The sequence below is a fragment of the Pseudomonas sp. NPDC089743 genome (assembly GCF_044748785.1).
Lineage (GTDB): Bacteria > Pseudomonadota > Gammaproteobacteria > Pseudomonadales > Pseudomonadaceae > Aquipseudomonas > Aquipseudomonas putida_X.
In genome coordinates, this window is sequence record NZ_JBIVGS010000013.1 from 1 (window position 1) to 56,741 (window position 56,741).

The 56,741-nt window shown below is 63.6% G+C and carries 48 protein-coding genes and 1 pseudogene (1 of these 49 running past the window's edge); 25 read left to right on the forward strand and 24 right to left on the reverse strand.

Translation table 11 applies throughout. The features are described 5' to 3' along the window. A pseudogene (locus ACIPZC_RS19775) lies at positions 1-182 on the reverse strand (outer membrane assembly protein); the annotation flags it as partial. A 212-nt stretch (positions 183-394) separates the two neighbouring features. Here ACIPZC_RS19775 and ACIPZC_RS19780 point away from each other — a divergent pair. Together ACIPZC_RS19780 and ACIPZC_RS19785 are read left to right on the forward strand one after the other, a co-directional pair. After that, entirely contained in the window at positions 395-1,087 is a 693-nt protein-coding gene (locus tag ACIPZC_RS19780; protein WP_400628968.1) for a response regulator, read from the forward strand. Then, positions 1,084-2,343, forward strand: coding sequence for an ATP-binding protein (locus ACIPZC_RS19785; RefSeq protein WP_400628970.1), 1,260 nt, complete (start codon positions 1,084-1,086; stop codon positions 2,341-2,343). Before ACIPZC_RS19780 ends, ACIPZC_RS19785 begins: the two co-directional genes overlap by 4 nt. 34 nt (positions 2,344-2,377) lie before the next feature. Here the strand turns inward: ACIPZC_RS19785 and ACIPZC_RS19790 are convergent, their stop codons facing one another. Both ACIPZC_RS19790 and ACIPZC_RS19795 read right to left on the reverse strand, forming a co-directional pair. Continuing rightward, on the reverse strand, positions 2,378-3,079 hold the full coding sequence (locus ACIPZC_RS19790; protein ID WP_267816284.1) for a DUF3053 domain-containing protein: 702 nt from the start codon (positions 3,077-3,079) through the stop codon (positions 2,378-2,380). A 126-nt stretch (positions 3,080-3,205) separates the two neighbouring features. Next, positions 3,206-4,159, reverse strand: coding sequence for a LysR family transcriptional regulator (locus tag ACIPZC_RS19795; RefSeq protein WP_400628972.1), 954 nt, complete (start codon positions 4,157-4,159; stop codon positions 3,206-3,208). Between the two features lie 147 nt (positions 4,160-4,306). Between ACIPZC_RS19795 and ACIPZC_RS19800 the strand changes: the two genes are divergently transcribed. The 6 genes from ACIPZC_RS19800 to ACIPZC_RS19825 all read left to right on the forward strand — a co-directional run bounded on the left by ACIPZC_RS19800 (position 4,307) and on the right by ACIPZC_RS19825 (position 9,665). Continuing rightward, positions 4,307-5,134 carry an amidohydrolase family protein gene (locus tag ACIPZC_RS19800; protein ID WP_400628974.1) on the forward strand — a complete coding sequence of 276 codons (828 nt, stop codon included), beginning with the start codon at positions 4,307-4,309 and terminating at the stop codon, positions 5,132-5,134. A gap of 42 nt (positions 5,135-5,176) precedes the next feature. Then, on the forward strand, positions 5,177-6,526 hold the full coding sequence (locus tag ACIPZC_RS19805; RefSeq protein ID WP_400628976.1) for an MFS transporter: 1,350 nt from the start codon (positions 5,177-5,179) through the stop codon (positions 6,524-6,526). After that, positions 6,523-7,263: an SDR family NAD(P)-dependent oxidoreductase gene (locus tag ACIPZC_RS19810; RefSeq protein ID WP_400628978.1), complete on the forward strand. Its 741-nt coding sequence runs from the start codon at positions 6,523-6,525 to the stop codon at positions 7,261-7,263. Before ACIPZC_RS19805 ends, ACIPZC_RS19810 begins: the two co-directional genes overlap by 4 nt. Continuing rightward, positions 7,260-8,060 (forward strand): sugar phosphate isomerase/epimerase family protein, encoded by an 801-nt coding sequence (locus tag ACIPZC_RS19815; RefSeq protein ID WP_400628980.1) that lies wholly within the window; start codon positions 7,260-7,262, stop codon positions 8,058-8,060. Before ACIPZC_RS19810 ends, ACIPZC_RS19815 begins: the two co-directional genes overlap by 4 nt. Positions 8,061-8,393: 333 nt before the next feature. Beyond that, entirely contained in the window at positions 8,394-8,714 is a 321-nt protein-coding gene (locus ACIPZC_RS19820; protein ID WP_012314688.1) for a hypothetical protein, read from the forward strand. 135 nt (positions 8,715-8,849) lie between these two features. Then, a complete protein-coding gene (locus ACIPZC_RS19825) occupies positions 8,850-9,665 on the forward strand; it encodes a substrate-binding periplasmic protein (protein WP_400628983.1) in 816 nt (271 codons plus the stop codon). A gap of 48 nt (positions 9,666-9,713) precedes the next feature. Here ACIPZC_RS19825 and ACIPZC_RS19830 read toward each other — a convergent pair whose 3' ends face one another. Genes ACIPZC_RS19830 through ACIPZC_RS19845 form a run of 4 tightly spaced genes read right to left on the reverse strand, consistent with a single transcriptional unit; the run spans position 9,714 to position 14,810 of the window. After that, a complete protein-coding gene (locus tag ACIPZC_RS19830) occupies positions 9,714-10,727 on the reverse strand; it encodes an XdhC family protein (protein WP_400628985.1) in 1,014 nt (337 codons plus the stop codon). Between the two features lie 13 nt (positions 10,728-10,740). Next, positions 10,741-12,087 (reverse strand): cytochrome c, encoded by a 1,347-nt coding sequence (locus ACIPZC_RS19835; protein WP_241803588.1) that lies wholly within the window; start codon positions 12,085-12,087, stop codon positions 10,741-10,743. Between the two features lie 18 nt (positions 12,088-12,105). Further along, positions 12,106-14,355: a molybdopterin cofactor-binding domain-containing protein gene (locus tag ACIPZC_RS19840; RefSeq protein WP_400628987.1), complete on the reverse strand. Its 2,250-nt coding sequence runs from the start codon at positions 14,353-14,355 to the stop codon at positions 12,106-12,108. Next, positions 14,355-14,810, reverse strand: a complete 456-nt coding sequence (locus ACIPZC_RS19845; RefSeq protein WP_046786065.1) for a (2Fe-2S)-binding protein — start codon at positions 14,808-14,810, stop codon at positions 14,355-14,357. Before ACIPZC_RS19845 ends, ACIPZC_RS19840 begins: the two co-directional genes overlap by 1 nt. 259 nt (positions 14,811-15,069) lie before the next feature. Here ACIPZC_RS19845 and ACIPZC_RS19850 point away from each other — a divergent pair, with 259 nt between their 5' ends. Beyond that, complete coding sequence (locus tag ACIPZC_RS19850) at positions 15,070-17,256, forward strand: OsmC domain/YcaO domain-containing protein (protein ID WP_400628990.1); 2,187 nt, start codon at positions 15,070-15,072, stop codon at positions 17,254-17,256. Between the two features lie 39 nt (positions 17,257-17,295). Here the strand turns inward: ACIPZC_RS19850 and ACIPZC_RS19855 are convergent, their stop codons facing one another. Continuing rightward, positions 17,296-17,595, reverse strand: coding sequence for a hypothetical protein (locus tag ACIPZC_RS19855; protein ID WP_400628992.1), 300 nt, complete (start codon positions 17,593-17,595; stop codon positions 17,296-17,298). Between the two features lie 176 nt (positions 17,596-17,771). Between ACIPZC_RS19855 and ACIPZC_RS19860 the strand changes: the two genes are divergently transcribed. The 4 genes from ACIPZC_RS19860 to ACIPZC_RS19875 all read left to right on the forward strand — a co-directional run bounded on the left by ACIPZC_RS19860 (position 17,772) and on the right by ACIPZC_RS19875 (position 20,823). Then, the gene (locus tag ACIPZC_RS19860; RefSeq protein ID WP_174141128.1) at positions 17,772-18,200 is read left to right on the forward strand and encodes a DUF2231 domain-containing protein; all 429 of its coding nucleotides are present in this window, start codon (positions 17,772-17,774) and stop codon (positions 18,198-18,200) included. Beyond that, complete coding sequence (locus ACIPZC_RS19865; protein WP_400628994.1) at positions 18,197-19,489, forward strand: PQQ-dependent sugar dehydrogenase; 1,293 nt, start codon at positions 18,197-18,199, stop codon at positions 19,487-19,489. The genes ACIPZC_RS19860 and ACIPZC_RS19865 overlap by 4 nt, the downstream gene beginning before the upstream one ends. A gap of 75 nt (positions 19,490-19,564) precedes the next feature. Beyond that, positions 19,565-20,143, forward strand: a complete 579-nt coding sequence (locus ACIPZC_RS19870) for a hypothetical protein (RefSeq protein ID WP_400628996.1) — start codon at positions 19,565-19,567, stop codon at positions 20,141-20,143. A gap of 161 nt (positions 20,144-20,304) precedes the next feature. After that, entirely contained in the window at positions 20,305-20,823 is a 519-nt protein-coding gene (locus ACIPZC_RS19875; RefSeq protein ID WP_400628998.1) for a DMT family transporter, read from the forward strand. Here ACIPZC_RS19875 and ACIPZC_RS19880 read toward each other — a convergent pair whose 3' ends face one another. Continuing rightward, positions 20,824-21,732, reverse strand: coding sequence for a LysR family transcriptional regulator (locus tag ACIPZC_RS19880; protein ID WP_400629000.1), 909 nt, complete (start codon positions 21,730-21,732; stop codon positions 20,824-20,826). Positions 21,733-21,899: 167 nt separating this feature from the next. Between ACIPZC_RS19880 and ACIPZC_RS19885 the strand changes: the two genes are divergently transcribed. Further along, positions 21,900-23,114, forward strand: coding sequence for a YeeE/YedE family protein (locus ACIPZC_RS19885; RefSeq protein WP_400629002.1), 1,215 nt, complete (start codon positions 21,900-21,902; stop codon positions 23,112-23,114). A 169-nt stretch (positions 23,115-23,283) separates the two neighbouring features. Here the strand turns inward: ACIPZC_RS19885 and ACIPZC_RS19890 are convergent, their stop codons facing one another. Further along, a complete protein-coding gene (locus ACIPZC_RS19890) occupies positions 23,284-23,613 on the reverse strand; it encodes a hypothetical protein (RefSeq protein WP_267816244.1) in 330 nt (109 codons plus the stop codon). A 75-nt stretch (positions 23,614-23,688) separates the two neighbouring features. Further along, a complete protein-coding gene (locus ACIPZC_RS19895; protein ID WP_400629004.1) occupies positions 23,689-24,339 on the reverse strand; it encodes a DUF998 domain-containing protein in 651 nt (216 codons plus the stop codon). Between the two features lie 222 nt (positions 24,340-24,561). On the opposite strand from ACIPZC_RS19895, the gene ACIPZC_RS19900 reads away from it, so the two are divergent. Continuing rightward, positions 24,562-25,311, forward strand: coding sequence for a FadR/GntR family transcriptional regulator (locus tag ACIPZC_RS19900; protein ID WP_241803577.1), 750 nt, complete (start codon positions 24,562-24,564; stop codon positions 25,309-25,311). Positions 25,312-25,536: 225 nt separating this feature from the next. Here the strand turns inward: ACIPZC_RS19900 and ACIPZC_RS19905 are convergent, their stop codons facing one another. The 11 genes from ACIPZC_RS19905 to ACIPZC_RS19955 all read right to left on the reverse strand — a co-directional run bounded on the left by ACIPZC_RS19905 (position 25,537) and on the right by ACIPZC_RS19955 (position 38,333). Then, positions 25,537-27,117 carry an aldehyde dehydrogenase (NADP(+)) gene (locus tag ACIPZC_RS19905; protein WP_400629006.1) on the reverse strand — a complete coding sequence of 527 codons (1,581 nt, stop codon included), beginning with the start codon at positions 27,115-27,117 and terminating at the stop codon, positions 25,537-25,539. Between the two features lie 174 nt (positions 27,118-27,291). Beyond that, positions 27,292-28,845 (reverse strand): galactarate dehydratase, encoded by a 1,554-nt coding sequence (gene garD / locus ACIPZC_RS19910; protein ID WP_267816236.1) that lies wholly within the window; start codon positions 28,843-28,845, stop codon positions 27,292-27,294. Positions 28,846-28,922: 77 nt separating this feature from the next. Further along, the gene (locus ACIPZC_RS19915; RefSeq protein ID WP_241803574.1) at positions 28,923-30,284 is read right to left on the reverse strand and encodes an MFS transporter; all 1,362 of its coding nucleotides are present in this window, start codon (positions 30,282-30,284) and stop codon (positions 28,923-28,925) included. Between the two features lie 103 nt (positions 30,285-30,387). Further along, on the reverse strand, positions 30,388-31,299 hold the full coding sequence (gene kdgD / locus ACIPZC_RS19920; protein WP_400629009.1) for a 5-dehydro-4-deoxyglucarate dehydratase: 912 nt from the start codon (positions 31,297-31,299) through the stop codon (positions 30,388-30,390). A gap of 393 nt (positions 31,300-31,692) precedes the next feature. Continuing rightward, positions 31,693-32,502 carry a gamma-glutamyl-gamma-aminobutyrate hydrolase family protein gene (locus ACIPZC_RS19925; protein ID WP_241803572.1) on the reverse strand — a complete coding sequence of 270 codons (810 nt, stop codon included), beginning with the start codon at positions 32,500-32,502 and terminating at the stop codon, positions 31,693-31,695. Between the two features lie 414 nt (positions 32,503-32,916). Then, on the reverse strand, positions 32,917-33,699 hold the full coding sequence (locus ACIPZC_RS19930) for an amino acid ABC transporter ATP-binding protein (RefSeq protein WP_277818029.1): 783 nt from the start codon (positions 33,697-33,699) through the stop codon (positions 32,917-32,919). A gap of 22 nt (positions 33,700-33,721) precedes the next feature. Further along, positions 33,722-34,966, reverse strand: a complete 1,245-nt coding sequence (locus tag ACIPZC_RS19935) for an FAD-dependent oxidoreductase (RefSeq protein ID WP_400629011.1) — start codon at positions 34,964-34,966, stop codon at positions 33,722-33,724. Positions 34,967-34,981: 15 nt separating this feature from the next. Then, positions 34,982-35,692, reverse strand: a complete 711-nt coding sequence (locus ACIPZC_RS19940) for an ABC transporter permease (protein ID WP_400629013.1) — start codon at positions 35,690-35,692, stop codon at positions 34,982-34,984. Further along, positions 35,689-36,408, reverse strand: a complete 720-nt coding sequence (locus ACIPZC_RS19945) for an ABC transporter permease (RefSeq protein WP_267816226.1) — start codon at positions 36,406-36,408, stop codon at positions 35,689-35,691. The genes ACIPZC_RS19940 and ACIPZC_RS19945 overlap by 4 nt, the downstream gene beginning before the upstream one ends. 287 nt (positions 36,409-36,695) lie before the next feature. After that, entirely contained in the window at positions 36,696-37,448 is a 753-nt protein-coding gene (locus ACIPZC_RS19950; protein ID WP_267816224.1) for a transporter substrate-binding domain-containing protein, read from the reverse strand. A gap of 21 nt (positions 37,449-37,469) precedes the next feature. Then, complete coding sequence (locus tag ACIPZC_RS19955; RefSeq protein WP_241803567.1) at positions 37,470-38,333, reverse strand: MurR/RpiR family transcriptional regulator; 864 nt, start codon at positions 38,331-38,333, stop codon at positions 37,470-37,472. A gap of 142 nt (positions 38,334-38,475) precedes the next feature. Here ACIPZC_RS19955 and ACIPZC_RS19960 point away from each other — a divergent pair, with 142 nt between their 5' ends. The 9 genes from ACIPZC_RS19960 (at position 38,476) to ACIPZC_RS20000 (ending at position 54,638) form a co-directional block, all read left to right on the forward strand. After that, a complete protein-coding gene (locus ACIPZC_RS19960; protein ID WP_400629016.1) occupies positions 38,476-39,501 on the forward strand; it encodes an Ldh family oxidoreductase in 1,026 nt (341 codons plus the stop codon). A gap of 130 nt (positions 39,502-39,631) precedes the next feature. Next, on the forward strand, positions 39,632-40,828 hold the full coding sequence (locus tag ACIPZC_RS19965; protein WP_400629018.1) for an aromatic amino acid transaminase: 1,197 nt from the start codon (positions 39,632-39,634) through the stop codon (positions 40,826-40,828). Positions 40,829-41,080: 252 nt separating this feature from the next. After that, complete coding sequence (locus ACIPZC_RS19970) at positions 41,081-42,358, forward strand: serine/threonine transporter (protein WP_400629019.1); 1,278 nt, start codon at positions 41,081-41,083, stop codon at positions 42,356-42,358. A gap of 168 nt (positions 42,359-42,526) precedes the next feature. After that, complete coding sequence (gene tpx / locus ACIPZC_RS19975; RefSeq protein WP_267816216.1) at positions 42,527-43,027, forward strand: thiol peroxidase; 501 nt, start codon at positions 42,527-42,529, stop codon at positions 43,025-43,027. Between the two features lie 309 nt (positions 43,028-43,336). Next, positions 43,337-44,629, forward strand: coding sequence for an MdtA/MuxA family multidrug efflux RND transporter periplasmic adaptor subunit (locus ACIPZC_RS19980; protein ID WP_400629022.1), 1,293 nt, complete (start codon positions 43,337-43,339; stop codon positions 44,627-44,629). Beyond that, entirely contained in the window at positions 44,626-47,724 is a 3,099-nt protein-coding gene (locus ACIPZC_RS19985; protein WP_400629024.1) for an MdtB/MuxB family multidrug efflux RND transporter permease subunit, read from the forward strand. The genes ACIPZC_RS19980 and ACIPZC_RS19985 overlap by 4 nt, the downstream gene beginning before the upstream one ends. After that, positions 47,721-50,828 carry an efflux RND transporter permease subunit gene (locus tag ACIPZC_RS19990; protein ID WP_400629026.1) on the forward strand — a complete coding sequence of 1,036 codons (3,108 nt, stop codon included), beginning with the start codon at positions 47,721-47,723 and terminating at the stop codon, positions 50,826-50,828. The genes ACIPZC_RS19985 and ACIPZC_RS19990 overlap by 4 nt, the downstream gene beginning before the upstream one ends. Continuing rightward, positions 50,825-52,312 carry an efflux transporter outer membrane subunit gene (locus ACIPZC_RS19995; protein ID WP_400629028.1) on the forward strand — a complete coding sequence of 496 codons (1,488 nt, stop codon included), beginning with the start codon at positions 50,825-50,827 and terminating at the stop codon, positions 52,310-52,312. The genes ACIPZC_RS19990 and ACIPZC_RS19995 overlap by 4 nt, the downstream gene beginning before the upstream one ends. A gap of 238 nt (positions 52,313-52,550) precedes the next feature. Further along, positions 52,551-54,638 carry a putative bifunctional diguanylate cyclase/phosphodiesterase gene (locus tag ACIPZC_RS20000; RefSeq protein WP_400629029.1) on the forward strand — a complete coding sequence of 696 codons (2,088 nt, stop codon included), beginning with the start codon at positions 52,551-52,553 and terminating at the stop codon, positions 54,636-54,638. Here the strand turns inward: ACIPZC_RS20000 and ACIPZC_RS20005 are convergent. Beyond that, a complete protein-coding gene (locus ACIPZC_RS20005) occupies positions 54,635-54,895 on the reverse strand; it encodes a DUF1652 domain-containing protein (protein WP_241803557.1) in 261 nt (86 codons plus the stop codon). The genes ACIPZC_RS20000 and ACIPZC_RS20005 overlap by 4 nt on opposite strands. A 290-nt stretch (positions 54,896-55,185) precedes the next feature. On the opposite strand from ACIPZC_RS20005, the gene ACIPZC_RS20010 reads away from it, so the two are divergent. Next, positions 55,186-56,415 carry a pyridoxal phosphate-dependent aminotransferase gene (locus ACIPZC_RS20010; RefSeq protein WP_400629031.1) on the forward strand — a complete coding sequence of 410 codons (1,230 nt, stop codon included), beginning with the start codon at positions 55,186-55,188 and terminating at the stop codon, positions 56,413-56,415. Here the strand turns inward: ACIPZC_RS20010 and ACIPZC_RS20015 are convergent. Further along, positions 56,341-56,741 carry the 3' portion of a DUF1345 domain-containing protein gene (locus ACIPZC_RS20015; protein ID WP_349975618.1) on the reverse strand. Its footprint extends 247 nt past the window's final position, so only the last 401 of its 648 coding nucleotides appear in the window; its start codon lies off the right edge, out of view; its stop codon occupies positions 56,341-56,343. The two genes, ACIPZC_RS20010 and ACIPZC_RS20015, sit on opposite strands and share 75 nt — an antisense overlap.

The window sequence follows — 56,741 nt, forward strand, 5'->3', positions numbered from 1 at the left end:
GACTCCACCAGGCGCCGGTCATCGGCCTGATCGCCCACGTTCAGGGGCAAGGCACCGAAAACGCTGCCGGCGGATACCCGCTGCAGGCCGTTGACCCTGATGTCGGCGATCCTGAACGGCGCCGCCTGGGCCATGCAGGCTTGTAGCAGCAGGATGGGGAGCAACAGACGCGGGTAGTTCATCGGGGGTTCCAGGCGGGCGTGAGGGAGGCTGAGCAGGCTCGGCGAAGGCGCGCGGCGGCTGCCAGGCAAGCGGGCGATGAGGATAAGGGCGGGCTGTGTTTGGCGCGGTTAACCCAAGGTAAAGATGTGTAAAGTTCGCCGTGCTTGCGGTGACAGCCTGGCGCGGCAGGGCGATCATGCGCGCTTTGCAGCCCTGCCTACGCGTACCCCCCATGATTCCTGTGCTTTTGGTCGATGACGACCGTGAACTCACCGAAATGCTTGCCCTTTACCTGGCCCGCGAAGGCTTTGAGGCAACCGCCGTGGCAAATGGCGAAGAGGGCGAGGCCCAAGCGTTGAGCGGGGCTTTTCGCATAGTGGTGCTGGATGTGATGCTGCCGGGCATCTCAGGGATCGAAGTATTGCGGCGTATTCGGGCTCGCAGCCAGGTCCCGGTGCTGTTGCTCACCGCCCGTGGTGACAACATCGACCGCATTGCCGGCTTGGAGCTGGGCGCCGATGACTATGTGCCCAAGCCCAGCTCGCCGGGCGAACTGGTGGCGCGCCTGCGTGCGATCCTGCGCCGGGTGCAACCGCACGCGTGGGCTGAAAGCCAGGCTGGCGAAGTCCTCGGCACAGGGGCGCTGACTTTATGGCCAGGGCGCCGCAAGGCCCAGTGGGCGGCGGCACCTCTGGACCTGACCGGGACTGAATTCAGCCTGCTCGAAGCGTTGGCTCGGCAGGCGGGCCGACTGGTGAGCAAGCAAGAGCTGTCGCTCAACGCCCTGGGCCGGCCGCTGACCCGTTACGATCGCCGCATCGATGTGCACATCAGCAGCATCCGACAGAAACTCGGGCCACGCGCCGACGGCAGCAGCTGGATTCAGAGCGTACGGGGCATGGGCTACATGCTGATCATCGAATGATGCGCCGGCGCCTGTTCTGGAAGCTGTTCCTGGCCTTCTGGTTGGCCAGCTGCCTGACGTTCCTGGTGGGCGCGGGGGCCTTCATGCTCGACGACCTGCGTGGCGACACCCCGGCGCTGCGTTCGCTGCTGGTTACCGAGCTGAACATGTTGCACAGATACGGAGAGCAGGCTGGCCGCCAGCTGTTGCGGGTTTCGCCCCAGCCTGAAGGTGTTCAGGTGGGGCTGTATGACGGCACCGGCCACTTGCTGGCAGGCAGGCCTGTACCCGAGGCCCGCTTCGAGCGGGCGCTGCTCGACCAGGGCGGTCGGGCGTTGGTCTTGCGTGCATCGGTGGCGACCCGCCTGGACGAACTACCACGCCCGCGCAGCATGGGCCCGCTGCTCACCGGGACCTTGATGAGCGCACTGTTCGCCTTGCTCTGCAGCCTTTACCTGACCAAGCCTTTGGCGTGGCTGCGCGAGGCCATGGAGCAGGTCGCCCAGGGCCGGTTCGAGGTGCGCGTCAAGCCGCGCCTGGGCAAGCGCCGCGACGAGATCGTCGACCTTGCCGAAGGCTGCGACCGCATGGCCAGCCAGCTCAAGGCGCTGGTCGAGGCTCAGCAGCAACTGCTGCATGATATTTCTCATGAACTGCGCTCGCCACTGACCCGCATGCACGCGGCCATCGGCTTGGTACGCCAGCAGCCGGAGCGTGCTGAGATGCTGGAACGCATCGAGCGCGAATCCCGGCGCATGGATGACCTGATCGAGCAACTGCTGACCCTGGCACGTGTCCAGTCACAGCCGGGCGATGGCAATAGCCAAGCGTTGGATGTGGTCGAGTTGCTGGCGCAGATCGTCGAGGATGCCCGTTTCGAGGCCAGCATGAAGCAGTGCCAGGTGTCGCTGAGCGCGGATGCAGCATGGTTGACCTGCGGGCATGAGGAACTGCTGTATCGCGCCTTCGAGAACGTGGTGCGCAATGCCGTACGCTACACAGCGCCTGGGACTGAAGTGCGGGTGCTGGCGCTGCTGGCCGACGGCGGCGAACAGCTGGAAGTGGCCATCATCGACCAGGGCCCGGGCGTGGCCCCGGCGCGCCTGCAGAGCATCTTCGAGCCGTTCGACCGGGGTATGGACAGCGGCAGCGATGGCTTCGGCCTGGGTTTGGCGATCGCCCGTCGGGCAATCGCCCTGCATCAGGGCTCGATCAGCGCCCAAGCGGGCGAGGGAGGGGGGTTGCGGGTGAATATCCAGCTGCCGAAGCGGGTGTGAGCGAACCCCCACCCGCCGCCTGATTCGCAGCCGACTAGCGCCCGAGCATGACCGTCTGCAGCCTTGCCTGCGCCTGCTGCACGGTCTTGGCCTGGTTGTTCAGGTCCGCCAGCAAGGCATTCAACTCAGCCTGAACGGTTGGGTCGGACACCTTCACGATGGCCCCGTTGATTTCTATCTTTTCCTTGTGCGCATCCACGTAGTCGGCCACCTTCAGGCTGCTGTCCAGGGTGCCGTTGATTTGCGGCAGCACGTCCAGGAAGGTGTCGGCCGGGACGCTGACGGTGCGCTCATAGGCCTTGTCGTACACCACCTTGAGGTCTTCCGGCTGCTTGAGCTGGGCATGGGCGGTGTCCGCCTTGGCCTTTTGCTCTTGCAGCTGGTTGCCCATGTCGTTCAGGCCGGTCTGCACGGCCTTGATGTCGTCACGGCGGGCAGTGACATCATTGAGCGAGCGAACCGCGCCTTTTTGCAGCAGGTTGCCCAAAGGCTGTACTGCGGCATCCATCGCGCCGTTGAACTGGGTGATGACGGCGTAGTGATCGCTGTAGGGGCCAAATGCCTTGGACTCGTCTGCGCTCAGCTTGGGCACATGCACGCCTGGCTTGTCGACGATACGGGTCTGCAGGAATTCGCTGAAGGCGGCACGTTGCTTGGGTTCGCTGTCGCCACAGGCGGCCAGTACCAGGGGCAGGGCGAGGGCGAGCAGCCAGCGGGGCTTGAATGGGACGTTCATGTCGGTGAATCTCCTGAGTGCATGGGTAGGCCTGCGCACCGGCAAGCGCTGCGCGGCGGTGCAAGGGTAGCGTTTCTCAGCCTGCGGATCCAATCCGGCATTCACAGCATCTCCAGGGCCACCGCATTACCTGTCGGGCAACTCGAACCCAGGGATCTGCCGCCCCAGCTTGCGTGCCTGGCCATGCAGCACGCGCATCAGGTGCAGGGCCGCCTGTGACGGTGGTTCAAAACGCGAATGGACGAAGCTGATATCGAAGTGAATCTCGTCGGCCAAGGGCACCACGGCCAAGCCGCTGTCCTGTGCCACGAACTCATCGATCACGCTGATACCCATGCCTTGCTTGACCAGCGCCACGGCCTCGTTGGCATTGGTGAACGACAACAGCGAGTCCAGGTGCAGGCCACGGCGGGCTATTTCCTCGGCCAGCAACTTGCCGAACGGCATGTCCGGGCGGAACAGCAGCAGCGCATGGCCTTCCAGCTGCTGCAAGCTCAGGCTTGGCTGCTGTGCCAGGGGGTGATCGACGGGCATTACAGCGACCATGCGCCCACGCATGAATGCCTGTGAATGCAGGTGGTCGTGCACCACCGGCAGGGCGGCGATAGAGAGGTCGACCTTCTTCGACAGGATCTGGTTGGGCATCTCGCCCATCAGCGAGGTCTGCCATTCGATCTGCAGTGCAGGCGCCTCACGCTTGAGCTGGGCCAGGGCGGTGGGGATTACCACCGTCGACAACGAGGCGCTGCAGGAGATCCGCAGCTTGCGATGGGCGCCGGTGGCCAGCGCCAGCGCGCATTCATTGACTTGCAGTGCTGCCTGATACACCCGCTCGACCTCACGGAACAGGATCTGCGCCTCGGCGGTGGGCACCAGGCGGTTGTTGATGCGCTCGAACAGGCGGTAGGCCAGGCGCCCTTCGATGTAGCCGATGAGCTTGCTCACCGCCGGCTGCGAGACATACAGCATCTTCGCGGCAGCGCTGATCGAGCCGGTCAGCATGACCGCCCGAAACACCTCCATGTGCCGCAGTTTGAATACCAGTGCACTGGCGTCGCTGCCTTCTTTGCCGGGGAGCATGAGTATTACCTTAGGTTATGGTCTTCGCCATCTGTGTATGAGCGCCTCGGCGACGCCCGCAGTATCGTGGGCCCAGGCAAATCGCCCGTGGTGGCGAACAATAACAAGATCTGCAGGCAAGCGCAGTGGCGCTTGAAGGAGCCGCCTTTGAACATCTTTGATGAACCGAAGATCGATTGCCATAACCATTTGTTTGACCCTGCACGCTTCGCCTATCACCCCGATGCGCCGTACGCACCGTCCGGCCAGGAGATCGCGCCGCTGGAGCAGTTCAACCAGGTGATGGAGGCCTATGGCGTGCGCCATGCCTTGCTGGTAGGGCCCAACAGTGGCTACCACACTGACAACCGCTGCCTGTTGCATGCCTTGGCGAGCGCTCAGGGCCGCTTCAAGGGCATAGCGGTGGTCGAGCGCCACATCAGCCTCGAGCAACTGGCCGCACTGCGTGAGCAGGGCGTGGTCGGTGTGGCGTTCAACCCGGCAATGTATGGCGTGCAGAGCCTGAACGACGCCGGACCGTTGTTCGGCAAGCTTGCCGAACTTGGCCTGTTCGCCCAGATCCAGGTGTGCGACGACCAGCTCGTCGAACTGCTCGGCCTGATCCAGGCCAGCGCGGTGCGGGTATTGATCGACCATTGCGGGCGCCCGGATGCGGCCGGCGGTACCCGACAGGCCGGCTTTCAGGCATTGCTCCGGCTGGCTCGACAGGGCCGGGCCTGCGTGAAGCTTTCGGGCATGCAGAAATTCGCCAGCGCTGCTGCCCTGCATGAGCAAAGCAGCGTGTACGTACACGAGTTGATCAACGCCTTTGGCCCGCATGCCTGTGTGTGGGGTTCGGACTGGCCGTTCATCCGCCAGCACAGCCGGGTGGATTACGGCCCCTTGCTGAAGTTGGCCGAGCGCTTGATGCCAGACCCCCACCTGCGGCGCACCATCATGTGGGAGACCCCAAGGCGCCTGTTCGGGTTTGCCTGACGCCTGCACCTTTGCCATTCCAAGAACAAGAGAGCAATTGCCATGAATGCTGACCAGCCTATCGGTGCCAAGGTGTTCGACACCCCCGCGCGCCAGCAGCAACGTACCCGAACCCGCTTCATGATCCTGGCGCTGATCTCTGGCGGCACCATGATCAACTACCTGGACCGCAGCGTGATGGGCATCGCCGCGCCGAGCATCAGTGCCGATCTGGGCCTTAACGCGGCGATGATGGGGGTGATCTTCTCAGCGTTCTCCTGGACCTACGCGGCGGCGCAGATCCCTGGAGGCATACTGATCGACCGGCTGGGCACCAAGCTCACCTACTGGCTGGCACTGACGCTGTGGTCGCTGTTCACCGGCCTGCAGGGCCTGGCCCAGGGGTTTTTGTCCTTGCTGGGCATGCGCTTTCTGGTCGGTGTGACAGAAGCACCGTGCTTCCCTACCAACAGCCGCGTGGTGGCGACCTGGTTCCCGCAAAGCGAGCGGGCCAGGGCGACCGGTATCTATACCTTTGCCGAGTACACCGGCCTTGCGTTCCTGACACCCTTGCTGTTTTGGGTGTTGCACGCCTACGGCTGGCGCTTTCTGCTGATGGCGGTCGGGTTACTGGGCGTGCTCTACGGGTTGGTCTGGTGGCGTAAATACCACGAGCCGCACCAGTCCACCACGGCCAACCAGGCCGAGCTCGATCATATCGCTGCCGGCGGTGGGGTGGTCGATGGTGGCCAGAAAGCCACTGTCTTTGCGTGGTCGCAGATCCCGGCGCTGCTCAAGCACCGTAACATGCTCGGTATCTGCCTGGGGCAGTTCGCCTGCAACTCGACCAACGTGTTCTTCCTGACCTGGTTCCCGACCTATCTGGTCACTGAACGGCACATGCCTTGGCTTAAAGTCGGTTGGGTAGCGGTGCTGCCGTTCATCGCCGCTTCGCTGGGCACCCTGGTCGGCGGCTGGCTCTCCGATGCCTTGCTGCGCCGGGGCTACTCGCTGAATGTGGCACGCAAGCTGCCGGTCATCGCCGGGCTGCTGACCGCCTCGGTGATTGTCCTGGCCAACTATGTCGAGTCGGACGTACTGGTCATCGCCATCCTGTGTATCGCCTATTTCGCCCAGGGCATGTCCGCCCTGGCCTGGATGATCGTTTCCGACATCGCGCCCAAGGGCTTGCTGGGCCTCAGTGGTGGGCTGTTCAACCTGTTCGCCAACGCCGCCGGCATCGTTACCCCGCTGACCATCGGCCTGATCGTGACGGCCACCGGGTCCTTCGTCTGGGCCTTGGTCTTCGTCTCCTCGATCACCGCCCTTGGCGCGCTGTGTTACCTGTTCATCGTGCGTGACCTGCGTCGCCTGCCGGATATTCCCTGTGTTGAAAAAGGAGCTGAACAATGAGCCAACCCCTGCAAGGGCAAACTGCGATCGTGACCGGTGGCATGCGTGGCATCGGCCTGGCCATCGCCCAACGGCTGCACTGCGCCGGTGCCCAGGTGGTGATCTGGGACCTCGAAGTGGATGGCTGGGACAGTGTCGGCAACGGTTTCGAGCCAGTGCTGCGCCAGGCCGTGGATGTCGCCTCACTGGCCACGGTCGAGGCGGCATTCGCTGAGGTGCTGGCGCGCGTGGGGCCGGTCGAAATCCTGATCAACAACGCTGGCATCAACGGGCCGGTGGTACCGTCCTGGGAGTACCCGCCGCAGGCCTGGGACAAGGTCATCGCCATCGACCTGAACGGCGTCTTCTACTGCTGCCGAACGGCCATCCCGCATATGCGCGAGCGCGGTTATGGGCGAATCGTCAACGTGGCATCGATGGCGGGCAAGGATGGCGTGCAGTACATCAGCGGCTACTCGGCTGCCAAGGCCGGGGTCATCGCCTTCACCAAGGCCGCAGCCAAGGAACTGGCGCAGGAGGGTGTGTCGCTCAACTGCATCGCCCCGGCGATGGTCGAAACGCCGCTGATGGCTGAGATGACGCAGGAGCATATCGCGGCGAGCAAGGCCAAGATACCGATGGGGCGTTTTCTCAAGGCTGAGGAAATTGCCAACATGGTGGCCTGGATCGCCGGGCCGGAATGCAGCTTCACCACAGGCTTCGTGTTCGACCTCAGTGGTGGGAGGGCGACCTATTGAGGCCCCTTGCGGTTGCCCACCTCACCGCGCTGGACCTTGCGCCGCAGGCGTTGGTGCGTGAGGCCGGCAGCGCCGGTTTCAACGCCGTGGGCTTGCGGCTGCACCCGGTGATGCCGGGGGCGCAGGCTTACCCGCTGGCGGTGGGCGGGCAGGCGTTGCGAGAGGTGAAGGCCGTGATGGCAGGTGAGGGTGTAAGCGTTGCCGACATCGAGTTCGTCTCGCTGACGCCGCAACTGCAGGTTGGCGATTGTTCAGCCTTGCTGGCCGCAGGTGCTGAACTGGGCGCCACCAGCCTTACGGTATCCGGGGATGACGAAGACCGTGTGCGGCTTGCGCACAACTTCGCGGCGCTGTGTGAAATGGCCAAGGCGTATGGCTTGCGTGTGGATCTGGAGTTCATGCGCTGGAGGCCGGTGGCGACCCTGCAGCAGGCGTTGGCTGTGTTGCACATGGCTGGGCAGGACAACAGCGCGGTACTGGTGGATGCGCTGCATCTGTTCCGTTCGGGCGGGGAGGTAGCGGCACTTGCCGACGTCGACCCGCGCTACCTGCGGGCGGTGCAATTGTGCGATGCGCCGCTCACGGCGCCGGCTGAGGCACTGATTATCCAGGAGGCGCGTGAAGGGCGGTTGTTGCCGGGGCAGGGGCAGTTGCCACTGGCAGCACTGTTGGGCGCGTTGCCGGTGGAGGTACACGTGAGCGTGGAAACGCCTTCGATGATGCTTGGCGGTGAAAACCGCTTGCAGCAGGTGCTTGCAGCGACGCACGGTTGGTTGAGCAGTGCTGGCCTGCAGTGAGGCCTGTTGAAGGCTTGCATTCGGTTCTTCACCGATTGCAGGGGAGGCCGGTGGTGGGTAGCTAGCGCTGCGGGTGCAAGCCATGGGCTGTTGCCACCCACCCGGTGGCCCGGACCTCGCCGAAGGTATGTCGGGCAGGGGTTGGAAAGGGGCCGGCAGTCGCCCCCGACGGCGACAACCAACCGGACGGCGCACACCGCTAGGGCGATGGCCCTCACCTATGGTATACAACCCTTAACACCACACCACCATCACCTGGCGCCTGGAAGCGTTCTGGGTTGGTCGGTGACTTTCCTGCAACTGCTCCTTTTATAGAGAAACGGAGATTCGAAGATGACCGCCACCGACCGTCTGAGCCTGCTTCAGTATGAGCACCTGGGCCTGGACGATGTAGCCGCCGCTGAATTCAAGGTCGCTCTGGGTGAACTGCGCAAGTTGGCACTGGGTGACCGCTACGAACACCACGCCGCGCTCCATCTGGGCGATATCGCCGAAGCCGAAAACCGTCAGCAACTGGACCAGACGAAAAACTGGGGCATAGGCTTCCTGCAGGGGCTGACCTGCGCGCAGACGCTCACCGAAGAGCAAGTCAGGGCACTGCGCGGCGTGTTCCAGGCGGCGGCCAAGCGGTCTTTGGCGCGCATGCCCGGATAAATTTCTGGCAGCCAGCTGATTCTCGTCCAGAATCTTTAGAGCATGCGGGCAGCAGTACAGCAGACGTGCGCAGGATGTGGCAGCCTTTCGCGACCACGGCTGGCCGCCTAAGGCCCCATGCACCGAGGGTTGTAGATGGTCGAGCGGTGGTCCGGTCGGTCTTTGCTGCTTTGGCTTTTCTTTTTTCTGCTGCCTCAGGCCTGGGCAGCGGAGGATGCGTGTCGGCAACTGACCGCCACCGGCAATCCGGAATACCCCCCTTACCTGTGGCGCGACCCGACCAACCCCCAACGACTGATCGGGGCCAACGCCGACCTGCTTGATCACCTGGGCCAGGCGCTCGGGCTGGAAATGCAGGTGGTCTACGGTGGGCCCTGGTCGCGGGCCCAGGAAGAGGTGCGCAAAGGCCGTATCGATTTGATGGCCGGTTACTTCCTGACCCAGGCGCGTCAGCAGGAGGTAGACTTCATCAGCCCGCCATTCCTGCATACCCCAAGCGTTGTCTGGGTGCGCCAGGACGCGGCCTTCGCTTACCGTGGCTGGCCAGACTTGAAGGGGCGCAAGGGCGGCACCCTGGTCAGCAACAGTCATGGCCAGGCGTTCGATGACTATGCCAGGGCCAACCTCACCCTCGAAGCGGTTCCCAGCGCCAGGCAGGCGTTCGAGAAGCTGCTGCACAAGCGTAACGACTACCTGATCTATGAGCAGTACCCCGGTATGGCGATGGCGCGGACGCTGGGTATGGAGGCGCAGTTGAAGGTGCTCGACCCGCCGGTTTCCAGTGAGGGTTTGTACCTGGCGCTGTCCCAGGCCTCGCCGTGCAACCAGCCCAGGCTGCGTGAGCGCCTGGCGCAGAAAATGAAGGAAATTGTCGCTGGCCCGCTGCCTGGGCAGCTACTGGCGAAGAACCTCGAGCGTTGGAAACAGCAGCAAGCGGGCGGGCCGCACTGAGGCGGCGTGGGCGCGGCGGCAGTGTTCAGTGATGGGCGCACGTTGATGTCATGCACTGGCTTCCCGAGCCCGCTTGGCCGTGGTCACATTGGCCGCGCTGGGCAAGGCCACGCCGTTCTTGATGGCCAGCACCTCGGCCATGACGCTGACCGCGATCTCCGCAGGGGTCTTGCTACCGATGTAGATGCCGATTGGGCCATGCAGGCGTTTGAGTGAGGCCTGGGTCTGGCCGAAATGCTCGACCAGGCGTTCGCGGCGCAGCTGGCTGTTACGCCGCGAGCCGATCACACCGATGTAGAAGGCTGGGCTGTGCAAGGCTTCGAGCAGGGCCAGGTCGTCCAGCTTGGGGTCATGGCTAAGGCCAATGATGCAACTGCGCAGGTCCGGGGCAAAGGCCCTGACCATGTCGTCCGGCATGCCGACCAGCTTCTCCACGCCCGCGACATTCCAGCCATCCATGTATTCATGGCGAGGGTCACAGACGGCCACCTTGAAGCCATTGAACAGCGCCATGGTCGCCAGGTATTCGGCCAGTGCCCCGGCACCGATCAGCAGCATGCGGTAGCCAGGCCCCAGGGTATTGACCATTCGCTGGCCATCGAAGCTGAACTGCTCTGGCGCATGCGTGGCGGTCAGGCTTGTGTCACTGGTGCCAAGGTCGAGCTCGCGACGGACCAGGTTGCCAGCGTCCAGCTGCGACAGAAGCTGCTCAAGGCTGGGCAATGAAGGGTTGAATTCGAGTATCAGCTCCAGGGTCCCGCCGCAGGGCAGGCCAAAGCGATGGGCCTCGTCGGCACTGACGCCGTAACGCACCACGCGCGGCAGCCCTTCCGGCATGCCCTCGCCGTTGTAGGCGGTGGTGTAGCGGTGCACCAGGTCATCCTCGATGCAGCCACCGGAGACGCTGCCAATGACCCTGCCATCGCCACGCAGGGCCATCATCGAACCCACCGGCCTGGGCGATGAGCCCCAGGTACGGGCGACAGTTGCCAGCAGCACCCGTTCGCCTGCCTTGAGCCAGTCACAGGTGGTGCGCAGGACCAGCAGGTCGATGCTTTCCATTGACGGGTATTCCTCAGCGCATGTGCAAGATGATCGGGCTGCTGCTCGCCGGGTCGGTATCCCCGCGCAGCTTGCTGACGGCCTGCGCGTCGACCGCACCGCCGTGGTTGCCCCAGGTACCGCGGACGAAGCTCAGTACATCGGCGATCTCCTGGTCCGACAATTGCTCGCGGAACGCCGGCATGCGGTAGGCATCCGGCAGCCCTGCGGCGACGATGCGTTGCGAGCCATTGAGGGTGATGTTGATCGCCGACGCATCTTCCTTCGCCAGCGACGAGGTGGCCCCCGCCAGCGGCGGCATCCATTCTGCCTGGCCCTTGCCGTCCAAGCCGTGGCAGGTGGCGCAGCGGGTCACGTAGGTGTGGGCGCCCGGGCTGTTCAGGCGTTCGCCGGCAGACACCGCCTGGTATTGCCACGGCGCGCCGTCACGTTGTGGGTCGCCCGGCAACGATTTGAGGTAGCGGGCGATCGCTGCCAGGTCGTCATCGCTCATGAACTGGGTGGAATTGTTGAACGCCTCGGTCATCGAGCCATAGACCACCGCATGCTGATTGCGCCCGTGTTTGAGGAACTGCACGATCTGCGCCTCGCTCCAGCGGCCCAGGCCAGTGTTGTGGTCGTTACGCAGGCTGGGTGCGTACCAGCCATCGAGCAGCGCACCGGCCAGGAACGGCTTGCCCTCTTCATCCAGGGCTTTTTCGTTGAAGGCCAGGCCCCGCGGGGTATGGCAACTGCCACAGTGGCCGGGCCCCTGAACGATGTAGGCACCTCGGTTCCACACCGCGTCCTGCGTCGGTTTGACCGCGTAAGGTTGGTCTGCTGCGAACAGGCCGTTCCACAGCGCGATCGGCCAGCGCATGTTCAACGGCCACGGGATATCGCTGGGGATGTTCGCCTGCTGTGCAGGCTGCACACCTTTCATGAAGAAGGCATACAGGGCCCGCACATCATCATCACTGAGCTTGGCATACGAAGGGTAGGGCATGGCCGGGTACAGCCGCCGGCCCCCCGGTGCGACGCCGTGACGCACGGCGCGGTCGAAGTCGGCAAGGCTGTAATTGCCGATGCCCGTCGCGGGGTCGGGCGTCACGTTGGTGGCGTGTATCGCCCCCAGTGGTGTGGCCATTTCCAGCCCACCGGCAAACGGCTTGCCGTCGGGCAGGCTGTGGCAGGCGACGCAGTCGCTGAGCCTGGCCACGTACTCACCACGGCTGACCAGCGCCGGGTCGAAGCTGGCATTCTGTTCGGTGACGAAGGGCGAAGCGGGCTCACGGGTGACATACCAGGCCAGCAGGCCGGCGGCGACCAGGCACGGCAGCGCCAGCCAGCCTGCGGTTCTTGCGAATCGACTGTGGGTCATGGGGCGTTCCTTGTCCGGTCAGCTGAAGGTATGGCGGCTCATGGGCAGGCTGCGGATGCGCTGCCCGGTGAGCTGCGCCACCGCATTGGCCACTGCTGGCGCCACCGCAGGCAACGGCGGCTCGCCAATGCCCCCCATCTTCGCGCCGCTTTCGACAATGCGCACATGCACCCGGGCCATGCGCGAGGCAGGCAGGATCGGATACAGGTCGTAGTTGCGCGCACGCGGCTTGCCATCGATGAACACCGCTTCCTCGACCAGCGTCTGCGACAGGCCGAGTGCCACGGCGCCGTTGACCTGGGCTTCGATGATCGCCGGGTTGACGATGCTGCCAGGGTCGATCGCCTGCCAGATATCGTGGACCTTGACCTGGCCATCTTCGATCGACACTTCAGCGATCACGGCAGCTTCCGAGCCGAACGGCGAGGCCATGGCCACACCTCGTGCCCGCTTGCTGCCGTCTTCAGCGGTGAACGGCCCGCGCTTCCAGCCACCGGACAATTCACCCACCGCGTGCAGCAGGTTGGTCAGGCGAGGGTTGTCGCGCAGCAGGTGCAGGCGCAACTCGAAGGGGTCCTTGCCGCCCTTGTCGGCCAGTTCGTCCAGGAAGGACTCATAGAAGAAGTCGTTCAGCGAGTTGCCCACCGAGCGCCAGTAACCCAGCATGGCCGGGCCCTTGACGTAGATCTGTGCGATACGCTTGTTGGCGATGGCGTAGGATTTGCCCGACAGCCCTTCGAGCGCCGTTGGGTCGATCTTCTCGCCTTGCTTGCCTGCCAGGGCCTCGGTCGGGCCCTCTGTGGCACTCACCGCTTCGATGGCCACTGGCAGGCCATCGGCATCCAGCCCTGCGCGGAACTTGACCACCGCCACCGGTCGCAGCACATCGCGCAGGAATTCTTCTTCGCGGCTCCAGATCAGCTTGACCGGGCGGCCGACGGCCTTGGCCAGCAAGATGGCCTGCGGGTACGGGTTGGCCGAGTCATACAGGAAGTGGCGACCGAAGAACCCACCCAGAAGCGGGGAGTGCAAGGTGATCTTTGCAGGGTCCAGGCCGGTGCGTTTGGCGATGTCGTCACGGAACATGTCCGGCGCCTGGTTGGGCAGCCAGACCTCCAGCGAACCGTCGGGGTTGTAGCGCGCCAGTGCGGACGGCGGCTCCAACTGGGCGTGGTTGAGGTACTGGTTGTGGTAGGTGGCCTCGACCTTGGTCTTGGCATTGCCCAGTGCAGCGGCCAGATCGCCCTCACTTTCGTCGTCGCGGGCCGGGCCTGTCTGGGCGGCCAGGTGCTCGCGCCAGGCATCGCTGGAAAAGTCGGCGGGCATGGCGCGTACCTTGCTGTCGGCGCCGGGTTCCTGCCAGTCCACCTGGACCGCTTCGACCGCACGCTTGGCGTGCCACCAGCGTTCGGCCACCACGGCAACGGCGCCTGGCAACTGATGCACCGAATGCACGCCTTTCATGGCCTTGACCTGCTCTTCGTTGCGCAGGCGGCCCACGGTCATGCCCAGGCGCGGGGCATGCTGGACAGCGGCGTGGAGCATCCCCTCGAGCTTGATGTCGATGGTGTAAAGCGCTTTGCCGGTGGATTTGTCGTAGGCATCGACGCGCGCCACCGGCTTGCCGATCCAGCGGAACTGGCTGGGGTCGCGCAGCGTGATGCCGGCCGGGTCCGGTACCGGCAGGTCCATGGCCCGTTCAGCCAGTTCGCCATAGCCCAGCGCACGGCCCGAGGCGGCGTGCAGCACTTTGCCAGGCTCGGTGGACAGCTCGCTCACCGGTACGCCCCATTGTTCGGCTGCGGCCTGCAGCAGCATGGCCCGGGCGAGGGCGCCGAGGCGGCGCATGGTCGGGTAGCTCATGCGCACCGACATGCTGCCGCCGGTGATCCGCATGCCGTTTTCCATCACGACGTAGGCTTCGCCCGGCGGGGCACTGTCGACCACGAATGTGGCAGGGTCCGCGTCCAGTTCTTCGCCGACGATCTGCGCCATGGCGGTATAGGTGCCTTGGCCGCCTTCGATGAACGGGCAGAGCAGGCGTACCGTGCCGTCCTGGCGGATTTCCAGGAATGCAGGTACCTGGGTGCCGCGCTCCTGGGCGGCGGCCGTCGCCGCCTGGACCCGGCTGGTGCCCAGCGGCAGCCCGAAGCCCAGGACCAGCGCGCCTACGGCGGTACTGGCGAGAAACCGCCGACGCGACAAGTTGACCGTTGCCCCCGGCGGTAGGTCGAGCAGCGCTTCAGGGGTATCGACAGGCGTATTCATCAGGCCTTCTCCCCTTGGGCAAGTTCGTGCACGGCGGCATGGATGGCGTTGTACGTGCCGCAGCGGCACAGGTTGACCATCGCCGCGTCGATTTGCGCATCGCTCGGTTGCGGGGTGTGCTTGAGCAGCGCGGTGGCCGCCATCACTTGCCCGGACTGGCAGTAACCGCATTGGGCCACCTGGTGCTCGACCCATGCCGCCACTACGCGCTTGCCCACCGCATCGGCCTCGATGGCTTCGATGGTGGTCACTTCACGCCCGACCACGCCGGCCACCGGCGTGACACAGGCGCGTACCACATTGCCGTCCACCAGCACCGAGCAGGCGCCGCACTGTGCCAGGCCGCAGCCATACTTGGTGCCGGTCAGGCCGAGGTCGTCGCGGATCACCCACAGCAACGGCGTGTCGGCGTCAGCCTCGACCTGGTAGGTCTTCTGGTTGATTCGAAGTTCCATGGCTCACCTGCTGATCATCGGTTGTCATTGTGTTGTCGTGCAGGGAATACGTTGCTCCCCAATCCGCAAACGCTAGCACAGCGGTGTGTGCGGCGGCCTGCCGTTTACCGAAGGTTCAGAGAATCAGGCAAGCAATCCGTTGAAATGCGCAATCGTGTGCGGTCGCGGTCAGGTGCGCAGACAAACAGGACTTCCAGCCGAAAAAACCGGATAATGCCGGCCAATTTCGTTTTGCACGTTCAAATCACGGTGTTCCCGCATGGAAATCAAGGTCAACTTTCTCGACAACCTTCGTCTTGAAGCCAAATTCGACGACTTCACGGTGATCGCCGACCAGCCGATTCGCTACAAAGGCGATGGCTCGGCCCCGGGGCCGTTCGACTATTTCCTTGCCTCATCGGCCTTGTGCGCCGCCTATTTCGTCAAGCTGTACTGCCAGACCCGGGACATCCCTACCGAAAACATCCGCCTGTCGCAGAACAACATCGTCGACCCTGAGAACCGCTACAACCAGATCTTCAAGATCCAGGTCGAGTTGCCGGAAGACATCTCCGAGAAGGACCGCCAGGGCATTCTGCGTTCCATCGACCGCTGCACGGTCAAGAAAGTGGTGCAGACCGGCCCTGAGTTCATCATCGAGCAGGTCGACAACCTCGATGCCGACGCCCAGGGCCTGCTCATGCCGGTCGCCGACACCACCACCTACATCGCCGGCAAGGACCTGCCGCTGGAGCAGACCATCGCCAACATGTCGGGCCTGCTCGCCGGGCTAGGCATGAAGATCGAGATCGCCTCCTGGCGCAACATCGTGCCCAACGTGTGGTCGCTGCACGTGCGCGATGCGCAGTCGCCGATGTGCTTCACCAACGGCAAGGGCTCGACCAAAGAGGCCGCCCTGGCCTCGGCGCTGGGTGAATTCATCGAGCGTTTGAACTGCAACTTCTTCTATAACGACCAGTTCTGGGGCGAGGACATCGCCAACGCGCCGTTCGTGCATTACCCCAACGAGCAGTGGTTCAAACCCGGCGCCAAGGACGCGCTGCCAGGCGAGATCCTCGACCCATACTGCCTGCAGATCTACAACCCGGACGGCGAGCTGCGTGGTTCGCACCTGTATGACACCAACTCGGGCAACACCGAGCGTGGCATCTGTTCGCTGCCGTTCGTGCGCCAGTCCGACGGCCAGGTGGTGTACTTCCCGTCCAACCTGATCGAGAACCTGTTCCTCAGCAACGGCATGAGCGCCGGCAACACCCTGGCCGAAGCCCAGGTGCAGTGCCTGTCGGAAATCTTCGAGCGGGCGGTGAAGCGTGAAATCCTCGAGGGCGAGCTGTGCCTGCCGGATGTGCCGCAGGCGGTGCTGGCCAAGTACCCAGGGATCGTCGCAGGCATCCAGGGGCTTGAAGAGCAGGGTTTCCCGGTGTTGGTCAAGGACGCGTCGCTGGGCGGTGAATTCCCGGTCATGTGCGTGACCTTGATGAACCCGCGTACCGGGGGCGTGTTCGCCTCGTTCGGCGCCCATCCAAGCCTGGAAGTGGCGCTGGAGCGCAGCCTTACCGAACTGCTGCAGGGCCGCAGTTTCGAGGGGCTCAACGACTTGCCGCAGCCGACCTTCGAAAGCCACGCGCTGACCGAGCCGAACAACTTCGTCGAGCACTTCATCGACTCCAGTGGCGTGGTGTCGTGGCGCTTCTTCAGCGCCAAGGCCGATTTCGAGTTCGTCGAGTGGGACTTCTCCGGCCAGGGTGAAGATTCCAATGCCCAGGAAGCCGCGACCCTGTTCGGCATTCTCGAGGGCATGGGCAAAGAGGTGTACATGGCGGTGTACGACAACCTCGGCGCCAACGCCTGCCGCATCCTGGTACCGGGTTACTCGGAGATCTACCCGGTCGAGGACCTGATCTGGGACAACACCAACCGTGCCCTGGGCTTCCGTGCCGACATTCTCAACCTGCATAGCCTGGACAACCGGGCGCTGCGCGCGCTGCTCAAGCGCCTGGACAACTGTGAGGTGGACGACTACACCACCATCACCACGCTGATCGGGGTCGAGTTCGATGACAACACGGTGTGGGGGCAGTTGACCATCCTTGAGTTGAAGCTGCTGATCTGCCTGGCGTTGAAGCGTTTCGAGGACGCCAAGGAGCTGGTCGAGGCGTTCCTGCAGTTCAACGACAACACTGTCGAGCGCGGTTTGTTCTACCAGGCACTGAATGTGGTGCTGGAAGTGGTGCTCGATGACGAGCTGGAAATGGAGGACTACGAGGCCAACTTCCGCCGGATGTTCGGCAACCCGCGCATGGACGCAGTGCTGGGTTCGGTGGACGGTAGCGTGCGCTTCCATGGTTTGACCCCCACCAGCATGAAGCTGGAGGGGCTGGACCGCCATCTGCGCCTGATCGAGAGCTACAAGAAACTGCATGCCGCCCGGGCCAAGGCGGTGTGACAAGGCTCTAGCCGCGCGACCTGCGGCGTTGCGCCTGTGCTAGTTCTTGCACTTGGCCATGACCACCTGGCAGGTCTTGGGCGTTCCGCCGGACCTGCCGGCGTAGCGGATGCAATTGTTCATCGACTTGTGTCGGGCCATGCTCAAGGTATCGCCCCACGCCAGGCCGCCTTCTCCCAGGGTGGGCACGGCCTTGGCGAAACAGTTCGAGCCCAAGGCCGCTATCTGGTAGCGAGCCTGGCTCTGTTTGTTCGAACATCCGCACGCCAGCATTAGGCTCAGGCCAAGCAGGGCATGTGCGGCCCACAACGCATACGGTCGTGCTGTATCAGCGCTCATGCCATTTGCCTCATGTGGTAAGGGGGGAAATCTTTCAGGATGTTTCTATCAAGCCAAGCGGTGAACTAACCGGACGTCAAGGTGATCCTTTGCTAAGCGCACCCCGCGCACGCCTGACGGACCGAGCTCTCGCGCCTGTCCGCCAGCCCTGGTCACTGACTGAGTAAGGAGGCGCCGTGACCGCTACCGAGCAAACCCTCTACCGCTGCACGCCCAGCCCGTTGCATGCAATCCTGCTGGCCGGCACGGTGCCGCTGTTTCTTGGCGCATTGCTGAGTGACATAGCCTATTTCAAGAGCTACCAGATCCAGTGGAGTAACTTCGCCTCCTGGTTGATTGCCGGCGGCCTGCTGTTCTGTGGCCTGACGTTGCTGTTCGCGCTGGCCAACCTGGTCCGCGCCGAGCGCAAGGGCGGGCGGCCGACACTGTACTTTCTGCTGTTGCTGGTGACTTGGGTACTGGGGCTGATCAATGCGTTCGAGCACGCCAAGGATGCCTGGGCAGTGATGCCTGCGGGCCTGGTGTTGTCTCTGATCGTCACCGTGCTGGCCTGCGTGGCGGCCTGGCTGGGCATGAGCAACCTGCGTTCGGGAGGTGCGGCATGAAACCTTTGCATGCATTGCCTGTTTTGAGTGTAGCGCTGCTGTTGAGCGCCTGCGGTGGGGACGGCGAGGCGACCCAGGCCCACGGCCCCGACCCGAAACTGCCGGCCCCCGAGCGTGGCCTGCTGCCGAACATGAAGATCGCCGAGCCGGCACACTGGGGCGAGCAGAAGCCGACCGTGCCTGAGGGTTACAGCATCACCGCCATCGCCACTGACCTGAAAATCCCGCGTCAGAGCCTGGTATTGCCCAACGGTGACATCCTGGTGGCTGAGGGCCGCGGCGGCAGTGCAGCCAAGCTCAAGCCCAAGGACGTCATCGCCAGCCAGATCAAGGCCAAGGGCAATACGCAGGTCAAGGGTGGCAACCGCCTGACACTGCTGCGGGACGCTGACGGCGATGGCACCTACGAGGTGCAGACGGTGTTTGCCGAGAACCTCAACGCGCCGTATGGCCTGGCGTTTGCTGATGGCAAGCTGTACGTGGCCAACCAGGACGCGCTGGTGCGTTTCGACTACCAGGACGGCCAGACCAAGGCCGCCAACCCGCCGACCAAGGTCACCGACCTGCCGGCCGAGATCAATCACCACTGGACCAAGGCGCTGACCATCAGCCCCGATGGCCGTTATCTGTATGTGGGTATCGGGTCGAACAGCAATATCACCGAGCGGGGCATGGAAGCGGAGATCGACCGCGCCATGGTCTGGCAGGTCGACGCAGCCACCGGCGCCCACAAACCCTACGCCACCGGCTTGCGCAACCCAACGGCGCTGGCCATCCAGCCTGGCAGCGGGCAGCTGTGGACCGTGGTCAACGAGCGCGATGAACTCGGCCCGGACCTGGTGCCGGACTATCTCACCTCGGTGCGTGAGGGTGGCTTCTATGGCTGGCCCTATAGCTACTGGGGGCAGAATGTCGATGAGCGGGTCAAACCGCAGAATCCGGACAAGGTGGCCGCCGCGATCAAGCCCGATTACAGCCTCGGTTCGCATGTGGCCGCGCTGGGCGTGGACTTTTCCATACCGGCCATGGGCGAGCGCTTTGCCGACGGGGTGTTCGTGGGCGAGCACGGCAGTTGGAACCGGCCAAACCCTGTGGGCTACAAAGTGATCTTCGTCCCGTTCAGCAATGGCAAGCCTGCCGGCGAACCCATCGACTTCGCCACCGGCTTCCGGGCCGAGGACGGCAAGACCCGCGGCCGGCCGGTCGGGGTGACGGTCGATCCACGGGGTGCGCTGATCATCGCGGACGACCTGGCCAATACCGTCTGGCGGGTCACGCGCAATCGGTAAGTCCAGCTATGGTGTAGGAGCGGCGCGTGAAGCGTTCACGCGCCAATCTTGTGTCGATTACAAGGAAGCAGGCCTATGAATGCTCTTTGCACACTCGCTCGCGCCGTTGCGCTTGCCACGCTCGTGGGTACCGCCAGTTTAACGGTGCAGGCTGCCGATATACCGATCGCCAGTGAAGCACTGGAAAGCCATGTGACCACACAGGTCACGGCCATAGACCAAGCCAACCGGCAGGTGACCGTCAAAGGCCCGGACGACAAGGACGTGACGTTCCAGCTCAGCGAAAACGCCAAGGCGCTGCCCAACCTCAAAGTCGGTGACCAAGTCGATATCTACGTGACCCGTGCAGTGGCCTATGTGCTGAACACTGAGGTGGGCGGGGCGCCCAAAGCCAGCGATGAGTCGGGAACCATTCGCGCCACCCTGGCCAACCCCAACCCGGGCGGTGAGGCATTCCGCCAGGTGCGGGTGACGTCGCAGATCAAGAAGATCGACCTCAACACCCATGAGGTGAGCCTGCTACCGCCGCAAGGCAAGTTGCAGGTGGTCAAGGTCGAAGACCCTGAGCTGCAGGCACGCATGAAAAACCTCAAGGTCGACCAGACGGTCGATGCGATCTACACCGAAGTACTTCGGGTCGAGACATCCCGCTGACCTATCGCCGGCCCAGTCAGGGCGAGCCTAGCACCGGGCCGGCATCATTGATCGGTATCCATCATCCATGTGGCGAATAACCTGAGTGCAGGATTTCGATTTCCATAACGCCGGTCGATTTGCAGATGATGTACCAACCCTGTCTTCAGAAGAGTACATCCATGCCTAACAAGGCCCTGCTTATCGCTTTTCTTCCCTTGCTGTTGGCGCTGCTCGCCGGGGTCGTGCTGCCCTACCAGGCCGCCAGCAACGCGGCCGTCGGCCGTGCGCTCGGGCACTGGCTTTGGGGCGCCTTCACGTCCTTGACGGTCAGTTCGGTAGTGGTCATCGCGGCCTTGCTGATCCTACGGGTACCGCTGCCCGACCTGGGCAAGGCAGTGCAGGGCCCATGGTGGCTGTGGATCGGCGGCGTGCTTGGCGCACTTTACGTCGCCGCTGCCGCCGCCTTGACCCCCAAGCTCGGCGCCGCAGGCTTTCTGGTGCTGGTGGTGGCCGGGCAGATCCTCACGTCGGTGATTGTCGACCATTTCGGCCTGATGGGCGTTGCCAGCAAACCGGTGAGCCTGCCTAGGCTTGCGGGAGTGGTTCTGATCCTCGTTGGGGTGTTCCTGGTGCAGAGCACCTGGGCCGCCAGCCCTGCGTCTGCCACAACGGCCAGCGTCAAACAGCCCGAAGGATGATCAGCGGCCGGGCTGGCAACAGGCCCAGACCGTCTCCCGCAGCCAGCGATGCCCTGGATCGCTGTCTTTTCGGGTGTGCCAGGCCTGTTGATAGGCCAGGTTCGGGATTGGCAAGGGGGGTGCGAACTGGCGCAGGGCCTTGTGTGGCCGCATCGGGCCCACTGCGCGCTTGGCCACGGTGAGGATCAGGTCGGTGCCGGCGAGCACGTCGACGGCGGCGCTCCAGTGCGGCAGCGCCAAGGCGATGCGCCGGCGCAGGCCCCGTTCACCCAGTGCGCGCTCAATCTCGTCGTGGGCGTCCGGGCGCATGGCCATGAGCACGTGCGGCCGTGCCAGCCAGTCCTCCAGCGCAAGGCCGCCTTTGCCCGGCAATACCTGTCGGTCGGCAATGCTGACGAAGCTGTCCTCGAACAGTGTTTGCGCGGTAATGCCTTGGGGCAGTTCGGGGAAGATGCCCAAGGCGAGGTCGAGTTCGCCATCGAGCAACTGCGCCATCATCGCCTCGCGGCTGGCCTGGCTGATGGCCAGGTCCACGCCCGGTGCTGCCTGACGCAGGTGGCGGACCAGGGGCGGCAGGATGAGCCGTGAGGCGTAGTCGGACAACGACAGGCGGAACCTGCGCTGGGCCTGAGCGGGGTCGAAGCGAGGTGTGGCCAGCAGGCTGTTGAGGCTGCCCAGCGCGTCCTGCAACGGTTTGATAAGGGACTGGGCGCGTGCGGTCAGGGCCATGTGACCGTGCTGGCGGATCAGCAGTGGGTCGTCGAAATGCGCGCGCAGTTGCGCCAGTGCATGGCTGACTGCCGGTTGGCTACGGTGCAGGCGGATGGCAGCGCGTGTCACGTGTTTTTCGCTCAGCAGCGCATGCAGGGCCAGCAGCAGGTTAAGGTCGATCTTGCGCAGTTCATCCATGGTGCGAATGGCCAGTGGGGTATTTGGGGGCTTGGTATCAGCCTAACAGATGTGCGCAGTGCTGAGCGGCTAGGCCCCGCTGGCAGCGATAAACGCCAGCCGAAGCAGCATCGAGCAATCTCCAGCGCTATAATCGCCGCCCGTTTTACAGTTATCCGAGCATTCCAATGGGTCTTTCCGCAACCGCCACACCCGAACCGCGCCGTCTGCGCGCCCCCCTGATTGCCTTGGCCCTGCTGCTGGCCGGTGCCTGGTTCCTCAACCTCAATGCCGGTTTCAAGCAGGTCTTGCTGCTGATCCTTGGCGCCGCCCTGGGGCTGACGCTTTATCACGCAGCGTTCGGTTTCACGTCGGCCTGGCGCGTATTCATCACCGAACGACGAGGTGCCGGCCTGCGTGCGCAGATGGTCATGTTGGCCCTGGCCGTACTGCTGTTCTTCCCGGCATTGGCGGCTGGCAGCCTGTTTGGCAACCCGGTCACCGGGCTGGTGGCGCCAGCCGGGGTGTCTGTGGTGTTTGGCGCTTTCATCTTCGGCATCGGCATGCAACTGGGCGGCGGGTGTGCCTCGGGGACGCTGTTCACCGTTGGTGGCGGCAACGCCAGAATGCTGGTGACGCTGCTGTTCTTCATCATTGGCTCGGTCACGGCCACGCACCATGCCGACTGGTGGTTCGCCTTGCCATCGTTGCCGGCCACCTCGATCGTCCATGCCTGGGGCGTCGCGCCGGCGCTACTGGTCAGCGTGGCGGTATTCGCGCTGATCGCCTGGGCGACGGTGGTACTGGAAAAACGCCGCCATGGCGCCCTCGAAGCACCTGTAAGCAGTGAGCACCAAGGCCTGCGCCGCTTCCTGCGTGGCCCGTGGCCGTTGCTGTGGGGTGCTGTGGCCCTGGCCTTGCTGAACTACGCCACCCTGGCCCTGGCGGGCCGCCCGTGGGGCATTACCTCCGCTTTTGCCTTGTGGGGCGCCAAGACCCTTTCCAGCCTTGGGGTGGACGTCGGCAGTTGGGTGTTCTGGCAGGCCCCGGCCAACGCCAAGGCGCTGGCAGCGCCGCTGTGGCAAGACGTGACCACCGTCATGGACCTTGGCATCGTGTTGGGTGCGCTGCTGGCGGCTGGCCTGGCGGGGCGTTTTGCGCCGAGCCTGAACATCCCGCTGCGCTCGCTGATCGCCGCAGTGCTCGGTGGCCTGCTGCTCGGCTACGGTTCGCGTCTGGCCTACGGCTGCAACATTGGCGCGTACTTCAGCGGCATCGCCTCGGGTAGCGTGCATGGCTGGCTGTGGCTGGTCGCGGCCTACACCGGGAACATGATTGGCGTGCGCCTGCGCCCGTTCTTCTTTGCCGGTGAGCGCCGGCCAGCGGCGCTGACGGGTTGTTGAAAACAGCATGGCCCTGGTCGCCGGCATTTGGCGGCCGGGATCTGTCTGGTTCGACCTTCAGCGTGTTGGAACACTGCAGTCAAGGGGCGTGCAAGGTGGGGCGGCCTGAGCTTGAGCTATCTCACGTTATTTATGAGATTAATTGTTCAACTATCTGATTAATAAGCCTTTAACGTTTTGCAACTGCGTGATGTACACATTGTTCGTAGTAGGTTTGCTTGATGGCTGCCGGCTTTAACCGCGAGCGACTGTTGTAGGTCTGTTCGGTGATGCCAAAGGCGGTCATGCGCATCCACGGCTTGGCGAACCGGCGTACCTGCAGTTTCTTGCGCGTGGCATACAAGGTCACGCCGGAAAGCTTGGCCCGCTGGGCCTCGGCGGCGATCTGCGAGCCCCAGCTACATACATGGCGGTCGTTCTGGCTCAGCGCTCTGGCCTGGGCGCCGAAGGCAGTCGTGGCCAGCAGGCAGCCGGCCACCGTTGCTAGAAATACTCGCATGTTGCTGTCCTAAGCATCTGAAGAAGAACGGAGTTTGCCCTCGCTTCAAATGCCTGGGGGCCAGTACGTTTAGGGTCAAGTGGTGGCGATGCGCAGGCGATTTGCCAGTGTGGGACGCAGGCTATACAGCGCAAGCCCGGCGACCCAGATCACCGAGGCGCCATAGTTCAGCCTTTGGTACAGGCCGAACAACTGCCCGTCCTGCGCCGCTTTGGCCATCAGGGCGGCAGTGGCGATCGCAGTTACCACACAAGCCAGTGAAAAGACCCCCAGCGCGGGTGAGCCGGCCACGCGTTTCCCGGCCCATGCCCACAGCGCACTGGCCAGGGTCAACGAGAGAAACATGATCAAGCCGAAGAGGTTGTGCAGTTGCTGCGACAGGGAAGGTTGCGCAGGCGCACAACCCTGATCGCATGCAAACCAACCGGTGCCGGCGCTAGCGAGCCCATGCAGCAGTGCCAGTGCAGCGCTGGCCAGGGCGAGCTTCGAGCCACGCCAGCGCCGCGCCAGGCCCCAGGCGAACAGGGTAAACAGCACCGCGAGGGGGAAGTTGTTGAGCAGGGGTGACCAGCGTTGGGTTGGGGCGCCCACTGCGCCCAACTGGCTCATGGCCTGCTGCAGATGGTCGTAGCCGGGGTAGGCTTGGGCGGTGAACCAAACGCCAAGCAGCAGCCAGGACGGAATGATCAGCCCGCAGCAGAGCAGGCAGCGATCGAAGGTTTTCATCAGCGGTTTTCCTTCCATGGAGTGACCAATCGATGCCTATACAGTACCGGGATGTCTGCCGTCTGTCCTGGCTCCTTCGCGGTTAGGTCCGTTGCTGCGCTGCTAAATTCCGACGCCCTTTGTGCAGGGCGCATTGCGTCCATAAATACCGCGTCGGATGGATGTGATCGTACAACTGCTTGCGCTATCATGGCGGCTGTCTTTCAAGGTGAAAAACAGGGCATGACAGAGCAACAGGTACAGGCAAAGACCCGGCGCAAGCCGCGCAGTCTGGCCCAGGAACTGGTCACGGTGCTGACCGAGCGTATTCGTAGCGGCCAGCTCAAGCGTGGCGACAAGCTGCCGACCGAGTCGCAGATCATGGCCGAGGAGGGCGTGAGCCGCACTGTGGTGCGTGAGGCGATCTCGCGGCTGCAGGCGGCCGGGCAGGTCGAGACTCGCCATGGCATCGGCACCTTTGTGCTGGATACGCCTGCCACGGGCGGCTTCCGCATCGACCCGGCCACCGTGGTCACGCTGCGTGAGGTGCTGGCGGTACTGGAGCTGCGCATCGCCCTGGAGATCGAGTCGGCAGGCCTGGCGGCGCAACGGCGCAGCGAAGAAGAGCTGGCAGGTATGCGCGCGGCGCTGGACGAACTCAACGAGGGCGCCGCCCATGCCACGGATGCGGTGTCGGCGGACTTCCAGTTCCACCTGCGTATCGCCCAGGCCAGCGGCAACCATTACTTCGCCGATATCATCAACCATCTCGGTACCAGCATCATCCCGCGTACCCGGCTCAACTCGGCGCGTCTGGCGCATGATGACCAGGCGCACTACATGAGCCGGTTGATGCACGAGCATGAGGCGATCTACGAAGCCATCGCCCGAAGCGACAGTGAAGGGGCCAAGATGGCCATGCGCATGCACCTGAGCAACAGCCGGGAGCGGTTGCGTCAGGCGCATGCGGAAGCTGAAGCGCAAGGGGTTTGATAGCGCGGGTGGCTGTGCGGGCCCCATCGCCGGCAAGCCGGCTCCCACTTGGATTGCGTCAGCTTTTAGCAGTTGAGCAAGACAGGTTCCCATTTAATTTGCGCGGGGCCTGAGGGCAGCGCGGTACCTGTGGGAGCCGGCTTGCCGGCGATAGAGCCGGTAAATCCAATGCAAGCGTCAGAAGAAAGCCCCGTAACTACGGGGCTTTTTCTCGCATCAGAGCATTCAGAGCGCGCCGTCACTCCATTGCCCATTCACCAGGCGGCGCAGGCCCAGCGGGTTGTTGTCACGCAGTGCCTCGGGCAGTAGCGACTGCGGATAGTTCTGGTAGCACACCGGGCGCAGGAAGCGATCGATGGCCAGGGTGCCGACGGACGTACCGCGGGCATCGGAGGTCGCTGGGTACGGCCCGCCGTGGACCATCGCATCGCACACTTCCACGCCGGTCGGGTAGCCATTGATCAGGATGCGGCCAACCTTTTCTTCCAGCAGCGGTACCAGCCAGGCAAATGCGTCGAAGTCTTCAGGCTCACCGATCAGCGTAGCGGTCAGCTGGCCACGCAAGCCGAGCAGGGCGGCGCGCAACTGCGCGGTGTCCTGGGCTTCAACGGCAACGGTGGTCGGGCCAAACACTTCTTCCTGCAGCAGCGGGTCGGCGTCCACCAGCAAGCGGGCGTCAGCCTTGAACAGCTGTGCACGCGCCTGGCTGCCTTCCTGAGGCTGGCCTGCCAGGTGTTCGATGCCGGCGTGGGCCTGCAGGTGCTCCAGGCCGCTCACGTAGCTGCGCAAGCCACCGGCATTGAGCAGGGTCTGCCCGGCTTGCTGGTCCAGGTGCTGGCCGAGGTCGGTGAGCAACTGGCTGAACTGTGGCGACTGCAGGCCGATTACCAGGCCCGGGTTGGTGCAGAACTGGCCAGCACCCAGGCACACGGAGCCGGCCAGTTCGCGGGCAATGGCGTCGCCACGTTTGGCCAGCGCGCCCGGGAGGATGATCACCGGGTTGATGCTCGACATTTCGGCGAATACTGGGATGGGTTGCGGGCGCTCTGCGGCCATGCGGCACAGTGCGTCCCCGCCCTTGAGCGAACCGGTGAAGCCGACCGCCTGGATGGCCGGGTGCTTGACCAGCCACTCACCCACGCCACCGCCAAACACCATGTTGAATACACCCTTGGGCATGCCGGTGCGTTCGGCAGCGCGAACGATGGCCGCCGCGACCAGGTCGGCAGTGGCCATATGGCCGCTGTGTGCCTTGAACACCACCGGGCAGCCGGCGGCGAAGGCTGCAGCGGTATCACCGCCTGCGGTGGAGAAGGCCAGCGGGAAGTTGCTGGCGCCGAACACGGCGACCGGGCCGACGCCGATGCGCATCTGGCGCAGGTCTACGCGGGGCAGCGGCTGGCGTTCAGGCAGGGCCAGGTCAATGCGTGCACCAAGGTAGTCGCCACGGCGCAGTACCTGGGCGAACAGGCGCATCTGGCCGCTGGTGCGGCCTCGCTCACCTTGGATGCGCCCGGCGGGCAGGGCGGTTTCACGGCAGACTACGGCGACGAATGCGTCGTCCAGCTCGTCCAGTTCGGCAGCGATGGCATCGAGGAACTCGGCACGACGTGCCGGGGCCAGCTGGCGGAATTCGGCAAAGGCCGCTGCCGCCGCTTGAGCCGCCTGGTCCACCTCGGCCTCGGTGGCTTGGGCGAAGCTGTAGGGCAGGGCCTCGCCCGTGGTGGCGTCCAGGCTCTGCAGGCGTTGCGCGCCAGCGGCGCTGCGCTGGCCGGCGATGAAGTTGTGGCCAAGAATCTCAGGCATGGTGTGCTCCAGTGTTTGGAAGGGTTGATCAGTAAAGGGCGCATGACCTGTGGTAGCCGGCGTGCCGGTGATCACTGGCCAAGCCCGTGCCCTGCACCGCACAGCCTGCGTCGCCGGCAAGCCGGCTCCCCCAGGCGGGCGCGTGCCATTTGCATACCGGGCAAGGCCGAACCATCAGGTGATTGGCGCCGGGTTGAACAGGGTGATGTCGTTGTGCAGCCGGTGTTGTTCTGCCCAGGTCTGCTTGCGGCCACTGGCCACGTCCAGGTAGTAGTGGAACAACTCCCAGCCCAGTTCTTCGATGCTTGAACGGCCGCTGGCAATGCGCCCGGCGTCAATGTCGATCAGGTCCGGCCAGCGTTGGGCCAGTTCGGTGCGGGTGCACACCTTGACCACCGGCGCCATGGCCAGGCCGTAGGGGGTACCGCGACCCGTAGTGAATACGTGCAGGTTCATCCCGGCCGCCAACTGCAGCGTGCCGCAGACGAAGTCGCTGGCGGGCGTTGCGCAGAAGATCAGGCCTTTGCGGTTCACCCGCTCGCCTGGGCCGAGCACGCCCTGAATGGCGCCGCTGCCGGACTTGACGATCGAGCCCAGGGATTTTTCGACGATATTGGACAGGCCGCCTTTCTTGTTGCCGGGCGTCGTGTTGGCGCTGCGGTCGGCAGCACCTTGCTGCAGGTAACGGTCGTACCAGTCCATCTCGCGCACCAGTGCGTCGGCGACCGCCTGGTTTTCCGCGCGGGAGGTGAGCATGTAGATGGCGTCGCGCACCTCGGTCACTTCCGAGAACAGCACGGTGGCGCCGGCCCGCACCAGCAGGTCGGCGGCATAGCCCAGCGCCGGGTTGGCGGTGATGCCGGAAAATGCATCGCTGCCGCCGCACTGCATGCCCAGGATCAGCTCACTGGCCGGCACGGTCTGGCGGCGGCGCTTGTCGAGTTTTTGCAAGCGCGTCTCGGCCAGGCCCATGATCTGTTCGATCATTTCGCTAAAGCCAAGGCTGGCGTCCTGCAGGCGATACAGCCACGGCTCGCTGAGGTCCACTGAGGGGTCGTTGTCGTGCATCACCTGGCCGGCCTGCAGCTTCTCGCAGCCCAGGCTGATGACCAGCGCTTCGCCACCCAGGTTGGGGTTGCGTGCCAGGTTGCGCACGGTGCGGATCGGGATGTAGGCATCACGGGCGTTGATCGCCACGCCGCAGCCATAGCTGTGGGTGAGGGCGACCACGTCATCGACATTGGGGTATTTGGGCAGCAATTCACTGCGGATGCGCTTGACCGCATGCTCCAGCACACCGGTCACACATTGCACGGTGGTGGTGATGCCCAGGATGTTGCGGGTGCCGACGGTGCCGTCAGCGTTGCGGTAGCCTTCGAAGGTAAAGCCATCCAGCGCAGGCAGAGGCGCAGGTACTGCATCGCAGCGCGGCAGGCTGTCCAGTTCAGGGGCGGACGGCATGGCCAGTTGGCTTTCCTGCACCCAACTGCCTTGACGCAGGTCTTCCAGGGCGTAACCAATGATCTGCCCATAGCGCTTGACTGGCTCGCCTTTGGCGATCAGGACGGTGGCCACTTTGTGGCTCTGTGGGACGGCTTCTACAAGGGTCAGGCCATCGGGGAAGCGCGCGCCTTCACCCAAGCCACCGTCGTTGACCACTACCACGACGTTATCGTCGTCGTGCAGCCGGACGTAGCGGGGCGAGTCGGAATGTTCGATCAACTGCATGTTCGGGCCCTGTTCGTGATGTTCTCAGGCTTTGTACATCCGCCCGCACCGGCATTGCCGGCCGCGGGCGTGCTCACTCAGTGACGTGCGTCAGCCAGTTCGCCCGGGGCGGCAGGCTCAGCGTCTGGCTTTGCACCTTCACGCAACTCGATACGCTTGATCGGCCCGACGATGACCAGGTAGCTGAAGATCGCTACCAGGGCGTTGGCGCCAACATACACCAGCGCCCACTTGAACGAGCCGGTGGCGCTGATGATGTAGCCAATGACGATCGGGGTGGTGATCGACGCAATGTTGCCGAAGGTGTTGAACAGGCCGCCGGACAGCCCAGCGATCTGCTTGGGCGAGGTATCGGCGACCACGGCCCAGCCCAGTGCGCCGATGCCCTTGCCGAAGAAGGCCAGGGTCATGAAGCCGACCACCATCCATTCCGCTTCGACATAGTTGCAGAAGACCATGGTGGTCGACAGCAGCAGGCCACAGACGATCGGCAGCTTGCGCGAGAAGGTCAGCGAGTTGCCGCGGCGCAGCAGCCAGTCAGACAGCACACCACCGAGCACGCCGCCGATGAAGCCACAGATTGCCGGCAGCGAGGCGATGATGCCCGCCTTGAGGATGGTCATGCCACGCTCCTGCACCAGGTACACCGGGAACCAGGTCAGGAAGAAGTAGGTGATGGCATTGATGCAGTACTGGCCCAGGTACACACCCAGCAGCATGCGGCTGGTCAGCAATTGCTTGATGTAGCCCCATTTCGGGCCGTCGTTGCCACGCTTCTGGTCCATGTCCACCAGGCCGCCGTTCTGCTCGATGTGCTCGAGTTCTTGCGGGCTGATGCGCGGGTGTTGGCGCGGGTTGTAGATGGTCTTCAGCCAAACGGCGGAGAACACGATGCCCAGTGCACCCATCACCACGAACACGTGTTCCCAGCCGAAGCTGAACACGATCCAGCCCATGATCGGGGCGAACAGCGCGGTGGCGAAGTATTGCGCTGAGTTGAAGATCGCCGACGCCGTGCCGCGTTCTGCGGTGGGGAACCAAGCCGCGACGATACGGGCGTTGCCCGGGAACGACGGCGCTTCGGCGAAGCCGACCAGAAAGCGCAGGGTGAACAGGGTGACCACTGCCCAGGCGACCGGCAGGCCACCGACAAAACCCTGCAACAGGGTGAACAGTGACCAGGTGAAGATGCTGAAGGCGTAGACATTCTTGGAGCCAAAGCGGTCCAGCAACCAGCCACCAGGAATCTGGCCGGCAACGTAAGCCCATCCGAAGGCGGAGAAGATATAACCAAGGGTTACGGCGTCAATGCCGAGGTCTTTCTGCAGGCTGGAGCCTGCAATGGCGATGGTGGCTCGGTCGGCATAGTTGATCGTGGTCACCAGAAACAGCATGAACAGGATCAGGTAGCGCACATGCGTCTTTTTAGTCGCTTGCATGCTGGCAATACTCCCACTAGTTATTTTTGTGCGGGCTCACAAGTTTTAGTCGGAGTGGGGGTAGCCCACTCCGGGTGCGGCATTGGCAGGCCGCGGGGTGCGCTTATTGCGGACCCATCTTGTCCATCAGAGCTGCGAGCATTTCGTATTCTTCAGCGGTCAGGTCGGTCAGCGGCGTGCGCACCGGGCCTGCGTCGTAACCGGCGATCTTCGCGCCTGCCTTGACGATGCTCACGGCATAGCCAGCCTTGCGGTTGCGGATGTCCAGGTACGGCAGGAAGAAGTCGTCGATCAGCTTGCCAACGGTGGCGTGATCGTCGCGGGCGATGGCGTGGTAGAAGTCCATCGCGGTCTTCGGGATGAAGTTGAACACCGCCGAGGAGTACACCGGCACGCCCAGGGCTTTGTAAGCGGCAGCATACACCTCGGCGGTCGGCAGGCCACCCAGGTAGCTGAAACGGTCACCCAGGCGACGACGGATCGACACCATCAGTTCGATGTCACCCAGGCCGTCCTTGTAGCCGATCAGGTTCGGGCAGCGTTCGGCAAGCTTTTCCAGCAGGTCGGCGTTCAGGCGGCAGACGTTGCGGTTGTACACCACCACGCCGATGTTGACCGACTTGCACACCGCTTCGACGTGGGCAGCGACGCCGTCCTGGCTGGCTTCGGTCAGGTAGTGCGGCAGCAGCAGCAAGCCCTTGGCACCCAAGCGCTCGGCTTCCTGTGCATACTCGATGGCCTGGCGAGTGGAGCCACCGACGCCGGCGAGGATCGGTACAGACGTGGCGCAGGTATCGACGGCAGTCTTGATCACCTGGCTGTACTCGCTGGCGGCCAGGGAGAAGAACTCACCGGTGCCACCGGCGGCGAACAGGGCATTGGCGCCGTACGGGGCAAGCCATTCAAGGCGCTTGATGTAACCCGCCTGGTTGAAGTCGCCTTGGGCATTGAAATCGGTGACCGGGAAAGACAGCAGGCCGTGGGAGAGGATGGATTTCAGTTCTTGTGGAGTCATTGTTATTGGCATCCTGTGGCGCTTGGGTGAAGGGTGTTGTTTTGCGTTGGAGGTAAGTTATCGTACAACCTGTGCGATGACTAGTCCCTCTGCACAAAATTTTTCCGAGCATGAGGGCCGCTGGAGGAATGGTGGGTGTAGCGACTGAGGTCCGTGTGGGGCGTTGCGAGTCCCGCCACGCGGGCTGCACTGGAGGCGAGGGCGCGGGAAGTCTGACGACGACTATCTAAACAGTCATCGTATCTCTAGGTTGGCGGGGTAAAAAGGATCGCGGAGACAGGCGCAAGCCCGCCGCCCGCAGCCACGGGAAGTGTTCTGGGACCAGCAGAGGGTGACCGGGGAAGCGGGGGCGACCTTGCGCCGCCCCGCGATCAAAACTAACGAAGCTGAGGGTCAGGCGGCCTGTTGGCGCTTGTTCTGGGATTTGCGCACCTGTGCGCGGCAGGCCTCGCCGAAGGCGCGGAAGATCTTGATCGAATCAGGATTCTTCGCCGCTTGCCACTCCGGGTGCCACTGGACGGCGAACAGGAAGGGCGAAATGCTCGGGCCGTGAATCGCTTCGACCAGGCCATCTTCGGCATGGGCGATCGGCTCGATGCCGGTACCCAGGTTACGCAGGCCTTGGCCGTGCAGCGAGTTGACGCGGATCTCGTCGGTGCCAAGGGCGTCGTGCAGCCAGCTGCCAGCCTTGATCTTCACACCATGCACCTGAGCGTATTGCACCTCGACCGGGTCTTCCGGGTTTTCCCGGTGGTCGTTGAAGCCGGGTTCGGCGTAAACCTTCTGGTAAATGTCGCCGCCCAGGGCGACGTTGATTTCCTGCATGCCACGGCAGATACCGAAGATGGGCAGGCCGCGCTTGAGCGCTGCCTTGACCAGCGGAATATCGAACAGGTCGCGGTTGACGTCCTGGCCTTTGCCTGGGGTCTGGTTTTCCTGGCCATACAGGCTCGGCTCGATGTTGCTGCCGGCACCGGTCAGGTAGACGCCGTCGGCCATGTCCAGATAGGTCTCCAGGTCATCGACGCCACAGCAGGTGGGCACCAACACCGGGACGCAATCGGCGAAATCGACCAGCGGGGTGATGTATTTGTGGGTCATGACTTGGTAGTCATGGCCTTTGCGCTCTTGGCTGCCCATGGTCATCAGGACGACGGGTTTGCGCAGGGAAGGTTGCTTGTTGCCAATGTTGCTGTTGGACATATGTCACCTTATGACAGGTTCGACCTGCCGTTGTTGTGCAGGTGCACGGCGCGGGGCCTGGTGTGCTACCTGAAGCCCCGAGCACTGCCGGCTCGTCAGAGGCGACGATGCCGGTCGGGGCTTGTAGATAGCTTGCCAGAGCCGTTCGATATGTCAAACGACTGAAATGGGCTAAAGCGCCTGAATTCGGGGGCTAAAAGCCTTGCGAGCCTCAGGCGGCAAGGGTTTGACAGGGGGTTGGGTCAATTATATTTAACGACGCAGTTGGGTCATTGCAGCCGTGCAATAAAGGGGCTTTGTGCCGTGTTTGCTGGCCTTATCGCCGGCAAGCCGACTCCCACAGGTAGGGCGCTGATCTTGAAAGCGCTCATTTCCACAGTGGGGGCTGGCATGCCGACTAAAGGGCCAGTGGCCTCAATGAAGGATCTGTGCCAGAAAACTGTTGGCCCGTGCCGTGCGCGGCTGGTTGAAGAACACCTGCGGCGGGCTGTCTTCGATGATCTGCCCCCCTTCAAGGAACAGCACCCGCTCGGCAACCTGCCTGGCAAAGCCCATTTCATGGGTGACACAGAGCATGGTCATGCCGGTACCCGCCAGTTGTACCAGCACATCCAGCACTTCAGCGACCATTTCCGGGTCCAGCGCCGAGGTTGGCTCGTCGAACAGCATGATCCGCGGTTTCATGCACAAGGCACGGGCGATGGCCACTCGTTGCTGCTGGCCGCCGGACAGTTGGCTGGGGTATTTGTGCGCCTGGTTTTCGATGCCGACCTTGCGCAGATACATCCGTGCACGCTCCTCGGCGTCCTTGCGAGACAGGCCGCGCACGCTGGTGGGGGCCAGCAGGCAGTTGTCGAGCACGCTCATGTGCGCAAACAGGTTGAAGTGCTGGAACACCATGCCGATGTCGCTGCGTACCTGGGCGGCCTGGCGCGTGTTGGCGGCCAGATCGGTGCCGGCTACCTGGATGCTGCCTTGTTCGGCAATCTCCAGGCGGTTGATGCACCGGATCAAGGTGGACTTGCCGGAGCCGGAAGGGCCGCACAGCACGATGCGCTCACCTTCGCGCACCTGCAGGTCGATGTCGCGCAGCACATGGAACGCGCCATAGTGCTTGTTCAGGCCCTCTATGCGGATCAGCACCGGGCGTGGGTCGTGTTCAGGGGCAAGGCTGGCAACGCTCAAAGGGGCGGTCATGTTGTTGTTCTCCCGCGTGGTGTCAGTCGAAACGTGCCGCGCTGTAAGGCGCAGGGTCGGTGAAAGGGCGCTCGCCCGTGAGCAGTTCAGCCACCAAGCGGCCAGTGACGGGTCCCAGCGTCAGGCCGTGGTGGGCGTGGCCGAAGTTGAACCACAGGCCCTTGTGCCGCGGCGCCGGGCCGATCACCGGGCGCATGTCCGGCAGGCAGGGTCGCCGGCCCAGCCACGGGGCGTCATCCAGGCGCTCACCCAGGGCCGGGAACAGCGCGCGCGCGAGCGCTTCGCAGCGCTTGAGCTGAATTTCGTTTCCCGGGGCGCTGCTGGCAGCGAACTCGATGCCGGTGGTCAGGCGTATGCCGGCGGCCATCGGCGCCAGCACGTAGCCGCCCTGGGTATCGCAGATCGCGTGGTGCAACTGCGCGCCGTTATGGGTGCCGTAATGCATGTGGTAGCCGCGTTTGATACCCATCGGGATCGTATAGCCCAGGCGCTCATAAAGGTCTGCCGACTGTGGCCCAAGGCACGCCACCACTTCGTCGGCCGTGACCGGCCCACGCTGGCTTTCGACCCGCCATTGGCTGCCGACCTGGCGCAGGCTGCGCGCATCGCCATGCAGGAACTGCCCGCCACGCTGAACGAATAGCGCAGCATAACCACGGGTGAGGGCGCCGGGGTTGTTCACGGTCTTGGGGTCGAGCCAATGGATGCCGCCAACGACGGCGCTGTCGAGCTGGTGCTCGCGTGCCTGCAGTTGCTCACGTTCAAGCAGTTCATAATGCAGGCCGTAGCGTGCAAGGCCCTTGACCTCGGCCTTGGCCTGCTCGAACAGTGCCGGGTCGCGGTACACCTCGATCCAGCCCTTGGCCTGAACCAGGCTTTCGAGCCCCGCGGCGGCAATCAGGGCGTCATGTTCATCGACGCAGCGTTGGACCAGCGGCAGCATGTCGGCTGCGGCCTCGGCCAGCCGCCCCGGTGCCGACTGCCGCCAATAGCGCAGCAACCAGGGCGCGGCCTTGGGCAGGTGCAGCAGGCTGTAGCGCACGTCCGGCTGGCGGTTCAGGCCATAGCGCAGCAGGGCTGCGAATTGGCGGGGGAAGGCATAGGGGATGACGCTGGAGCGTTCGATCAGCCCGGCGTTGCCATGGCTGGTGCCGCATCCGGGTTCATCGCGGTCGATCAGGATCACCTGGCGCCCGCGGGCCTGCAGATGCAGCGCGGTGCTGACGCCGACGATACCGGCGCCCAGGACAAGGGTCTGGCAATGCATGATTGTATCCTTCGGTCAATTCAGGTGGCGGCCCAGGCGGGCCTCCAGGTGTTTGAGCAGGCGCCGCACCAGTTCGACGATCACCAGATAGAGGACGGCGGCCCACAGGTAGATCTGGAAGTCGAAGCTGCGCGAAAACGCCAATTTGGTCACGCCCATCAGGTCGTAGATAGTCACCAGCGAGGCGATGGCGCTGGCCTTGATCATCAGAATCAGTTCGTTGCCCAGCGGGCCGATGGCCACCAGCAAGGATTGCGGCAAGATGACCTTGAAGAAGGTGGTGGCGCGTTTGAGGTTCAAAGCCCTGGCCGCTTCGTACTGCCCCGGGGCCACTGCCATCAGGCTGCCGCGGAAGATTTCGGCCTGGTAGGCGGCAGTGTTCAGGGTGAAGGCCAGCAGGGTGCAGAACCAGGCTTCGCGGAAGAACCACCAGAGGCCAAGGTCCTGCCAGAAGCCCTTCAGCGAACCAAGCCCGTAGTACAGCAGAAACAGCTGGGCCAGCAGGGGGGAGCCACGGAAGAAATAGATGTAGCCGGCCGCCAGGCGTTGCAGCAGCAGTTTGCGCGACATCCGGGCCAGGGCCAGCAGCAGGCCGAGCACGGCGCCGAGGGTAAAGGAAATCGCCACCAGTTTGGCCGTTACCAGCAGCCCGTCGATGAACCGTGGGCCGTAGCGCTCCAGCAGGTCAGGGTCCAGTACCAGGCTCAGCCATTGTTCGGCATTCATGCGCGTGCTCCTTGCAGGTGGCGGTTGCTGCGCCGTTCGATGTAGGCGAATACCCGTCCCGACAGGGCCGAGAACAGCAGGTAACCCAGGCAGGCCACCCCGTAGAAGAACATCGGTTCTTTGGTCACGCTGACCGCAAGGTTGGTCTGGCGCATCAGGTCGACCAGCGAGATGGTCGAGACCAGCGAGGTGTCCTTGAGCAACGACAGCCAGTTGTTGGAGAGCCCCGGCAGGGCGATGCGCGTCAGTTGTGGCAGTACCACCTTGAAGAATGCGGTGCGCTTGCCCAGGCCCAGGGCCGCACAGGCTTCAAGCTGGCCTTTGGGCAGGGTCTTGAAAGCGGCCAGCCAGATTTCGCTGGAAAAGGCGGCGAACACCAGGCTGAAAGCGATCATCGCTGCCAGGAAGGTATTGATCAGGAACTCACCTTGATAGCCCATGGCGGCCAGCAGTTGTTGGGCGGCGATCTGGCAACCGTAATAGATGATCAGCAGGGTCAGCAGTTCGGGCAGGCCGCGGAACACGGTGGAGAACGTGGTGGACCAGGCGCGCACCAGGCGCTTGCGTGAGCGCGCCGCCAGGGCTACGGCAAGCCCTAGAGGCAAGCCGATGGGCAGGCAGGCGAGGGCCAGTGACACGGTCACCAGAGCGCCGGCCAGCAGCGCCTGGCCCCAGCCACCACTGGCGAAGGACAGCAAGGACAATTGTTCGAGCATGGCATATCCCTTGTGTTGACTGGCCGGGCCCCATCGCCGGCAAGCCGGCTCCCACCGATACCTCATCGCCCTTGGGGCTGGTGGCAAGCCTGCCCCACCGATACCTGACAGCCTTGGAGGACGGTGGCAAGCCTGACCCACCGATACCTGACAGCCTTGGAGGCCGGTGGCAAGCCTGCCTCACCGATACCTGACAGCCTTGGAGGACGGTGGTAAGTCGGGCGCCACCGATGGGCCACAGCCGCGAATCTGTCGGAGCCGGCTTGCCGGCGATGGGGCCCTGACAGTCAGTTGTAGATATCGAAGTCGAAGTACTTGCTGGCGATTTTCTGGTAGGTACCGTTGGCGACGATTTGCGCCAATGCCGTATTCAGGCGCTGGCGCAGTGCTTCATCGTCCTTGCGCACGGCGATGGCGGCATCGGCCTTGGTCCCGGCTACGTCACCCAACACCTTGCAGCAATCCTGACCGTTCTTGTTCATCCACTCATGCAGCGGAAACTTGTCGGCGATCACCCCGTCCAGGCGGCCGGCGGCGAGGTCGGCATTGGCCTCGTCCATGGTGGGGTAGAGCTTCACGTCAGCTCCCGCCTTGCCATACACATCTTCGGCATAGATCGCCTGGGTCGAGGACGACTGGGCGCCCACGGTGTAGCCTTCGAAGGTGGTCTGCGCATCACTGATCTTGCTGTCCTTGGCCACGGCAACGGTCAGCGGGGTACGGTAGTAGTGGTCGGTGAAGGCGATTTTCTTGCGCCGCTCCTGGGTATCGATCATCGAGGCCACCACCGCATCGTACTTGCGTGCCATCAAGGCCGGGATGATGCCTTCCCAGTCCTGAGCCACCAGGGTGCATTCGACTTTCATCTGCTCGCACAGGGCGTGGGTGATGTCGATGTCGAAACCATGCAATTGGTTGTCGGCATCCACATAGTTGAAGGGCGGGTAGGCCCCCTCGGTGGCGAAGCGCAGGGTTTCGGCGCTGGCGTTAGCCGCCAGCAGCAGGGCACATGCACCCACCATAGCCATGGTCTTGTTCATCTCGCACCTCTTGCACTCTTGCTATTGTTGTTTTCCCGTCGTGTAGCCGACGAATTCGTTATGTAGAGCGGCAGTCGCTTCCAAGCGTTTTTCAACATCAGGCCCGAGCTTCTTGCAGACCTCGTTGACCATGAGGTGCACCCACGACAGCATGGCCGAGGTGGACTCCCAGAACAGGTTGAATTCGGTGGGGATGCGGAAGACCTCGTCGGCATTGGCGTCGGCCCAGTCGCAGAAGGTATCGGTCACCAGCGTGACCGGTATGCCCGCCTGGCGGGCCTTCTGGCACAACAGCAGGGCATGGCGGGAATAGCGGCGCGCCTCGAACACCACCAACGCGCTGTTTTCCGGGCGCCCGAGCAGCACCTCGCCAAAGTGCCCGGCGCTGCCGTCGACCACCTGAACGCCGTCGCGCAGGTAGTGCAGCAGGTGGGCCATGCACTGGGCCACACCACGCTCGGTCTGGAAACCGGCAATGAATACCCGCGGCCTGTCTGCCAAGCGCTGCGCGGCTGTGTGCCAGGGTTCGCTGCGGCTGTATTCATGCACCCGTACCAGCGCGGCAATTTCCAGTTCAAGGCTGCCTGCGCGGGTGTTGTCGTCGTGCTGCTGGCGGTATTCCTGCAGGCGGTCGCCCACCAGCCATGGGCCATCACCCAGGTCGCTCTGAAGGTCTTGCTTGAGCGCCTTGAGATGGGCATAACCGAGGGAGCGGCAGAAACGCCCGACACTGGATTCGCTGACGCCGAGCTTGGCGGCAATGCTGGCCGAGGTCTGGAACGGCAGCTCATGGAGATTGGCGAGCATGTAGCTGGCGATCTTGTGGCCAGAAGCAGTCGCGGCTTGCAGGCTGTGTTCCAGGCGTTGTCTGATCGGTTGGCTCATGCTGTTGCTCCCGGCGAGGCGTGAGCAGAAGATGAATGTTTTCTGTCATTCCGTCAATATTTGACAGATAGCTGTCACATGCCGGAAAGTTTTTGTCGTTGCCCACGCTGTCGCCATTCCAATTCCAAGAAAGGAGCTTCAGATGTCTGCACCTTCCACCCACCCCGCCGTGCGCATGCCATTCGCCGAACTGCAGGGGTTGTTGCAAGCGATCTTCCAGCGTCACGGCTGCAGTGCGGCGGTGGCCGACGTCCTCGCCCACAATTGCGCCAGCGCACAGCGTGATGGTGCCCACAGTCACGGGGTGTTTCGTGTGCCTGGCTATGTCTCGACCCTGGCCAGCGGCTGGGTGAATGGCGGTGCGATACCCCAGGTGGTCGACGTCGCGGCGGGTTTCGTTCGGGTCGACGCTGGCGGTGGCTTTGCCCAGCCGGCCCTGGCCGCGGCGCGTGCACTGCTGGTCGAAAAGGCCCGCAGCGCCGGTATTGCGGTACTGGCGATTCACAACTCACACCATTTCGCAGCGCTGTGGCCCGATGTGGAGCCGTTTGCCGATGAGGGGCTGGTGGCACTGAGCGTGGTCAACAGCATGACCTGTGTGGTGCCACACGGTGCCCACAAGCCGTTGTTCGGCACCAACCCGATTGCCTTTGCCGCGCCGTGCGCGGGGCATGACCCTATCGTCTTTGACATGGCCACCAGCGCCATGGCCCACGGGGACGTGCAGATCGCTGCGCGGGCCGGCCAACCGTTGCCGGAGGGCATGGGCGTGGACGCCGACGGCCAGCCGACCACCGACCCCACGGCCATTCTGGAGGGCGGTGCGCTGCTGCCCTTCGGCGGGCACAAGGGCTCTGCATTGTCGATGATGGTCGAGCTACTGGCGGCGGCGCTGACTGGGGGGCATTTCTCCTGGGAATTCGACTGGGCGAGCCACCCTGGGGCGAAAACACCGTGGACCGGGCAGCTGATCATCGTCATCGACCCGAGCAAGGCAGAAGGCGAGCGGTTTGCGCAACGCAGCCGGGCGCTGGTCGAGCAGATGCAGGCCGTGGGGGTGTCGCGCATGCCGGGCGAGCGGCGCTACCGGGAGCGGGAAATTGCCCAGCGTGAAGGGGTGGCGGTGACTGAGCGTGAGCTGCAGGCGCTCAAGACGCTGGCGGGCTGACATGCCGCAAATGAGCGCTGTGCAATCTTGCATAGACAACCTTGCACAATAGGTGATGTTCCTGCCCGCCGACTCCGGGTATCCTCACCTGAGCCTTTCCGAACTGTCCTGATCCAAGGAGCTGCACGCTGTGTTCAAACATGTCGATGCCTATGCCGGCGACCCGATCCTCTCGTTGATGGAAACCTTCAAGGCCGACCCGCGCGCCGACAAGGTCAACCTGAGTATCGGCCTTTATTACGATGAGGCCGGCGTGGTGCCGCAGCTCGAAGCAGTGGATGCCGTTGAAAAACGCATCGCCGGCGTGGCCCACGAGGCCTCGCTGTACCTGCCGATGGAAGGCCTGGCCAGTTACCGCCAGGCGATCCAGGCGCTGCTGTTCGGTGCCGATCACCCAGCCGTGACCGGCAAGCGCGTGGCGACCGTGCAGACCGTCGGCGGCTCTGGCGCGCTCAAGGTCGGCGCCGATTTCCTCAAGCGTTACTTCCCGGCCTCCGAAGTCTGGGTCAGCAACCCGACCTGGGACAACCACCGCGCCATCTTCGAAGGTGCAGGGTTCAAGGTGCACAGCTATCCGTACTTCGACCAGGCCAGCCGTGGCGTGGACTTCGACGGCATGCTGGCGACTTTGCAGACTTTGCCTGGCAACAGTGTCGTGCTGCTGCATCCGTGCTGCCATAACCCCACCGGTGCCGATCTTACCCAGCACCAGTGGCAGCAGGTGGTGGAAGTGGTCAAGGCGCGCCAGTTGATCCCGTTCCTCGACATCGCCTACCAGGGCTTCGGCGAGGGGCTGGTGGAAGACGCGTACGCCATCCGCGAAATGGCCCGGGCCGGCGTACCTTGCCTGGTCAGCAACTCGTTCTCGAAGATCTTCTCGCTGTACGGTGAGCGGGTAGGGGGCCTGTCGGTCGTCTGCGACGATGAAGACACCACCCAAAGCGTGCTTGGCCAGCTCAAGGCGACTGTACGGCGCAACTACTCCAGCCCGCCCAACTTCGGTGCTCAGCTGGTGGCTGGCGTGCTCGGCGATGCAGCGCTGAACGCGCAGTGGGCCGCTGAAGTCGAGGTGATGCGCAAGCGCATCCTCGATATGCGCCAGGCGCTGGTCGATGCGCTGGCCGTGTTGCTGCCAGGCCAGGACTTCCAGTTCTTCCTGCGCCAACGTGGGATGTTCAGCTACACCGGTTTCAGCGTCGAGCAGGTCCGTCGCCTGCGCGACGAGTTCGGGGTGTACCTGATCGACAGCGGCCGGGTGTGCATGTCCGGCCTGCGCCCTGCCAACCTGCAACGGGTTGCCGAAGCGTTCGCTGCCGTTCAGCAGTAACACTGCGCCATACCGCTCCTGCAAGGCCTCGCGAGCGCCCGCAGGAGCGGCCTTGTGGCGCGACAGCGCCCCAAGGTGACCTCATAGTGCAACCCGCTTGTAAAGACAAGTGCAACCGTCCCTCGGGCGGGGCTTCGCATCCGCACGGTTTCAGTGCACAATCGCGCCCCTCTTTTCTGGTTGGGGGGTGCGAGGCCTCTGTTTCGCCATTCCCAGCCCTGTTGCAGTCTTGCGAGTGGAGTTGCACCCGGAATGAACGAGCAGGCCCCAAGCGTTGATCAACGCTTCGAATCGACCCCGGCTGCCCTTGGCAGCTGGTCCCGTCATGACACTACCTGGATGCTGGGGCTGTTTGGCACCGCCATCGGCGCAGGCACCTTGTTCCTGCCGATCAATGCTGGCCTCGGTGGTTTCTGGCCGCTGCTGATTCTCGCCGCACTGGCCTTCCCGATGACCTATTTCGCCCACCGCGGCCTGACCCGGTTCGTACTGTCCGGGCGCGGTGACGGTGACATCACGGACGTGGTGCAAGAGCATTTCGGCATCAAGGCCGGTGCATTGATCACCGTGCTGTACTTTTTCGCCATCTTCCCGATCCTGCTCATCTACAGCGTGGCGCTGACCAACACCGTCGCCAGCTTCATGGAGCACCAGTTGCACATGACCCCGCCGCCGCGGGCGTTGTTGTCGTTCGTGCTGATCCTCGGTCTTCTGGCCATCGTACGCTGCGGTGAGCAGGCCACGGTGAAAGTCATGAGCCTGCTGGTGTACCCGTTCATCGTCGCCCTGGCGCTGCTGGGCCTTTACCTGGTTCCGCACTGGACCGGGGGGATCCTCGACAGCGCTTCTCAGTTGCCATCGGGCTCGGCTTTCCTGCACACCGTGTGGCTGGCGATCCCGGTGATGGTGTTCTCGTTCAACCACTCGCCGATCATCTCGGCCTTTGCCGTGGACCAGAAGCGCCGGTATGGCGACCACGCTGACGAGCGCAGCGGCCAGATCCTGGCCCGCGCGCACCTGCTGATGGTGGCCATGGTGCTGTTCTTCGTGTTCAGCTGCGTACTGACCCTCGACAGCGCTCAATTGGCTGAAGCCAAAGCGCAGAACCTGTCGATTCTGTCTTACCTGGCCAACCACTTCAGTAACCCGACGATCGCTTTCGCCGCGCCGCTGATCGCCTTCGTCGCCATCGCCAAGTCGTTCCTGGGGCACTACATCGGTGCCAGCGAGGGCCTGAAGGGCATCATCGCCAAGACCGGCGCACGCCCGGGCGCCAAGGTGCTGGACCGTGTGGTCGCCGCGCTGATGCTGGTGGTGTGCTGGATCGTCGCCACCCTGAACCCGAGCATCCTGGGCATGATCGAGTCGCTGGGTGGCCCGATCATCGCCGTGCTGCTGTTCCTGATGCCGATGTACGCGATCCGCCGCGTGCCGTCGATGCACAAGTACAGTGGCGCGCTGTCCAACGTCTTCGTTGTGGTGGTTGGCCTGGTCGCGCTGACGTCCGTGGTGTACGGCCTGCTGGGCTGACCCGTCCTTCGCGCTGATCAATGTCCGGGCTGCCTGGTGCAACCCGGACATTTTTTTGTCCACAAAAACTGTCAGGCAATAGAACAATTTCATCGAACCCCATAGGCACCCGGGCGCCTTCATGCTTAACTCAGTGTCCTTTTCAAACCCCGCATAAGGATTTCGTCCATGGCTCAAGTGACTCTCAAAGGCAACCCGGTTCAGGTCAACGGCGAGCTGCCGCAGGCCGGCGCCCAGGCTCCCGCCTTTTCCTTGGTAGGTGAAGGCCTGGCCGACAAGTCGCTGAAGGACTTCGCCGGCAAGCGCAAGGTGCTGAACATCTTCCCAAGCGTCGACACCCCGACCTGCGCCACCTCGGTCCGCAAGTTCAACGCCCAGGCCAACGATGTGGCCAACACCGTGGTGCTGTGCATCTCCGCCGACCTGCCGTTCGCCCAGGCGCGCTTCTGCGGCGCTGAAGGCCTGGAGAACGTGAAGAACCTGTCGACCCTGCGTGGTCGCGAGTTCCTCGAAAACTACGGTGTGGCCATCGCTGACGGCCCGCTGGCTGGCCTGGCTGCGCGTGCCGTGGTGGTGCTGGACGAAAACGACAAGGTGCTGCACAGCGAGCTGGTTGGCGAAATCGCTGACGAGCCGAACTACGACGCGGCCCTGGCGGTATTGAAGTAAGGAGGGTATAGGGCTGATGCCAGTCAGTGGGGCTTGTCAGGGCTGCTGACGCGGCCCATCGCTGCCTGGCATTGAGCCTGGGGCAGGCCATGTTCCCGGCTCCGGCTGCGGAACTCTCCAGCGCCTTGCCTTTCCAAGCAACACCCTGTAACGGCCCGGAACACACTCCGGGCCGTTTTCATTTAAAGTTCAAACTCTTGGCAACGTCAGGCAAAGGTAAACCTCTGGTAAAGGGCCTTTGCTAAAAGAGTGCCAGTGCTTATCGTTCACCTTCCCCAGTCGTCATTCCGAACAAGGTTCGTTCAACCCATGCAAGTTTCCGTCTCCCGATCCCCTCGTCGCTGGCTGGTTGGCCTGCTGATCCTGCTGCTGGTGGCCTTGCTGGCCTGGTGGTTGTGGCCCGCTGCAACGCCTGGCCAACATGAACCGGGCGGCGGGCGGCCGGGCAAAGGGATGGGCATCGGCATGGGGCGCCCCGGTTTCGGGGGCTCCACAGAGGCAGTGCCCGTGCGCGTGGAACCTGCACGGCTGGGCGACTTCCCGCTCTACTACAAGGCGCTTGGCACGGTCACCGCGACCAACACCGTCAACGTACGGAGCCGCGTTGCCGGTGAGCTGGTGAAAATCCACTTCAAGGAGGGCCAGCAGGTCAAGGCTGGCGACTTGCTCGCCGAGATCGACCCGCGCTCCTACCGCATCGCGCTGCAGCAGGCCGAAGGTACGCTGGCGCAGAACCAGGCACAGCTCAAGAACGCCCAGGTCGACCTGGCGCGGTATAAAGGCCTGTACGCCGAGGACAGCATCGCCAAGCAGACACTCGATACGGCCCAAGCCCAGGTGGCGCAGTTCCAGGGGCTTGTCAAAACCAACCAGGCTCAGGTCAACGATGCCCGCCTGAACCTCGAATTCACCCAGATCCGCGCGCCGATCAGTGGCCGGGTGGGCCTGCGTCAGCTCGACCTGGGCAACCTGGTGGCGGCCAATGACACCACCGCACTGGTGGTCATCACCCAGACCGAACCGATCAGCGTCGCGTTCACCTTGCCGGAAACCGAGCTGACCACGGTTCTGGAGCGGTATCGCAGCGGTGCAAGCCTGCCGGTCGAGGCCTGGGACCGTGGCGACAGCAAACTGCAGTCCACGGGTGTGCTGGCCAGCATCGACAACCAGATAGACATCACCACCGGCACCCTGAAGTTCAAAGGCCGTTTCGAGAACAAGGACATGGCGCTGTTCCCCAACCAGTTCGTCAACGTGCGCCTGTTGGCCGACACCCTCAAGCAGGTCGTCATGGCCCCGGCGGCGGCCATCCAGTTCGGCAATGACGGCACCTTCGCCTATGTCGTTACGGCTGACAACACGGTGAATGTGCGCAAGCTCAAGGTTGGCCCCAGTGACGGTGAGAACAGTGTCATCCTCGAAGGCCTGAAGGCGGGTGACCGCCTGGTGCTCGAGGGCACCGACCGTCTGCGCGAGGGCTCCAAGGTCGACGTGGTTGAGGACAGCTCGCAGGTACCGGCCACGCCCGGCCAGCACCTGCAGGGGCAGGACGGCAAAGGCTCGGCCCAGACCAGCGAAGCGGCAGGCAAGGCGGGCGCATGAACCTGTCGCGCCTGTTCATCCTTCGCCCGGTCGCCACCACGCTGAGCATGCTGGCCATCGTGCTGGCCGGCCTGATCGCGTACACGCTGCTGCCGGTTTCGGCCTTGCCGCAGGTCGATTACCCGACCATCCGGGTCATGACCCTGTATCCGGGCGCCAGCCCGCAGGTGATGACCAGTGCCGTCACGGCGCCGCTCGAGCGCCAGTTCGGCCAGATGCCGGGCCTGACCCAGATGGCATCGACCAGCTCTGGCGGTGCCTCGGTGCTGACCCTGCGCTTCAGCCTGGACATGAACATGGACGTCGCCGAGCAACAGGTACAGGCTGCGATCAACGCCGCCAGCAACCTGTTGCCCAGCGACCTGCCGGCCCCTCCGGTGTACAACAAGGTCAACCCTGCCGATACCCCGGTGTTGACCCTGGCCATTTCCAGCAAGACCATGCCGTTGCCCAAGCTCAACGACCTGGTCGATACCCGTGTAGCACAGAAGCTAGCGCAGATCAGCGGCGTGGGCATGGTCAGCATCGCCGGTGGCCAGCGCCAGGCCGTGCGCATCAAGGTCAACGTCGATGCGTTGGCCGCCAATGGCCTGAACCTTGAAGACGTGCGTACCCTGGTCGGTGCCTCCAACGTCAATCAGCCCAAAGGCAACTTCGATGGCCCGACCCGGGTGTCGATGCTCGATGCCAATGACCAGCTGCGCTCCCCCGAGGAGTACGCCAACCTGATCCTGGCGTACAACAACGGTGCGCCGCTGCGCCTCAAGGACGTCGCCGAAATCGTCGACGGGGCCGAGAACGAACGCCTCGCAGCATGGGCCAACCAGAGCCAGGCGGTACTGCTGAACATCCAGCGCCAGCCCGGTGCGAATGTCATCGAGGTGGTCGATCGCATCAAGGACCTGCTGCCGTCCATCACCGACAACCTGCCAGCCGGGCTCGAGGTGTCGGTGCTGACCGACCGCACCCAGACCATCCGCGCCGCGGTCAAGGATGTGCAGCACGAACTGCTGATCGCCATCGTCCTGGTGGTGATGGTGACGTTTGTCTTCCTGCGCCGCGTCAGTGCCACCATCATCCCGTCGATTGCCGTGCCGCTGTCATTGATCGGCACCTTCGGCGTGATGTACCTGGCCGGCTTCTCGATCAACAACCTGACCCTGATGGCCTTGACCATCGCCACCGGTTTTGTGGTCGATGACGCCATCGTCATGCTGGAGAACATCTCGCGGCACATCGAGGAGGGCGAGACGCCCCTGCAGGCTGCGCTCAAGGGCGCGCGGCAGATCGGTTTCACCCTGATCTCCCTGACCTTTTCGCTGATTGCCGTGCTCATCCCGCTGCTGTTCATGGCCGATGTAGTGGGCCGGCTGTTCCGCGAATTCGCCATCACGCTGGCGGTGGCTATCCTGATTTCCCTGGTGGTCTCGCTGACCCTGACACCCATGATGTGCGCACGGCTGCTCAAGCGTGAACCCAAGGAAGAGGAGCAAGGCCGTTTCTACCGCGCCAGTGGTGCGTGGATCGACTGGCTGATCGAACACTATGGCCGTGGCCTGCAATGGGTGCTCCGGCACCAGCCGCTGACCTTGCTGGTGGCGGTCGCAAGCCTGGCGCTGACCGTTTTCCTGTACATGGTGGTGCCCAAGGGCTTCTTCCCGGTGCAGGACACCGGGGTGATCCAGGGTATCTCCGAAGCGCCGCAGTCCACCTCGTTCACCGCCATGAGTGAACGCCAACAGTCGCTGAGCGCGATCATCCTGCGGGACCCGGCCGTGCAGAGCCTGTCGTCCTACATCGGTGTGGACGGTGACAACGCCACCCTCAACAGTGGGCGTCTGCTGATCAACCTCAAGCCCCATGGCGAACGCGACGTGACGGCCGGCGAGGTGATCAGCCGCTTGCAGCCTCAGCTCGACAAGCTGGTCGGCATCCGCCTGTTCATGCAGCCGGTGCAAGACCTGAGCATCGAGGATCGTGTCAGCCGCACCCAGTACCAGTTCAGCTTGTCTTCGCCCGATGCTGACCTGCTCGCGCAGTGGAGCGCCAAGCTGGTCACTGCGCTGCAACAGCGCCCGGAACTGCAGGACGTGGCCAGCGACCTGCAGGACAAGGGGCTGCAGGTGTACCTGGTGATCGACCGTGACATGGCCAGCCGCCTGGGCATCGATGTGTCGCAAATCACCAACGCCCTGTATGACGCCTTCGGTCAGCGGCAGATCTCGACCATCTATACCCAGGCCAGCCAGTACCGGGTGGTGCTGCAGTCGCGTGATGCAGCAAGCATCGGGCCGCAGGCGTTGGAGTCGATCCATGTCAAAGCCAGTGACGGGGGGCAGGTGCGCCTGTCGGCCCTCGCGCGCATCGAGCAGCGCCAGGCGCAACTGGCGATTTCACACATCGGCCAGTTCCCGGCTGTGATGATGTCGTTCAACCTGGCCCACGGCGCTTCTCTGGGCGAAGCGGTCAAGGTGATCGAGCAGGTACAGCAGGAAATCGGCATGCCTATCGGGGTGCAGACCCGCTTCCAGGGGGCTGCCGAGGCCTTCCAGGCGTCGCTGTCGAGCACCTTGCTGCTGATCCTTGCCGCCGTGGTGACCATGTATATCGTGCTCGGCGTGCTGTACGAGAGCTACATTCACCCGATCACCATCCTTTCGACCTTGCCGTCGGCGGCGGTCGGCGCCTTGCTGGCGTTGATCCTCAGCGGCAACGACCTGGGCATGATCGCCATCATTGGCATCATCCTGCTCATCGGCATCGTCAAGAAGAACGCGATCATGATGATCGACTTCGCCCTCGAGGCCGAGCGCAACCAAGGCATGAGCCCGCATGACGCCATCTACCAGGCTGCGCTGCTGCGCTTCAGGCCGATCCTGATGACCACCCTGGCCGCGCTGTTCGGCGCAATACCGCTGATGCTGGCCACAGGTTCGGGCGCCGAGCTGCGCCAGCCGCTGGGCCTGGTCATGGTCGGCGGCTTGCTGGTCAGCCAGGTGCTGACCCTGTTCACAACGCCGGTCATCTACCTGTACTTCGACCGCCTGGCACGTCGCTGGCGCCCGGCCACTGACGCGAAGCAGGCCGAAGCATGAACCTGTCCGGCCCGTTCATTCGCCGGCCTGTGGCAACCATGCTGCTGAGCCTGGCGATCATGCTGCTCGGTGGCGTCAGTTTCGGCCTGCTGCCGGTTTCGCCGTTGCCACAGATCGACTTCCCGGTGATCGTGGTGCAGGCTAACCTGCCTGGCGCCAGCCCTGAGGTTATGGCCTCCACCGTCGCCACGCCGCTGGAGCGCAAGCTTGGCAGTATCGCCGGTGTCACCACCCTGACCAGTAGCTCCAACCAGGGCTCGACCCGGGTGATCATCGGCTTCGAGCAAGGGCGGGACATCGACGGTGCCGCGCGCGAGGTTCAAGCGGCGATCAACGCCACGCGCAACCTGCTACCCAGCGGCATGCGCAGCATGCCGACCTACAAGAAACTCAACCCGTCGCAGGCGCCGATCATGGTGCTGTCGCTGACCTCGGACGTGTTGCAGAAGGGCCAGCTGTACGATCTGGCTGACACCATACTGTCGCAGAGCCTGGCTCAGGTCAGTGGGGTAGGGGAAGTACAGATCGGCGGCAGTTCGTTGCCGGCTGTGCGCATTTCCGTCGAGCCGCAACTGCTCAACCAGTACAGCCTGGCCCTGGACGATGTGCGCACTGCGGTAGCCAACGCCAACCAGCGCCGGCCGATGGGTTATGTCGAAGACAGCGAGCGCAGCTGGCAGGTGCGGGCCAATGATCAGCTGGAAAAAGCCAAGGATTATGAACCGATCGTGATCCGGCAGGAGAACGGTACGATCCTGCGCCTGTCCGACGTGGCGACCATCACCGACGGCGTCGAGAACCGCTACAACAGCGGCTTTTTCAACGATCAGAGTGCCGTGCTGTTGGTGATCAACCGTCAGATCGGCGCCAACATCATCGAGACCGTCGACCAGATCCACGCGCAGTTGCCGGCCCTGCAGTCGCTGCTGCCGGCCAGCGTGCAGTTGAACGTGGCCATGGACCGTTCGCCGGTCATCAAGGCCACCCTCGAGGAAGCCGAACACACGCTGCTGATCGCCGTGGGGCTGGTCATCCTCGTGGTCTACCTGTTCCTTGGCAGCCTGCGCGCCTCGTTGATCCCCAGCCTGGCGGTCCCGGTATCGCTGGTGGGTACCTTCGCGGTGATGTACCTGTGCGGTTTTTCGCTGAACAACCTGTCGCTGATGGCGTTGATCCTCGCCACAGGCCTGGTGGTGGACGATGCCATCGTGGTGCTGGAGAACATTTCGCGGCATATCGAGGACGGCCAGCCGCCGATGCGTGCGGCGTTCCTCGGCGCCAAGGAAGTCGGCTTTACCTTGCTATCGATGAACGTCTCGCTGGTAGCGGTGTTCGTTTCGATCCTGTTCATGGGCGGCATCGTGCGCAGCCTGTTCCAGGAATTCTCGATTACGCTGGCGGCGGCGATCATCGTCTCGCTGGTGGTGTCGCTGACCCTGACCCCGATGCTCTGTGCCCGCTGGCTCAAGCCCCACCGCGCCGACCAGTCGCGTCTGCAGCGCTGGAGCGATAACCTGCACAAGCGCATGGTCGAAGGCTACGATCGCAGCCTGGGTTGGGCCCTTCGCCACAAGCGCCTGACCTTGATCAGCCTGCTGGCGACCATCGGCCTGAACATCGTGCTGTATGTGGTGGTGCCGAAAACGTTGATCCCGCAGCAGGACACCGGGCAGCTGATGGGCTTCATCCGCGGTGACGACGGGCTGTCGTTCACCGTGATGCAGCCGAAGATGGAAATCTACCGCCGTGCCTTGCTGGCCGACCCGGCCGTGCAGAGTGTCGCCGGGTTCATTGGCGGCAACAGTGGTACCAACAACGCCATGGTGCTGGTGCGTTTGAAACCGATCAGCGAGCGCAAGATCGATGCGCAGCAGGTCATCGAGCGTTTGCGCAAGGAAATGCCCAAGGTACCTGGCGGTCGGCTGTTCCTGATGGCTGATCAGGACCTGCAGCTGGGTGGCGGTGGCCGTGACCAGACTTCGTCGCAGTACCTGTACACCTTGCAGAGCGGCGACCTGGCAGCGTTGCGCCAATGGTTCCCCAAGGTGGTCGCAGCCATGCGCGCGCTGCCCGAACTGACCGCCATCGACGCCCGCGACGGTTCTGGTACCCAGCAGGTGACCCTGGTGGTCGATCGCGACCAGGCCAAGCGCCTGGGCATCGACATGGACATGGTCACCACCGTACTGAACAACGCCTACAGTCAACGGCAGATCTCGACCATCTACGACAGCCTCAACCAGTACCAGGTGGTGCTTGAGATCAACCCGAAATACGCCTGGGACCCGAGCAGCCTGGAGCAGGTGCAGGTGATCACCAGCGACGGGGCGCGCGTGCCGTTGTCGACCATCGCCCATTACGAGAACAGCCTGGCGAACGACCGGGTCAGCCATGAGGGCCAGTTCGCTGCCGAAGACATCGCCTTCGACATTGCCGAAGGCTACAGCCCCGACCAGGCAATGGCCGCAGTGGAGCGGGCGGTGGCCAAGCTCGGTCTGCCCGAGGAGGTGATTGCCAAGCTGGGTGGCACCGCAGATGCCTTCGCCAGGACCCAGGAAGGCCAGCCGTTCATGATCCTTGGCGCATTGGTGCTGGTGTATCTGGTACTGGGCATACTCTATGAGAGCTACATTCACCCGCTGACCATCCTCTCCACCTTGCCCTCAGCTGGCGTGGGGGCCTTGCTTGCGCTTTACGTCACCGGGGGCGAGTTCAGCCTGATCTCGCTGCTGGGGCTGTTCCTGCTGATTGGCGTGGTGAAGAAAAACGCCATTCTGATGATCGACCTGGCGCTGCAACTGGAGCGCCAACAGGGCCTGACGCCTGAAGAGTCGATCCGCCGTGCCTGCCTGCTGCGCCTGCGGCCGATCCTGATGACCACGCTGGCGGCCATGCTAGGCGCTTTGCCCTTGCTGCTCAGCCGCGCCGAGGGCGCGGAAATGCGCCAGCCGCTGGGGCTTACGATCATCGGCGGCCTGGTCTTCAGCCAAGTCTTAACCCTGTATACGACGCCGGTGGTGTACCTGTACCTCGACCGCCTGCGCCACCGATTCAACCATTGGCGCGGCGTGCGCACCGATGCCGCTCTGGATACCCCGCTATGAACTTTGCCCATTCTCCACTCCACCGTGCCCTGCAACTGCTGACCTGCGGGCGTGGTTCGCGCCTGGTCGGTGCCGGTTTGTGCGTAGCACTGCTGAGCGCTTGTACCCTGAGCCCGGACTACCATCGCCCAGAGCTGAGCACGCCGGCGCAGTTCAAGCAGGCCGAGGGCTGGACCCAGGCCAACCCGTCCGATGCCATCGCCCGTGGCGCCTGGTGGGAAATCTATGGTGACCCCGGGCTCAACGCCTTGGTCGAGGAGCTCAACCGCAGCAACCAGAGTGTGGCTCAGGCCGAAGCCCAGTACCGCCAGGCCCAAGCGCTGGTGCGCAGCAGCCGTGCATCGTTGTTCCCAAGCCTGAACCTGACAACCAGCAAGAATCGCTCGGCCCAAGGTACCGGCAGTTCGAGCTCCAGCCTGTCCAACAACAGCAGCGGTATTCGCAACACTTACAACGCGCAGCTTGGCGTGAGCTGGGAAATCGACCTCTGGGGCAAGTTGCGTGAGACCATGAACGCCAACGAAGCCAGTGCCCAAGCAAGCTTCGCCGACCTTGCCGCAATCCGCCTAAGCCAGCAGTCTGAACTGGTACAGAACTACCTGCAGTTGCGCGTGATCGATGAGCAGAAGCGCCTTCTGGAAGCCACCGTCGCGACGTATGAGCGGTCGTTGCGCATGACCGAAAACCAGTACCGTGCAGGCGTCTCCGGCCCCGACGCCGTGGCCCAGGCCCGCACCCAGCTCAAGACCACCCAAGCTGACCTGATAGACCTGGCCTGGCAGCGAGCACAGTTCGAAAACGCCATTGCCGTGTTGCTGGGCAAGGCCCCAGCGGAGTTTGCCCTCGCCGACAGCGACAGCATCCCGGCGTTGCCGCAGATTCCGGTGAGCCTGCCGTCGCAACTGCTGGAACGTCGCCCGGACATCGCTTCGGCCGAACGCAACGTGATGGCTGCCAACGCCAGCATCGGCGTGGCACGGGCGGCGTATTTCCCGGACTTGAGCCTGAGCATGAGTGGTGGCTATTCCAGCAGTACCTTCAATGACTGGATACAGTTGCCCAACCGTTACTGGTCGGTAGGGCCGCAACTGGCACTGACACTCTTTGATGCCGGCAAGCGCAGCGCGGAGGTTGATCGCACGGTCGCGGTATACGACCAGACCGTGGCGCAGTACCGCCAGACCGTGCTCGACGGCTTCAAGGAAGTCGAGAATTACCTGGTACAGCTAAAGGTTTACAGCGACGAGGCGGTCGTGCGCCAGGAAGCTCTGGATGCCGCGCGTGAATCGTTGCGCCTGACCGACAACCAGTACAGGGCCGGGCTGATCGGTTATCTGGATGTCGTCAATGTCCAGACTACGGCACTGAGCAACGAGCGCAGCGTGTTGAACCTGTTGCAGGGGCGGCTGGTGGCCAGCGTGCAGCTGATCGCTGCGCTGGGCGGGGGCTGGGATGCCGAGCAAGCGTTTGCCGAGCAGGAGTGAAGGCAGGCCTGAGCCAAGCCTTTGGTCTGTTTTAATGTGCGCCTTGTGGAGAGTGGGAAGCCGACAGATGGCACTTTAATGTCATTGGCTGATCCGAGCGCTCTACGGCAGGCCTAACGGCCTGTTCGGGTAATTTTTGGATCCATTTTCGTGTCTAGAAATCCCGTGCGTTTCGCCAAAGCTTGAGTACAATCGTCAGCTTTTTCGGGCCCCCCTTGTCCCGCCGCTGGAACTCTCAATGCTGACCGGTAGTTACTCTTCTTCGCTGGTGCTGATCTCACTGTGCGTGGCCATCCTGGCCTCCTATACCGCCCTGGACCTTACCGGCCGCATCGCTACCGCTCGAGGCAGGGCGGTGCTCATCTGGATGGGCGGTGGGGCGTTGGCGATGGGGATCGGCGTCTGGTCGATGCACTTCATCGGCATGCTCGCCTTCAGCCTGCCGATCGATCTGGGCTATGACGTTGGCCTGACAGCATTCTCATTGTTGATCGCCGTGCTCTCCTCGGGGTTTGCCTTGTGGCTGGTGAGCCAACCGAGCCTGCCGTGGCTGCAACTGGCGTTTGGCGCGCTTATCATGGGCGCCGGCATCAGTTGCATGCATTACACCGGCATGGCAGCGCTGCGTATGTTACCCGGCATCGACTACGATCCGACGCTGTTCGGCGCCTCGCTGGCGATCGCAGTGGGCGCATCGGCGGCGGCACTGTGGATCGCTTTCCGGCTGCGCCAGCATACCCCTTACGTGCGCCAGATCCGAGGGCTGGCGGCTGTGCTGATGGGCATTGCCATCGTTGGCATGCATTACACCGGCATGGCCGCAGCCAACTTCCAGAAGGGCAGTTTCTGCGGCGCCCTGGCAGACGGGTTGCAGGGGGACGGGCTGGTCTATCTGGTGCTCATCACTACCTTGGCGGTGCTCGCAGTGGCGTTGCTGACCTCGGTACTCGATGCGCGCCTGGAGGCGCGCACAGCGGAGCTTGCGCGGTCGCTGACCCTCGCCAACCAGGAACTGACCCAGCTGGCGCTGCATGACACGCTGACTGGCCTGCCCAACCGCACGCTGCTTGCCGACCGTATCGAGCAGGCGATCGGCAAGGTGGCGGAGCAGGGCGGTTGCTTTGCGCTGATGTTCATCGACCTGGACGGCTTCAAGCCGGTCAATGATGCATTTGGTCATCATGTGGGTGACCTGCTGCTCAAGGCAGTGGCCGCACGCTTGCGCGGCCACTTGCACAGCCAGGATACGCTGGCACGCATTGGCGGCGATGAATTCGTGCTGCTGGTGGCACTGCAGGAGCCTGCAGATGCCATGGATGTGGCAGTCAAACAGGTGAACCTGATATCACGGGCGTTCCGCGTGGCCGAGCATGACTTGCAATTGACGGCGAGCGTGGGCATTGCCCTGTATCCGGGTAATGGGCAAGACCAGCTGGAGTTGCTGCGCAATGCGGATGCTGCCATGTATCACGCCAAGAGCGCCGGCAAGAATGGCTACAGCTTCTTCGACATTTCCATGAACAGCAATGCCCGCCAGCAGTTGCAACTGCTGCAGGACCTGCGCATGGCTTTGGAGCAACGCCAGTTCCGCCTGCACTACCAGCCTAAGTTCGCTGCGCGGGCTTGCCAGGCGATCGGCGCAGAGGCCCTGTTGCGCTGGCAGCACCCGCAGCACGGTCTGTTGCTGCCGGATCGTTTCATTGGCCTGGCGGAAAAAACCGGCCTGATCATCCCGATTGGCGAATGGGTACTGGACGAGGCGTGCCGGCAGATGCGCCAATGGCTTGACCAAGGGCATGAAAACTGGCGCATGGCAGTCAACCTGTCCGCGATCCAGTTTTGTCATGCCGGCCTGGTTGACAGCGTTGCCCGCGCCCTGCGTGACAATGACCTGCCAGCCAACAGCCTGACCCTCGAGATCACCGAAACCACTGCCATGCATGATGCCGATGCCAGCCTGGCGGTGCTGCAGCGGCTGTCCGACATGGGGGTGGACCTGTCCATCGACGACTTTGGTACCGGCTACTCGAGCCTGATGTACCTCAAACGCTTACCCGCCAACGAGCTGAAGATTGACCGCGGCTTTGTCCGCGACCTTGAGCAGGATAGCGACGACGCAGCCATTGTCTCGGCCATCGTGGCGTTGGGCCAGGCGTTGGGCTTGCGCATCGTTGCCGAAGGGGTGGAAACCGGCGGCCAGCAGGATTTCCTGACGCGCCTGGGCTGTGATTCGCTGCAGGGTTACCTGCTGGGGCAGCCGGTGCCGGCCGAGCAGTTCATGGGGACATTGCAGGTATTGCAGCAAACGCCGGAGGCGGTCGCCTAGCCGGCGTCACGCAGGGCGAAAACCGGTACGAAGGCATCCATTTCAGCTTCTACAGCCTCAATGATGCGTTCGACGTCGGCTGCCGCCATGATCGCCGTGCAGGGGATGCCGGCGATCGCCAGCAACGTTTCGCCCGTGGCACGGTCGAACAGGCGCGCGATCATGCTGCGTGGCGCATCCATGGTGGCCTCGAAGCCCAGAGGGTGGAAGTGCCAGCGCATCACCTGGCAGGCGTTGGGGAACGTCATCTTGTTCATGCCAGCCTCCTTGCCCTTCTGGGCGGGTGATGGGGGAGCCGCGCGCGGCCGCCGGGAAACTAAAGATAGCACCCCACGGCCCGTTGTTCTGCCGAAAGTACGCCAAATGCACTGACCCTTGACCCTCGTCACAAACAGCGGGTGTTCGCCGTTTGGCGGCAAATAGCCAAGCAAACGTTTTCGTTGGCAGGCGGTGCCAGAGGTGGCTAAGGGTTCTGCTACTTTTAACTCCATTCGGCGCACTTCGTTTTCGGACGAGCGGTGCGAGCTGGGCAGACAAGGAGACAGTCATGCGCTATTCGAGGCTCACTCAACGCATCGCCGGTGAAACCGCTGCTGCCTGGGACATCCACTATCAGGCGCAAGCCCTGCGTCGCGAAGGGCGCGAGATTTTCCTGCTGTCGGTGGGCGATCCTGACTTCGACACGCCGAAGGCCATCGTGGACGCTGCGGTCAGCAGCTTGCGGCGCGGCGACACTCACTACAGCGATGTGCGTGGCAGCCTGGCCCTGCGCCAGGCGATTGCACGCCGCACCGGCCCCGAGGTCAGTGTCGAGCAAGTGATGGTGCTCGCTGGTGCGCAATGTGCCCTATATGCCGTCTGCCAATGCCTGTTCGGGCCAGGGGACGAGGTGATCGTCGCTGAGCCCATGTATGTCACCTACCACGGTGTATTCGGCGCTTGCGGGGCTCGGCCGGTGCAGGTGGCCGTAAGCCCGGAGCAGGGCTTTCGGCTCGACCCGCGCGCCGTGGCGCAAGCGATAACCCCGCGTACCCGCGGGCTGCTGCTGAACACGCCGCACAACCCCACCGGCTGCGCCATCTCCCCGCAGGACATGCTGCAGCTTGCGCAGCTGTGTCGCGACCATGATCTGTGGCTGGTGTGCGATCAGGTCTACAGTGGCCTGCTGTACGACGGCGAAGCGGTTGCCCCTGCGCAACTGCCCGGCATGCGCGAGCGCTGCGTGATCATTGACAGCGTGTCCAAGTCGCACGCGATGAGCGGCTGGCGCGTGGGATGGGTGGTCGGCCCCCCGGCGCTGACCACCCACCTGACCAACCTGGCCATGACCATGTTGTTTGGCTTGCCAGAGTTTGTCATGCAGGGGGCTTGCGTGGCGTTGGAGCATGACTTGCTCGCGGTACAACAGATGCGCAAGGCCTACCGCGAGCGGCGCGACCTGGTGTGCAAGGCCTTGGCCGATTGCCCTGGGGTACGTGCCCACCGGCCGGCGGGGGGCATGTTCGTGATGCTTGATATCCGCGAAACCGGGCTGAGTGCCCAGGCCTTCGCCCAGCGGCTTTTGATAGAGGAGGGCGTTTCACTGCTGCCGGGCGATGCTTTCGGGCCCAGCGCGGCGGGGCATGTGCGCATGGGGCTGGTGCTGGCAGCCGAGCAACTGCAAATGGTGTGTGGCCGGATCGGCGCTTGCGCCCGGCGCATACTAGCCGAGCAGGCCGGCAGCGATATTGATGGTAAAGCCGAGGATTGCCGTGTTGAACACGAAGCCTACCAGTGAATGTGCCAGCACCACCCTGCGCATACCCCGGCTGGCTACGCCGATGTCGGAGGTTTGTACGGCGACGCTGATGGTGAACGAGAAGTAGTGGAAGTCCCAGTAGTCGGGGTTGCGTTCACCGTCGGCGAAACGCAACGCGGGTGCCTGCGGCGCGCTGTTGTAGAACAGCCGGGCATAGTGCAGCGTGAAGATACACCCGATGAGCAGCCAGGAGCCCGCCACGGTCAAACCGGTGTAGAGGTAGTGCAGGGCTTGGTCACTGCCCTGCAGACCGCGGCTTGAGACCAGTTGCAGGGTGACCGCCGCAAGGCTGGCGATGGCGGCAA

What these genes read in the sequence shown, in the direction of transcription:
- ACIPZC_RS19780 (WP_400628968.1), top strand. Translation starts at nt 395, where the DNA reads ATGATTCCTGTGCTTTTGGTCGATGACGACCGTGAACTCACCGAAATG.
- ACIPZC_RS19785 (WP_400628970.1), top strand. Translation starts at nt 1,084, where the DNA reads ATGATGCGCCGGCGCCTGTTCTGGAAGCTGTTCCTGGCCTTCTGGTTG.
- ACIPZC_RS19790 (WP_267816284.1), bottom strand. Translation starts at nt 3,079, where the DNA reads ATGAACGTCCCATTCAAGCCCCGCTGGCTGCTCGCCCTCGCCCTGCCC.
- ACIPZC_RS19795 (WP_400628972.1), bottom strand. Translation starts at nt 4,159, where the DNA reads ATGCTCCCCGGCAAAGAAGGCAGCGACGCCAGTGCACTGGTATTCAAA.
- ACIPZC_RS19805 (WP_400628976.1), top strand. Translation starts at nt 5,177, where the DNA reads ATGAATGCTGACCAGCCTATCGGTGCCAAGGTGTTCGACACCCCCGCG.
- ACIPZC_RS19810 (WP_400628978.1), top strand. Translation starts at nt 6,523, where the DNA reads ATGAGCCAACCCCTGCAAGGGCAAACTGCGATCGTGACCGGTGGCATG.
- ACIPZC_RS19820 (WP_012314688.1), top strand. Translation starts at nt 8,394, where the DNA reads ATGACCGCCACCGACCGTCTGAGCCTGCTTCAGTATGAGCACCTGGGC.
- ACIPZC_RS19825 (WP_400628983.1), top strand. Translation starts at nt 8,850, where the DNA reads ATGGTCGAGCGGTGGTCCGGTCGGTCTTTGCTGCTTTGGCTTTTCTTT.
- ACIPZC_RS19830 (WP_400628985.1), bottom strand. Translation starts at nt 10,727, where the DNA reads ATGGAAAGCATCGACCTGCTGGTCCTGCGCACCACCTGTGACTGGCTC.
- ACIPZC_RS19835 (WP_241803588.1), bottom strand. Translation starts at nt 12,087, where the DNA reads ATGACCCACAGTCGATTCGCAAGAACCGCAGGCTGGCTGGCGCTGCCG.
- ACIPZC_RS19840 (WP_400628987.1), bottom strand. Translation starts at nt 14,355, where the DNA reads ATGAATACGCCTGTCGATACCCCTGAAGCGCTGCTCGACCTACCGCCG.
- ACIPZC_RS19845 (WP_046786065.1), bottom strand. Translation starts at nt 14,810, where the DNA reads ATGGAACTTCGAATCAACCAGAAGACCTACCAGGTCGAGGCTGACGCC.
- ACIPZC_RS19850 (WP_400628990.1), top strand. Translation starts at nt 15,070, where the DNA reads ATGGAAATCAAGGTCAACTTTCTCGACAACCTTCGTCTTGAAGCCAAA.
- ACIPZC_RS19855 (WP_400628992.1), bottom strand. Translation starts at nt 17,595, where the DNA reads ATGAGCGCTGATACAGCACGACCGTATGCGTTGTGGGCCGCACATGCC.
- ACIPZC_RS19865 (WP_400628994.1), top strand. Translation starts at nt 18,197, where the DNA reads ATGAAACCTTTGCATGCATTGCCTGTTTTGAGTGTAGCGCTGCTGTTG.
- ACIPZC_RS19870 (WP_400628996.1), top strand. Translation starts at nt 19,565, where the DNA reads ATGAATGCTCTTTGCACACTCGCTCGCGCCGTTGCGCTTGCCACGCTC.
- ACIPZC_RS19875 (WP_400628998.1), top strand. Translation starts at nt 20,305, where the DNA reads ATGCCTAACAAGGCCCTGCTTATCGCTTTTCTTCCCTTGCTGTTGGCG.
- ACIPZC_RS19880 (WP_400629000.1), bottom strand. Translation starts at nt 21,732, where the DNA reads ATGGATGAACTGCGCAAGATCGACCTTAACCTGCTGCTGGCCCTGCAT.
- ACIPZC_RS19885 (WP_400629002.1), top strand. Translation starts at nt 21,900, where the DNA reads ATGGGTCTTTCCGCAACCGCCACACCCGAACCGCGCCGTCTGCGCGCC.
- ACIPZC_RS19890 (WP_267816244.1), bottom strand. Translation starts at nt 23,613, where the DNA reads ATGCGAGTATTTCTAGCAACGGTGGCCGGCTGCCTGCTGGCCACGACT.
- ACIPZC_RS19895 (WP_400629004.1), bottom strand. Translation starts at nt 24,339, where the DNA reads ATGAAAACCTTCGATCGCTGCCTGCTCTGCTGCGGGCTGATCATTCCG.
- ACIPZC_RS19900 (WP_241803577.1), top strand. Translation starts at nt 24,562, where the DNA reads ATGACAGAGCAACAGGTACAGGCAAAGACCCGGCGCAAGCCGCGCAGT.
- ACIPZC_RS19905 (WP_400629006.1), bottom strand. Translation starts at nt 27,117, where the DNA reads ATGCCTGAGATTCTTGGCCACAACTTCATCGCCGGCCAGCGCAGCGCC.
- garD (WP_267816236.1), bottom strand. Translation starts at nt 28,845, where the DNA reads ATGCAGTTGATCGAACATTCCGACTCGCCCCGCTACGTCCGGCTGCAC.
- ACIPZC_RS19915 (WP_241803574.1), bottom strand. Translation starts at nt 30,284, where the DNA reads ATGCAAGCGACTAAAAAGACGCATGTGCGCTACCTGATCCTGTTCATG.
- kdgD (WP_400629009.1), bottom strand. Translation starts at nt 31,299, where the DNA reads ATGACTCCACAAGAACTGAAATCCATCCTCTCCCACGGCCTGCTGTCT.
- ACIPZC_RS19925 (WP_241803572.1), bottom strand. Translation starts at nt 32,502, where the DNA reads ATGTCCAACAGCAACATTGGCAACAAGCAACCTTCCCTGCGCAAACCC.
- ACIPZC_RS19930 (WP_277818029.1), bottom strand. Translation starts at nt 33,699, where the DNA reads ATGACCGCCCCTTTGAGCGTTGCCAGCCTTGCCCCTGAACACGACCCA.
- ACIPZC_RS19935 (WP_400629011.1), bottom strand. Translation starts at nt 34,966, where the DNA reads ATGCATTGCCAGACCCTTGTCCTGGGCGCCGGTATCGTCGGCGTCAGC.
- ACIPZC_RS19940 (WP_400629013.1), bottom strand. Translation starts at nt 35,692, where the DNA reads ATGAATGCCGAACAATGGCTGAGCCTGGTACTGGACCCTGACCTGCTG.
- ACIPZC_RS19945 (WP_267816226.1), bottom strand. Translation starts at nt 36,408, where the DNA reads ATGCTCGAACAATTGTCCTTGCTGTCCTTCGCCAGTGGTGGCTGGGGC.
- ACIPZC_RS19950 (WP_267816224.1), bottom strand. Translation starts at nt 37,448, where the DNA reads ATGAACAAGACCATGGCTATGGTGGGTGCATGTGCCCTGCTGCTGGCG.
- ACIPZC_RS19955 (WP_241803567.1), bottom strand. Translation starts at nt 38,333, where the DNA reads ATGAGCCAACCGATCAGACAACGCCTGGAACACAGCCTGCAAGCCGCG.
- ACIPZC_RS19960 (WP_400629016.1), top strand. Translation starts at nt 38,476, where the DNA reads ATGTCTGCACCTTCCACCCACCCCGCCGTGCGCATGCCATTCGCCGAA.
- ACIPZC_RS19970 (WP_400629019.1), top strand. Translation starts at nt 41,081, where the DNA reads ATGAACGAGCAGGCCCCAAGCGTTGATCAACGCTTCGAATCGACCCCG.
- tpx (WP_267816216.1), top strand. Translation starts at nt 42,527, where the DNA reads ATGGCTCAAGTGACTCTCAAAGGCAACCCGGTTCAGGTCAACGGCGAG.
- ACIPZC_RS19980 (WP_400629022.1), top strand. Translation starts at nt 43,337, where the DNA reads ATGCAAGTTTCCGTCTCCCGATCCCCTCGTCGCTGGCTGGTTGGCCTG.
- ACIPZC_RS19985 (WP_400629024.1), top strand. Translation starts at nt 44,626, where the DNA reads ATGAACCTGTCGCGCCTGTTCATCCTTCGCCCGGTCGCCACCACGCTG.
- ACIPZC_RS19990 (WP_400629026.1), top strand. Translation starts at nt 47,721, where the DNA reads ATGAACCTGTCCGGCCCGTTCATTCGCCGGCCTGTGGCAACCATGCTG.
- ACIPZC_RS19995 (WP_400629028.1), top strand. Translation starts at nt 50,825, where the DNA reads ATGAACTTTGCCCATTCTCCACTCCACCGTGCCCTGCAACTGCTGACC.
- ACIPZC_RS20000 (WP_400629029.1), top strand. Translation starts at nt 52,551, where the DNA reads ATGCTGACCGGTAGTTACTCTTCTTCGCTGGTGCTGATCTCACTGTGC.
- ACIPZC_RS20005 (WP_241803557.1), bottom strand. Translation starts at nt 54,895, where the DNA reads ATGAACAAGATGACGTTCCCCAACGCCTGCCAGGTGATGCGCTGGCAC.
- ACIPZC_RS20010 (WP_400629031.1), top strand. Translation starts at nt 55,186, where the DNA reads ATGCGCTATTCGAGGCTCACTCAACGCATCGCCGGTGAAACCGCTGCT.